Source organism: Actimicrobium sp. CCC2.4, assembly GCF_034347385.1.
In the GTDB taxonomy this organism is placed as follows: domain Bacteria; phylum Pseudomonadota; class Gammaproteobacteria; order Burkholderiales; family Burkholderiaceae_D; genus Actimicrobium.
In genome coordinates, this window is sequence record NZ_CP133777.1 from 802190 (window position 1) to 858066 (window position 55877).

The following is a 55877-nucleotide window of genomic DNA, read 5'->3' on the forward strand; positions in this document are numbered from 1 at the left end:
CCCGGATTCAAGGGCTTTCGCCAGAAATTTCTCACAGGCGAAAAATCCGTCGACGGCACCTTTTTCAGGAATGGGAGATTGCGCTGCGATATACATGTGGGAGTCGTCACCGGGTGTCGATGGCGTGAAATGCAATGTGGTGGCATGCAGGTTGCGGTGTATCGGTATCGCGGAATCTCGCCACGGATCGTCGATCGTCACCATGTCCTTGCTCGGGCAGCGGACATTGGTCGCATTGTGCTCGACGTCGTTCCTGCCTGCATACGCTCCGTCCCGGGCCATTTTTTTCGCCAGTGCCCTGGTAAATGTATCCAGGTTATTTAGCAATCTTGTCCAGTTGCCCGAAATGACATTTCGCCTTCGTGGGCTGGCGCTGCGAAGGCGCGATTCCTGCGGATTTACACGTTGACGGCGTGGTTCTCGTGACGATGAAGCGTGCGCGGCGACAACTGGTTCAGCGCGTCCGTAAGCTGCTTCTGCCGTTGTCTGGTTTGCCGAAAAGCGTGACGACGTGAGACCGATTGAGGGTAGGGGATTAGTCATGGCGATGTTCGATTCATCTCAGGGTTATTATTTTGTCGGAATACACGGAAGCAGGCAGGCAGGCATTGCATTGCGGGATGCCGGATCGTGCAAGGTCAAAGCACCATCCCCGCCGGAAAGATCCGCTCGGTTTCTGCGGACACCAGATCGGCGTCTATTCCTCGCAGCAGGACCAGTTCGAGATGTGTCTTCTGCTGGAACATTTCGCGTTTGATCGCACTGGTTTCCGCGTCGAGCAGGTCTTGTTGCTGTCTCCGCCGTGCCGCCTGGCGCGCTGCCTGGCGGGATTCCAGTTCACGCAGCAGCGGTGTTTTCATTTCGGCAATTTGTTCCGCAGAAAATGCACCATTTTTCCCACTCACCTGCACGCTGATTTCGGCCAACCGCGCCAGTGTCGCGTCGAGATCCGCGACACCACGGACCACGTCATCCCGGATACCTTCCTGGATCTGACGGTATGCGCGCAAAAGGAGATTGCGTCCCGTTCCGCCGGTCGACACCATCACAGGCAATTCACCACGACGATCAGAATCGGCAATGTGGTCCAGATGCTGTTCGAAAAGCACATTGGCACGTTCGATCTGTCTGCTGCGTAATATTTTGTCGGTAAATTTCAAGCCGATTTGCGTCAGTGGAACGACTTTTTGCGCTTCCGTGTGTGTGTTACGCACGGTCATTTGCACGAGCAGATGATCGTTGGTCTCAGGTGCGTCAGCCTCGTTGATCGAAGTAACGGAATCGACTTGATAGCGATTGCCAAATTGCAAGTTGCCACTGGCGAATTCGGGAAGGTTGCGGAGTATTGCGATGATCGCTTTTAGCTCGCCTGTGTGGGACTGCTGCCGACGCGATACAAATTCAACAATTCCTTGGCCGGATTCAAGACCTTTCAGCACCAGGCGCTCAAGTGCAGCAAAATCTCGTGGTAAGGGAGCGAGGTCTTCCAGCAGCGCATCCGCAGATAAGTCCATTGCTTGTGCGGGCCCGGTTGGTGTGGGGGACTGTGCTCCGAACGCCTCGTTCACGTCTCCTGCCATTGCCTCGAATTCATCATTCACGGCGCCTGCCAGTTGGCGCATTTCGTCGCGTAGCTGTTCCACGGAAATTGCTGCCGTCACTGAAAAGTCGACCGAGTTAGGAATGTCGATGACGCGCTGGATGACGCCGGTGGCGCAAATGTTGGCGTTGATGTCACTTAACCGGTTCTGCATAGCCTCGAGCAGATTCTGTCGAAGCGGCTGTTCGTCGGTTTGCGTGATGTACGTCCACATCAAGGCCATGGCGGAGGCACCACTGGCGTTGAAGTTATTCAACATAGCGGTCCTGTTCATGACTTGTTCCAGGCCGCGCAAGGCAGCAGCCGGCGCACGCGTTGCGCGCAAATGTGCAGCGATGCCAGCTTGGGTCTGTGCTTCTGACAGCGGCGCGGGTACGCGTTGTCTGATGCGCTCAAGCGTGTTTGTACCGGCGATCAGGACAACGTTCGCGTGCACATTCTGGCCATCTAACGTGCGCATCTGGTTACCTACATTTGCCGCGTCATCGTTGACGACCGTTTTCACAGGCAGGTTCGTCCTGTTTGACCACTCGGTTATTCTCTCGCGCTCAAGGTGACCACCGAAGAGCTCGAAACGGGCTGTATCGTCCGGCATGTCATGGACGAGGCGATAGCTGATCACCGGAATCAGGTCATGGTTATGTTCGAGTGCTGTTTCCAATGCCATTAACAGACAATCTTTCCGGGTCAGGCGGCGGCTGCCGAGCGTCACTTGCTGCATCTCTGTATCGAGTCGTGAAGTAAGGTGCGATGCTGCTTCCAGGAGCAACTGGATACGGCGTTCGGGTTCTCTGGTAAAGATCGGGTCGACGGTGTTGTCAGCCGGATCACGCTGTGACAGTGTCTTCAGTTCGCTGGACAGGTAGACGCAGGGCAGCGGGCGGTTGTTCGCGGTGCCTTCTATGAGGAGCGCCTTGTCCTCCGGGGCGAGGTACGCATTCTGCGCATGCACCAGTGTTGTCGGCCCCAGTCCATTCAGGTCGGCATGCGTCAGGCGTATCGGATTGCGTTCCAGATTCAGTTCCAGTAATGCTGTCATGGTGGCAAAGTGCCCGTCGGCACGGACAATCCGGTTGTTGCACAGTCGTAATTCACGCAATGCGGTCAGGCGTTGCATGTCACGAGGAAGTTCTTCCAGCTGGTTGCCGTCCAGATTCAATCGTTGTAGGCCGTGAAGTTTCGTGACACAGGCCGATAGCGTGATGAGCGCATTTTTCCGGGCATCGAGATGGGTCAGACCAGTGAGCTTGCCGACACTGTCGGGCAGATTCGTCAGCGCGTTGTCACCAAGGTCGAGTTGTTCGATAAACCGGAGTTGTCCGAAGCAGTCGGGCAGACTCGTCAGCTTCAGCCCTGACCAGTTCAGCGCATGTCCGCCGCGTTCCATCAGGTCGTTGAGGCGTTGCATCGCCTCATCTGTTTCGCCGTGGGCCTGCTCGCGCCAGGCTTGCAGGACCAGGCGTGTTTGCCGGTGCATCTGGTGCGAGTTGTCCTGGTGGTTCGCAGGGACAGCGGCGGCAGGATGACGGCTAGCGGACGCAACCGCGTCCATGGCTGGCGGGAGTGGCAACATTGGTGCAGCGGCATCCATGGCCGGCGGTGTTTCAGCTCTGGCGCGTGGAGGGGCAACATGTGCCGGGGGCGGCTCGTAGCGGCCAAGACAATTTCCCACGGTGCAAGTCCTTTCAGTTTGGGTTCAGCGCTCTTTGCGCTCCCATTCGTGTCGGCCAGTACCTGTCGGTTCCATTGTCGGCTCATCGTTGAAGAGCAACTACCCCCGCTCGACTCCCCCGGAGAAGAATCCGATTTTCACGGGTGTGCTGCAGCATGTGCGCTTCAAATAAGCCTGCCGTCAGTGCGGGTGCCACGCGCTGACTGAGCACGGTCACACCTTGTTGCGGCTGATGGGGGCGGGTTGAATAGCGCGCTGACGTTGATGTAGCGGCCTGTGCTCCGCCCCGGCTTGGTCATGACGAAGTACATGCAATTTCATCAACCGCAAGCGGAGCATTCGGTGCAATGCCCTGCGGTTATTGCACCCTACGATACTGCCTAAGCCGTCAAAACACGATTTAATAAATTCAGTACGAATCATTCGATATACATCGATTCTGGTTGACATAAAAATTTAAGGGCGTACATTGAGCGCATCGAAAGAAACGCAGCCGGCAAAAACGAAGTGATTTCCGGCAGCGCCATAAAAAAACAAGATCAGGAAAACAATCGGGTGGATGTCATGAGCGATGCGTCAAGGTTTGTTGCCAAAAATGATTCCCTCCGGATTTTGCAAAGCACGCGCCGCATCGCACAGCGCGTTGAGCAACATTCCAAGCATCTCAATGTGACTTTCGACATTACGTCGCCGCAATTGATCGCATTGCTCGCCATTGCGCAACTCGGGCCGAGCACCCTGAAATCGATAGGCCTGGCGATTCATTTGAGCCCGAGCACTGTGGTGGGCATCGTTGACCGGCTGGAAGAAAAAAAACTGGTCATCCGGACCCGCGATGCACATGACCGCCGCAACGTTTTTGTTGCCTTGACTGCCGATGGACAGCTGCTTGCTGACGATGCGCCGTCGGCCATGCCACCCGGCTTTGTCAGCGCGCTGCATGCGATGCCCGAAGAAGACCGGCAGGCGCTGGTGGCGATGCTGGAGAAATTCGCAGCATTGCTCGAAGTGTGACGTCGCCATTAAGGTGAATGCGCATCCAACCGTTAGCACGGTTGAAAAAGTACTGATCTTTGCCCTGTTACGACGGTCGAAATTTTCCGCCAAATGTGTTTTCCGAAGAAAGGACGACCCATGAATGAAAAAATTACTGAACAAGAGCAAGACAAGAAGCAAGACAAGAAGCAAGACAAGCCCCTGGCAGCTATCCGCCTGGTACGCAAAAGCGATGGCGCGGCACTGCACGACTTGATTGCTGCCTGCCCGCCGCTGGACCTCAATTCCCGCTACGCCTACCTGCTGCTTTGCCATCACCACGCACAGACCAGCGTCGTCGCGGAACAGGATGGCGTTATCGTCGGTGCCGTGACTGCCTACCTGCCGCCGGCCCAGCCGGATACTTTATTTGTGTGGCAAGTCGCCGTCGCCCCGGTAAGCCGTGGCCAGCGACTCGGCAAGCGCATGCTCGAGCATCTGCTGCAAGCCGTGCGACTCCGTCATCTGACGCGCTGGATTGAAACCACCATCAGTCCCGACAACGCGCCGTCCCACCAGTTATTTACCAGCTTCGCATCGCAGCACGATGCGGGCTGCGCAATAACCACTTTGTTTGCCGCCGGAGACTTCGGTGAAAGTGGTCACGAAGAAGAGCGTCTCTACAAGATCGGCCCCCTGGACCGCAAAGACTGACTCAACGACGTTCTTCACCATCCATCCCATCCGTAAGGAGAAGCCTGATGCGTATATTCAACCGACTGGAATCAGAGGTTCGTGGTTACATCCGTTCCTTTCCAACTATTTTCACCAAAGCCCAGAATGCAGTTCTGACCGACGAGAGCGGTCGGGAGTACATCGACTTTCTTGCCGGCGCCGGTAGCCTGAACTACGGCCACAATAATCCGGTCATCAAGAAAGCCCTGATCGATTACCTGGCCACCGACGGCGTCGTGCACGGCCTCGACATGGCGACTACCGCCAAGAAACAATTCCTGCACACCTTCGAAGACCGCATCCTCAAGCCGCGCAAGATGCAGTACAAATTACAGTTCACCGGCCCGACCGGCACGAACGCCGTGGAAGCTGCCATCAAGCTGGCCCGCAACGTGACCAAGCGTCAGAACGTGATTTCATTTACCAACGGGTTTCATGGCGTCAGCCTGGGCTCGTTGTCACTGACGGGTAACCAGAAATACCGCGAAGCATCCGGCGTTACCTTATCCAATGTGCACCACGCACCGTACGCCGGCTACTTCGGACCGGAGGTCGACACGATTGCCATGCTCGACAAGCTCATTGCCGATCCGAGTAGCGGCGTCGATCATCCTGCCGCCGTCATTGTCGAATCCGTGCAAGGCGAGGGCGGCTTGAATGTCGCCGGGCTGAACTGGCTCAAAAAGCTGGAAAAACTCTGCCGCCGCCACGACATCCTGCTCATCGTCGATGATATCCAGGCCGGTTGCGGTCGTACCGGTACCTTCTTCAGCTTCGAGCCGGCTGGTATTTCTCCGGACATCATCACGCTCTCGAAATCCTTGTCCGGCTATGGCCTGCCGTTTTCGATGGTGCTGATCAAGCCCGAATTTGACATCTGGAAGCCCGGTCAGCACAACGGTACCTTCCGCGGCAACAACATGGCGTTTGTCACTGCCACCGCCGCACTCGATCACTACTGGAGCGACAGCAAATTCCAGACTTCGATCGAAAAGAAAAGCCAGACCATGACGGCTTACCTCGACAAGCTGGTCAAGAATTATCCGGCAGCTGAAATGACCCGTCGCGGTCGCGGCCTGATGCAGGGACTGGCCTTCAAGGATCCCGAACTGGCTGACCGCATCACCACGCTGGCCTTCCAGAATGGCCTGATCATCGAGACCTCCGGTGGCAATAGCGAAGTCATCAAGTTCCTGGTGCCACTGACGATCGAGCCGGAGACACTGCTGGCAGGTCTGGATATTCTCGAGCAAGCGATGGCCGACACCGTCAACCAGCTCAGTACCACCGATGCCGAAGAAAGCCAGGTGACCGCATGATCGTCCGCCGCCTGCAAGACATCCTCCATACCGAGCGCGATATCGTCACCGACACCTGGGCCAGCCGCCGTCTGCTGCTGCGCGAAGACGGGATGGGATTCTCGATGCACGAGACCACCATTTTCGCCGGCACCCAGACCCACATCTGGTACAAAAATCACTTCGAGGCTGTGTACTGCGTCGAAGGCTCGGGTGAAGTCGAGCTGATTCCTTCCGGAGAAATTTTCCGGATCGAGCCCGGCACGATGTACGCACTCAACAAGAATGACCAGCATTGGCTGCGTGCCGATGCCGGTGGCGACATGCGTGTCGTCTGTTCCTTCAATCCCCCATTAGTCGGTACGGAAGTCCACGATGCCGACGGCGTGTATGCCGTCGCTGCGGAAACCGCCGCCCGATAAGAGAAAGGATTCCCATGCTGTTATCCCAAGACGCTTACAAAAGCCGTGCCCAGAGCACCGCCGCCATCCTGAAACGCAATGAACCGGTCGTCTACGACGAGGTCATGACCAGCAGCGCCCCGGCACTCAATGCCGCGCAGCGCGATGTCTACCGCGAGAACGGCTTTCTGATGTTGCCCGACCTGTTTTCAGCCGACGAAGTCACCGGCCTGTACGACGAAATGCAGCAAATGCGCGGCGACTTTACCGCCACCGGCCGCGCCGAAGTCATCGCCGAACCGGGCAGTGGCGAAGTGCGCTCGATCTTCGATGTCCACAAGCTCAATGCGCTGTTTGCCAACCTGGTGCGTGACCCGCGCGTGCTCAATGTGGCCCGTGAAATTCTCGGCAGCGAGGTCTACATCCACCAGTCGCGCATCAACTACAAACCTGGCTTTACCGGCAAGGAGTTCTACTGGCATTCGGATTTCGAAACCTGGCACACCGAAGACGGCATGCCGGCGATGCGTGCGCTGAGCTGCTCGATTCTGCTGACCGACAACAGTGACCTCAATGGCCCGCTGATGCTGATCCCGGGTTCGCACCGGCATTTCATTTCGTGCCTCGGCGAGACCCCCGAAGACAATTACAAGAAGTCCCTGAAAAAGCAGGAAGCCGGCGTGCCCGACGATTTCCTGTTGCGCTATCTGTCGGACCTCGGAGGGATTACTTCCTGCACCGGCAAGGCCGGATCGGTGGTCTTTTTTGACTGCAACACGATGCATGGCTCGAACGGCAATATCACGCCGTACCCGCGCAGCAATCTGTTCTTTGTCTATAACAGTGTCGAGAACCAGCTGCAGGCACCGACCGATGGTCTGGCACCACGTCCGGGGTACATCGCCGTGCGCGATGACGTCGACGCGCTCGAACCCGAGCCATTCGTCCTGCCCTGATAGAAGCCTTCCGCATCGTTTTGCACGGTGCGGTCCCCCTCATCTAACATCGAAAGGCGTCGTCATGAAAACCTATATTCAACTTCCCGCTCTTGCCCTGTTTGCCGTTGCCGCACTGACCCTGAGCCTGCCCGCCAGCGCCGAAACCACGCTGGAGCGCATACAGCGCACCGGTGAAGTCCGCGTCGCGTATGCCAACGAAGCGCCGTTTGCCTACACCACAGCCAGCGGCAAGGTCACCGGTGAATCGCCGGAAATCGCCAAGATCATTTTTGCCAAGCTCGGTGTGCCTAACGTCAAGCCGGTACTGGTGGAGTGGGGCAGCCTGATTCCGGGTCTGATGGCGGGGCGTTTCGATGTCATTGCGGCCGGCATGTACGTCACGCCGGAACGCATCAAGCAAGTCCTGTTCACTGATCCGCATTACCAGCTTGCCGATACGCTGCTGGTGGCAAAAGGCAATCCGCGCAAGCTGCGCAGTTATGCCGATATCGCCGCCAATGACAAAGTCAGGCTGGCCATCATGGCAGGCACTTCCCAGTATGCGTACGCCATTGCTGCCGGCATACCGGACAGCCGCATCATGCAGGTGCCGACCACCACCGCGCAATTGCAGGCCGTGCGTACCCGTCGCGCCGATGCTGCTGTCGGGACCGCACTGACCATGAAAGCGCTGGCTGTCAAAGGGGGCGCGCGTGTCGCGGCTACCACCGACTTTGCCGATGATGTATCGCATATCGGTTACGGTGCACTGGCGTTTCGCCAGGACGACCAGACACTGCGCGATGCCGTCAATGGCGCGCTGCAGGAATGGCTAGGCAGCCCCGAACATCTGGCTACTGTCGCGCCGTTCGGTTTCGATCGCAGCAACCTGACCAAAAAAACGGTCGCCGAGATAGCGGCGCAATAAGTGCGTGACACACTGACGACCCTGATGCCTCTGCTGCTACAGGGAACGCTAGTAACGTTGCGGATTACTGCCTTGGCCGCCGTGCTGGCCACGGCACTGGCGCTCATCGCTGCCGTGGCCAAGCTATCGCCCTGGCGCGGTGTGCGCTGGGTGGCCAATATCTATATCGAAGTGTTTCGCGGGACTTCGCTGCTGGTGCAGCTGTTCTGGTTGTTCTTCGTGCTGCCACTACCTCCGTTCGATGTGCGGCTCACGCCGTTTTCGGTCGCGGTACTTGGCCTGGGACTCAATATCGGTGCCTATGGCGCCGAGGTCATGCGGGGTGCCTTGAGTTCGGTGTCGCGCGGACAAATCGAAGCGGCCGTGGCGTTGAACATCTCGCCGTTTCACCGCTTCTTTAACATCGTGCTGCCGCAGGCACTGGCCAACGCGATTCCGCCGTCGACCAATCTGCTGATCGAACTGCTCAAAGGCACGTCGCTGGTCTCGCTCATTACGCTGGCAGATCTGACTTTCCGCGCCAACCAGCTGGTCGAAGCGACCTTCAGGACCACGGAGATTTTTACGATTGCACTGGTGATTTATTTTGTGATTGCGCAAGCGATCAACTTGCTGATGCGTCTGCTTGAGCGTCGCCTGACACGCGGCATCGTCAGGGGGCATGCATGAATAACGACACCCTGTTTGACTGGCAGTTCGCGTGGCAGATTTTGCCTGATCTGCTGCATGCGTCCTTGACGACCATTGGCATCACGCTGGTGGCCTTCGCCTTGGCGCTGGTGCTCGGCCTGGTGCTGGCCATGATGCGACGCTCTCCGCTGCGCCTGTTGGCGTGGCCGGCTACCGCGGTGATTGAATTCATCCGCAGTACGCCGCTGCTGATCCAGCTGTATTTCCTGTTCTATGTACTGCCCGATTACGGCTTGACGATGTCGGCACTGACGGCAGGTATGGTTGGACTGGCGCTGCACTATGCGTGCTACGTCGCCGAGGTGTACCGGGCCGGTCTGGACAGCGTGCCGCGCGGTCAGTGGGAAGCGGCCAAGGCGATGAGCCTCGGTCCGTGGAACGTCTATCGCAGCATCGTCCTGCCGCAGGCCATCCGTCCCATCGTTCCGGCGCTGGGCAATTATCTGATTGCGATGTTCAAGGACACGCCGGTACTGTCGGCGATCACTGTGGTTGAACTCATGTTGCAAGCCAAGAATATCGGTTCGCAATCGTTTCGTTACATCGAGCCAATCACGCTGACGGGTATTTTCTTCCTGCTCATCAGCCTGGTGGTCGCGCTGCTGGTACGCCGGCTCGAAGCGCAATTGCGCATGCCATAAAGGACTCCTGAAATGACATCTCCTCTGATCCGCTTTCGCGGCGTAACAAAACGGTATGGCCCGCTGACGGTGCTCGACAATCTGGATCTGGATGTGGCGCGCAATGAAAAAGTCGCCATCATCGGACCCAGCGGGTCCGGCAAGTCGACCTTGTTGCGGGTGCTGATGATGCTCGAACCCATCGATGACGGCGTCATCGACGTTGATGGCGAACCGCTCACGCACATGGACCGCAATGGCACGCTCGTGCCGGCCAGCGAAAGCTACAAGCGCAATGGCCGTCGCAACATCGGCATGGTGTTCCAGAACTTCAATTTATTCCCGCACATGACTGCGCTGGAAAACACCATCGAAGCCCCGCGCAAAACGCTGGGCCTGACCAAACAGGCGGCCACCGAGCGCGGCGTCGAACTGCTCGACATGGTGGGCCTGTCCGACAAACTCGACCACTATCCGTCGCAACTGTCCGGTGGCCAGCAGCAGCGTGTCGCGATTGCCCGTGCCTTGGCGATGCGGCCGCAAGTCATGCTGTTCGACGAAGTCACCTCGGCGCTCGATCCCGAGCTGTGCAGCGAAGTGCTGAACGTGATTCGCCGTCTCAGCGACAAGCACGACCTGACCATGCTGATGGTGACGCACCAGATGGGATTCGCCCGCGAGTTCGCCGACCGCGTCTGCTTTTTTTCGGAAGGAAAAATTGCCGAGCAGGGCACCTCCGAAGAAATCTTCGGCGCGCCAAAACATGAGCGCACGCAAGCCTTCCTCAGTGCGGTGATGGATGCGGCATAAGCGACGCAGGTCGCACAGAAGGCCGGTAGTTCGACCGTACAATCGGTTTTTTTGATAAGGAGTTGGAACATGAAAGCACGCACCCTGATTTTGCTGATCGTGCTGGCCGCGATTGCCGGTTTTGCCGCACTCAACTGGAATGCATTCATGGCACCGACGACGCTATCGCTCGGCGTGGCCGATATCCAGGCGCCGCTCGGCATCGTGATGCTGGGATTGATGAGCGCGCTGATCGTGTTCTTCCTGATCTTCGTGCTGTACTTGCAGACCTCGGTGCTGTTCGACACGCGTCACCACGCGCGTGAATTGCGCAGCAACCGCGAGCTGGCCGATCAGGCCGAAGCCTCGCGATTCACCGAGTTACGCGCTGTCATTGACACGGGGCTGAAGCAGCAGTCGGAAGCCGACCTGGCCTCGCGTAACGCCTTGCTGGCACGGATGGATGAGCTCGATACCTCCTGGAAGGCCTCGCTGGAGCAGACCGAACTGACGCTCAGCGCCAGCATCGGCGAACTCGAAGATCGCCTCGACAGGACTGCCGGCGGCGTGGTCCTCGAGCAGGCCCGCTGATCAGGCCAGCTTCAGGCGCAAACGGGTTGCTGTCAGCAGGGCAGTGTTGTACGGATGCAGGTTTTCGATAAACAGCATCTCGGCTTCGGCTGGTTCGGTCAGGCACATTTCCAGCATGACCGGACCGTCGTCCTCGACGCCCAGGAAATCCTTGCTCCAGCGATTCTTGCGGTGGGTGCGCAAAATTTCGCAGCCCAGTTCGGCTAGCGGCACGGCGACGCCCGCTTCGATGGCAGCCAGTTGCCATTCATCCCAGAATGCGTTGTTGTTGGTGCTACTCGTGACTTGCTCATTCATGCGTTGGTGTGTCCTTAAAAAGGGAGAGGTGTCCGTGCCGACAGGATGTCGTTCAGGTGGGACGGCCCATCCTGAATAATTGTTCCGGCCCGACCGAAAAATAATCTGCCGGACCGCCGCCACGCAGCACATGGCCGGCGCGGCCCGTATTGTAGACGCCATCATCGAGCAGGGCATGGGCAATGTGGACCGCCACGACTTCGCCGAGGATCAGCCAGGTCGGCACCTTCACGCCATCGATGCCTTGCAGCTGGAGGATCTGCGTGCAGCGGCATTCGAACGAGACCAGGCTCTCGGCCACGCGCGGCGGCTTGATCAGCCGTGACGCGACCGGTGTCAGGCCGGCCAGCTCGAACTCATTGACTTCGGGCGGCACCGGCGCGCAGCTGCGGTTCATCGCATCGGCCAGTTCGCGGGTCACCAGATTCCAGCCGAATTCGCCGGTCTGCTCGATATTGCGCACCGTATCCTTGTAGCCGACGCTGGCAAAACCGACGATGGGCGGCGTGTAATTGAAGGCATTGAAAAAACTGTACGGCGCCAGGTTCAGTGCACCCTCGCTGTTGCACGATGAAATCCAGCCGATCGGGCGCGGTCCGACAATTGCATTGAACGGATCATGCGGCAAGCCGTGGCCGTTGCGGGGTTCGTAGAAATGAAAGGCATCAGACATCGTGTGCTCCGGGGGGCAGCGACGGCCGGCAACAAGCCGGAGCCATCGCGGGAAGGACGGGGTGGATCAGAATTTGTAGCCGACGCGTGCCAGCACCAGGTTCACGCCGTTATTGGGCTGCTTGATGCCGCCGTTCGAAAAGTGCGTGACGCGCAAGGACAGGTCGAGTCCGCTGACCGTGGTGAAGCCCAGGCCCAGATGCGTGCCGAATTGCAGGTGGCCCGAGAGGCGGCGACCGAAGTTATCGTAGACCTCCGAATTCAGATGCGGTCCGAGGCCGGCTTCGGCATACACGCCCTGATGGTTCAGACCCTGCCAGCGCAGCGTTGGCGTGAAGCCGATATCGCCGAAGGTCTGGGTCGCACCGGGCCGGTTCTCGAACTGATTGCCGCGCCAGACCGCACCGGTCAAGTCCCAGTAACCCCAGATTTCGGATTTGTCAGAACGCATCCATGTTTGTTCCATGTTCCATTGCAAGCCAACGCGATAGAGTTGCGACTTGTTGCCGGTGCCGACTTCGGCCGAGACAGAATCAACCGCAAGTGCGGAGCTGCTCGCGGCGCAAAGAACGCAAGCGGTAATCAGTGCTGTGAGGCCTGTTGTCATGTGCATGCAAATTCCCGATAAATAATGAGGCAAGATGGTTTCTTGTTGATGAAGCCCATAAGTTGCAGCTAGAATATCGCCGCTTTTTAATGGGGCCCATTATCGCCAGTAACGGCCGGACAATGCAATGGCCGGCCGGCCAGCCAGGGGTCGAAAAAAAAATTAACTTTCCGGGCCGTGCGGCACGGAAAACCTACCCTGTACACCGTCTGCCGACGGTGCCTCTTGAAAGTCTCCCGTGACCCAGCAAAACAATCCTCCCCGACACTCCCCGTGCATCGCCTTTCTTGGTATCGGCCTGATGGGCGCGCCTATGGCTGCCCGCTTGCTGGAGGCCGGTTACCGCGTGACGGTATGGAACCGCACGGCGGCAAAAACCGCTGCGCTGGTCGCCGCCGGTGCGATCCCGGCGGCGACGCCCGCCGCGGCGGTCGGCGCGGCGGATCTGATCATCACGATGCTCGACGCCGGGCCGGTGGTCGCCGACGTCATCGCGGCCGCCACCGCAGCGATCAAGCCGGGCGCGCTGGTGATCGACATGAGTTCAACCCGTCAGGACGAGGCGCTGGCCTTGCATACCACCTTGGCCACGCACGGTATCGCCTGCCTCGATGCGCCGGTATCCGGCGGCGTGCTCGGTGCGCAGGCAGGTTCGCTGGCCATCATGGTCGGCGGAGCGGTGGCCGATTTTGAGCGGGCACGCACGGTGCTGCAAGTGCTGGGCCGGCCGACGCTGGTGGGCGGAGCGGGTTCCGGCCAGGTCGCCAAATTGTGTAATCAGCTGATCGTCGGCGCGACGCTGAACGTGATTGCCGAAGCGCTGTTGCTGGCACAGGCGGCGGGTGCCGATCCGGTGGCTGTCAGGCAGGCGCTGCGCGGCGGATTCGCGGAAAGCCGGCTGCTGGAGGTGCATGGCCAGCGCATGCTGGACCGCGACTTCCGTGCTGGCGGACAAGTGCGCAGCCAGGCCAAGGATATGGACAATATTCTGGTTGCGGCTGCCAATGCCGGCATCAGCTTGCCGCTGGCAGCGCTGGTCCAAGCCGGATACCGCGCGCTACCGGCGACGCTGGCCGGAGCCGACCAGTCGGCCATTCTGCTCGGGCTGGAGCAGGCCAATCCGGGTCTGCGGCTCGGCCGGCGCGACGATCAGCTGAGCTGAATTTGGCTAAGTCAGTGCCAGTGCCGCAAAGCTGGCCAGCCAGTGCGTGCCGACATAATCGCCGCCCGCCGCATGCGGCATTGACGCGGCCAGATGCCGCTCGATGGCCAGCGCCACCGGTGCCTGCAGCGACACCGGCAAGGCTGGACGCAGCAGCGTCCAGCACCACGCCCGCGACAGATTCAATCCATCCAGATGCGCCATCTTCGGATCGCTGCGGTCGCTCACGGCGACTGGTTTCAGCCAGCATTGCAAGGCCTCGGCAGTCGGATGAAAGCGCTGCCACCAGCCGACCAGTTCGTCGGCATCCAGCACGCGCTGCATCAGTGCGGCTTCAACCAATCCGCCTGACAGGAAGTCATCACCACCCGGTTCATACCCGGCGGGATAATCCTGATCGTCGCCGTACCAGTTGCGCGCACTGCGGATGATCCGGTCGCGCAAGGCGACTTGTCCGGCGGTCTCGGCATAGTCGAGCGCCAGCAGCAAACCGAATGCGCTGTTGGCATGCGTGCCGGCCCGGATCGGGAATTGCGCCAGCGGCAGGAACTGCAGATAGCGGTCGGCAAACGCATCGGCCAGCGGTTGCAGCGCATCGCGCCACGCGACGGCGCGCGGCCGGGTGCGTGCGATATCGATCAGTTCGGCCTGCAGTTTGAGCAACCAGGCCCAGCCGTAGGTGCGCTCGAAGGTCGTGCGCGACGGCTGGTGCAGATAAGCGATTTCGGTGGCCACATGGGCGCTGGTGAACTGGCGATCGAGCAGGGCGGTGATCTCGCCGGCCTCCGGCAGATCGGGCTGGCGATGCAGCAGGCGCACCAGCAACCAGTGCATGTGGACCGCCGAATGCCAGTCGTAGCTACCGAAAAAAACCGGATGCAGGTCGCGTGGCGAGCGCACGTCGACTGCCGTGTTGATCACGTGATCGAGCTTGTTCGGATATTCCCGGGCGATGTTGTCGAGCGCGATGCGGGCGTAGGCCGAGGCCGGCAAGGTCATCGGCATGGCAGCGCTGCTTCAGCCAGGTTGACCCAGTAACTCGCGCCTATCGGCAGCAAGTCATCATTGAAGTCGTAGCTCGGGTTGTGCAGATTGCACGGACCGAGGCCGTGGCCGCTGTCGCGATGGCCGCCTTCGCCATTGCCGATGAAGACATAGCAGCCCGGCAGGGCTTGCAGCATGAAGGCAAAATCTTCCGACCCCATCGTCGGCTCGACGCTGGCATTGACGCTGTCTTCGCCCACCATCTTGCGCAGCACATCGACCGCAAACGCGGTCTCGGCAGGATGATTGATCAGCGGTGGATAGTTGCGCTTGAAATCGAAGGTGATGGTCGCGTCGAAGGCTGCGGCGGTATGCGTGGCGACATCGCGCATGCGCTGTTCCATCAGGTCGAGCACCTCATTGGTGAAGGTACGCACAGTGCCAATCAATGTCGCTTCGTCGGGGATCACGTTGGTGGCGCTGCCCGAATGGATTTGCGTGATCGACAGCACGCCCGCATCGAGCGGACTCTTGTTGCGCGAGACGATGGTTTGCCAGCCCTGCGCAATCTGCACCGCGACCATGATCGGATCGATACCCTTGTGCGGTTGCGCGGCATGCGCGCCCTTGCCCTTGATGATGACTTCGAACTCGTTCGACGAGGCCATCATCGGCCCCGGCGTGACACCGAAGGTGCCGACCTTCTGGCCCGGCCAGTTGTGCATGCCGTACACCGCTTGCATCGGACAGCGCTCGAACAGGCCGTCCTCGATCATCCGTCTGGCCCCGGCACCGCCTTCTTCGGCCGGCTGGAAGATCACGTAGACGGTACCGTCAAACGTGCCATGCAAGGCCAGATGCCGGGCCGCGCCCAGCAGCATCGCGGTGTGGCCGTCGTGACCGCAGGCGTGCATTTTTCCATCGATCGTCGAGCGGTGGGCAAAGGTGTTCGACTCCTGCACCGGCAGCGCATCCATGTCGGCGCGCAAGCCGATGGCGCGACTGCTGGTGCCGCGCTTGATGATGCCTACCACGCCGGTGACACCCATACCGCGCAGTACCGGGATGTCCCACTCGGTCAGTTTGCCGGCGACGACATCGGCAGTGTGCTGCTCTTCGTAGCACAGCTCCGGATGGGCATGGATATTGCGTCGTATTGCTTGTAGCTCGGAATGGAATTCAACGATCGGGTCGATCAATTTCATGGCTATCACCTGAGATGTGGGCGGAAGGGGAGGGCTGACGTTGGCGTGACACCGGGTTTTTTTCTGCCGGTAACGTCGGGTTGTTTTGGTTTTACCTTGTATATTACGCCAGCACCGTCAGAGTGTGTTCAACCTACTGGAGAGCTTTATGCGCTTGTCGTCATCCTCGAAATTCGTCACGAAAAACCTGCTTGCCTCAGCGCTCGCTGCGCTGTTTGCCTTTGCCGCCCCCGCCGCCATTGCGCAGGAATTCAAGCTGGCGATGAGTTCGCCTCCTACCTCGATGGACCCGCATTTCTATAACCTGTTCCCGAACCTGAACGTTGCCGACCATATGTTCGAGACTCTGGTCACGATGGATGCCGACAGCAAGGTGATCCCTGGTTTGGCCGAATCCTGGACTCTCATCAACGACCTGACCTGGGAATTCAAGCTGCGCAAGGGCATTAAATTCCATGACGGCAGCGACCTCACCGCCGATGACGTGGCCTGGTCGATGGAGCGGCCGTCGTTGATCGTCGGCAGCCCAGGCAAGATGGATGTCTACACCAAGGCCATCATCAACAAGAAAGTCATCGACGCCAACACGATCCGCTTTACCACCAAGGAGCCGTATCCGCTGCTGCTGGCCGACCTGACCTCGATCTATATCGTCTCGCGCAAGGCCACCACCGGCTTGTCCAGCGATGACTTCTCCAGCGGCAAGGGAATGGTCGGTACCGGTCCGTACAAGTTCGTCAAATTCCAGCGCGACGACCGCCTTGAGCTCGATCGCAACGAGAGCTACTGGGGCAAGAAACCGGCCTGGTCGAAAGTGACCCTGCGCTTTATCCCGAACGGTTCGACCCGTCTGGCTGCGCTGCTGGCCGGCGATGTGCAGGCGATCGAAAACGTGCCGACGCCGGACCTGGCCCGGGTCCGCGCCGATCCGAACATCGCGCTGTACTCAAAGGTCTCGCATCGCCTCATTTACCTGTTCCCGGATACCGTGCGTGACAAGTCGCCATTCATGACCGACAAGGACGGCAAGCCGCTCGACAAGAATCCGTTGAAAGACCAGCGCGTGCGGGCGGCCCTGTCGATGGCGATCAACCGTGATGCGATCCGCGACCGCGTGATGGAAGGCTTGTCCGAGCCGACCAACAATCTGGTTCCGGCTACGCTGTTCGGCAATAATCCGGCGCTCAAGGTCGTCAAGTACGACCCGGAAGGCGCCAAGAAATTGCTGGCGGCCGCAGGCTATCCCGACGGTTTCGGTATGACTTTGCACACGCCCAACAACCGCTACGTCAACGATGAAAAAATCGCCCAGACGCTGGCGCAGATGTTCTCGCGCATTGGCGTGGCGACCAAGGTCGAAGGACTGCCGATGTCGATTTATTCGTCACGCGGTGCCAAGCAGGAGTACACGATCGGCCTGCTCGGCTGGGGTGCGCAGACCGGCGAAGCCTCGTCACCATTGCGGGCACTGGCCGCTTGCGACAATCCTGCCAAAGGTTTGGGTGGCTTCAACTGGGCCAAGTACTGCAATCCGAAAATGGACGAACTACTGATGAAGGCGCTCAATACGGTCGATGACCCGGCCCGCCTGAAACTGCTGCAGGATGCCACCGCCATCGTCATCAACGACGGCGGCCTGATTCCGATTCACCAGCAAGTGACCACCTGGGCCACCAAAAAAGGCATCGCCTACATCCCGCGTACCGACGAGCGTACCCACGCTTATCAGTTTATTCAGCAATAACCGACGTGCTATCACGCCCGCTACGCGCGGGCGTGATGCTGTCTCCGGATTCAGGTTTCTTCCATGCTCGTATTTATCATTCGCCGACTGCTGCAAAGCCTGGTCGTGCTGCTGGTCATGTCGTTGCTGGTGTTTGTTGGCGTGTACGCGATCGGGAACCCGATCGACATGCTGATCAGCCCCGATGCCGACCAGATGGATCGCATTCGCACCATTGCCGCTTTCGGACTCGACAAGCCGCTGTGGGAACAATATTTTATTTTCGTCAAAAATGCGCTGAGCGGTGACATGGGCAACTCGTTTGCCTTTTCGACGCCGGCACTGACGCTGATTTTTGAACGCATGCCGGCCACGATGGAGCTGGCGGTGTTCGCTATCGTGATGTCGATAGGCCTCGGTATTCCGCTCGGCCTGTGGGCCGGCCTGCGGCCAAACGGTATTGCCGGCAAGTCCATCATGGCGGTCTCCATCCTGGGTTTTTCGCTGCCGACATTCTGGGTCGGCCTGATGCTGATCATGGTGTTTGCGGTGCAGTTGGGCTGGTTGCCATCGAGCGGTCGCGGGGCGACCACCTTGCTGCTCGGCGTGCCGGTCAGCTTCCTGTCGGTCGATGGCCTGCGCCATTTGCTGATGCCGGCATTTAACCTGGCGCTGTTCAATATCGCGCTGGTGATCCGGCTCACGCGGGCCGGTGCACAGGAAGCGCTGCTGCAGGATTACGTCAAGTTCGCCCGCGCCAAGGGCTTGTCGAGCACGCGCATCATCGGCGTGCATGTCCTCAAAAACATCCTGATCCCCATCGTCACCGTCATCGCGCTGCAGTTCGGTTCGATCATCGCGTTTGCCATCGTCACCGAAACGGTGTTTGCCTGGCCGGGCATGGGCAAGCTGATCATCGATTCGATCCGCTTCCTCGACCGTCCCGTGATCGTTGCTTACCTGATGCTGATCGTCGTGATTTTCATCTTCATCAACCTGGTGGTCGACGTGGTGTATTCGCTGCTCGATCCACGAGTGCGCTTGTCCGACACCAAAGGCTGACCATGGAAAACACTCCACCGCAAGTCGCCATCGAGACGCCATTCCGGCGCTTCGTGCGCAATTTTTTCAGCAGTAAAATCGCTGCGGCCGGCTTTATCCTGCTGGCCGTGATTGTCCTTGCCGCGCTGTTTGCGCCATGGTTGTCGCCGCAGGATCCGTATGACCTGTCGCGCCTGGACGTGATGGATTCGCGCATGGCACCGGGTGCCGAGTCATTCAGCGGCAATATGACCTTCCTGCTGGGCACCGACGAGCAGGGCCGCGACATGCTGTCGGCCATCCTGTATGGCGTGCGTATTTCGGTCGCGGTCGGCGTCGCCAGTACCGTCATTGCATTACTGATCGGCCTGACGCTGGGCTTGCTGGCCGGTTACTCGGGTGGTCGCACCGAGGCCTTCATCATGCGCGTGGCCGATATCCAGTTGTCGTTCCCGCCCATCCTGATCGCCCTGATCCTGCTGGCGTTGACCGGACCGGGCGTCGGCAAGATCATCATCGCGCTGGTAGCCGTGCAATGGGCGTACTACGCGCGCACTGCCCGCAGCGCCGCGCTGGTCGAACGCAAGAAGGAATACATCGAAGCGGCCACCGCGCTGGGCCTGTCGCCGCTGCGCATCATGCTGCGCCATCTGCTGCCGAATTGCCTGCCGCCGCTGATCGTGATCTCGGCGCTGCAAGTGGCGTCGGCCATTTCGCTCGAAGCCACGTTGTCCTTCCTTGGCCTGGGCTTGCCGGTCACCGAACCGTCGCTCGGCCTGCTGATTGCCAACGGCTTCCAGTACCTGTTATCCGGCAAATACTGGATCAGCTTTTTTCCGGGGATCGCCTTGCTGCTGACGGTGGTGGCGATCAATCTGGTGGCTGACCAATTGCGCGATGTGCTCAATCCGCGCCTGCAAACGCAATGAAAGAAGACACCGTGGTTCCTACTCTGAGCGTGTCGCATCTGCACACGCAATTCACGACACGCGCCGGCATCGTCAAGGCCGTCGACGATGTCTCGTTCTCGGTCATGCCGGGCCAGATCATGGGTCTGGTCGGCGAGTCCGGCTCCGGCAAATCGATGACCGGTTATTCGATCATGGGCTTGATCGACCCTCCCGGCAAAGTCACCGGGGGCTCGATCCTGCTGCAAGGCAGCGAGCTGCGCGGCATCCCGGCCGACGCGATGCGCAAGATACGCGGCGACCGCATCGCGATGATTTTCCAGGATCCGATGATGACCTTGAATCCGGTCCTGCGGATTGATACGCAAATGATGGAAGCGGTGCTCGCGCATCACGACGTCAGCAAGGACACCGCGCGCGCGATGTCGCGCGATGCGCTGGCGCGGGTCGGGATTCCGTCGCCTGACGAGCGACTGCTGGCGTATCCGCACCAGTTCTCCGGCGGCATGCGTCAGCGCGTGGCGATTGCGATTGCACTGCTCAACAAGCCCGACCTGATCATTTGCGACGAGCCGACCACCGCGCTTGATGTGACGATCCAGGGCCAGATCCTCTACGAGATGCAAAAGCTGTGCCGCGAGTCCGGCACCGCGCTGATCTGGATCACGCATGACCTGTCGGTGGTGGCCGGTCTGGCCGACACCGTTTGCGTCATGTATGCCGGAAAAATCGTCGAAAGCGGCACCGTCCGGCAAGTGCTGGAACAGCCGCGCCATCCGTACACGCATGGTCTGATCGGCTCAGCACCGTCGCGCAATCCGCGCGGCCAGCCCTTGCGCCAGATTCCCGGCATGACGCCGTCGCTACTGAATTTGCCGGGTGGTTGTGCGTTCCGTGAGCGCTGCGACCGGGCCAGCGTGGCATGTACCGAGTCGCCGCCGCTGGAACATGCCGATGGCCGCGCGCTGCGCTGCTTTCATCCGATCATCGAACTGGCTGAGGTGAACGCATGACCGATCCAGTCCAATCCATGCTGGAACTGCGTGGTGTCAGCAAGCGCTTCGTCAAATCGATCGATGCGGCGGCACGTATCGCCAATGTCTTCGGCGCTGGCATCAAGGAAGAAGTCGTGCATGCGGTCGATGAGGTCGACCTCGTGATCAATCGCGGTGAAGTGATCGGCCTGGTCGGTGAATCGGGTTGCGGCAAATCGACGCTGGGCCGGATGGCGGTCGGCTTGCACAGCCTGTCATCGGGGTCGCGGCGCTGGAAGGGCGAAGATATCGATGCGCTCGATCCGGCGCAGCGGCGCCTGAAGCAACTCGGCATCCAGATGATTTTTCAGGACCCGTATGCGTCGCTCAACCCGCGCATGCGTGTGCTCGATATCGTCGGCGAAGCGCCGGTCGCGCACAAGATGATCGCCGCGCGCGAGCAGGTCGATTACGTCGAAGACCTGCTGCAGCGGGTCGGCCTCGACCCGGCCGTGCTGCGGCGTTTTCCGCATCAGTTTTCCGGTGGCCAGCGCGCCCGTGTCGGGATCGCGCGGGCGCTGGCGGTGCGGCCCGAATTTCTGGTCTGCGATGAAGCCGTCGCGGCGCTGGATGTGTCGATTCAGGCGCAGGTATTGAACCTGTTCATCCGTCTGCGCGATGAGCTGAACCTGACTTACCTGTTTATTAGCCATGACCTCGGCGTGGTCCGGCATCTTTCCGATCGCGTCGTTATCATGTACCTCGGACGGGTGGTGGAATCGGCACCGGCGGACGCTGTGTTCAATCATGCGAACCATCCGTACACGCAGGCGCTGCTGGCGTCGGCACCGAAACTGGAAGTGCGCAAGACCGAATTTTTTGCAGTGCGTGGCGAGATTCCGTCGCCGCTCAATCCGCCCGATGGCTGCCACTTTCATCCACGCTGTCCGCATGCGATGCCGCGCTGCAGTGTCGAGAAACCGGCCTTGAAAGAAGTCGCGCCGGCACATTTTTCGGCCTGCCACCTGAACGATCAACCCTGAATTTTTGGAGGAAGACACCATGGATACCAAGCTTACGCAGCCCTCGGCTGAACTGATGGCAATGATCGAACGACTGGTCGGCTTTCCGACCGTCTCGCGCGATTCCAACCTGGGATTGATCGAATGGGTTCGTGATTATCTCGCCGGCATGGGCGTCACTTCGCGCCTGACCTATGACTCGACCGGCAAGAAAGCCAACTTGTTCGCCACCGCCGGCGGCGGCAGTCGTGCCGGACTGGTGCTGTCGGGTCACACCGATGTGGTGCCGGTCGATGGCCAGGCCTGGGACACTGATCCGTTCAAGGCGACCGTCGTGGGCGACAAGCTGTACGGCCGCGGCACCGCCGACATGAAAGGCTTCATCGCCAACGCCTTGCTGCTGGTTCCGAAGTACCTCGCCGCAAACACCGACGCACCGCTGCATATCGCGCTGTCGTATGACGAAGAAGTCGGTTGCATCGGGGTGCGCAGCCTGATCCAGGACCTCACCGAGATGGGCCTGAAAACCGCCGGCTGCATCGTCGGTGAACCGACCATGATGCAGCCGATCATTGCGCACAAGGGCACGCACCGTTTCCGCTGCTGCATCACCGGTCGCGAAGCGCATTCGAGCTACACCACGCAGGGTGTCAATTCGATCGAATATGCGGCGCGCATCATCGTTTATATCCGCCAGATGGCCGACCGGCTGGCGCAGCTGGAATCACGGGATTATTCGTTCACGGTGCCATTCACGACGCTGCAGACCGGCACCATCAAGGGCGGCATCGCCTCGAACATCGTGCCCAAGGATTGCGAATTCAATTTCGAGGCACGCACGATGCCGGGTGCGTCGGCCGACCGCTTGTACCAGGAGATTCAGGATTTTGCGGCAACGCTGCTGCCCGAAATGCTGCGGGTCGAACCGAACGCGGTGATCGCTTTCGAGATGCTGGCCAGCGCGCCTGGCATGAGCGCCGAGGAAAGCGATGCCATCGTCCAACTGGCGGTTGGTTTGTCGCGCAACAAGCCCAATGGTGCTGTGTCGTATGGCACCGAGGCGGGCTTGTTTCATCAATCCGGGATTCCGTCGGTCATTTGCGGTCCCGGCGACATCGAGCAGGCGCACCGGCCTAACGAATTTGTCGCGCTGGAGCAGTTGGCGCAGTGTGAGCAATTCATGGAACGGCTAGTCGAATCGGAGTCTGTTAAGCCGGGTTGATTTGTCAGCTTGACAAGCTGTTATTGCACTGCCATCGCATTCGATAACAAACTGATCACGACTCGCCGCGACACCGGAAAATATTTGCAAACCGGTGTGGCGCGGGCTTCCCGCGGCGCACTTTCTGCGCCTATGATGCTTCGAACAGGCAACGCCGCGACCGCATCTCCGGATGCGCGGCCGACGCCCAACTGCTCACAGGAATCACTAATGACGATTACCACCGTGCGTGCGGTTTGTCCGCATGACTGCCCCGATACTTGCGCCTTGCTGGTGACCGTTGATGACGGCGTCGCCACTGCCGTGCGCGGCGATCCGGATCATCCGACCACTGCCGGCGTGCTCTGTACCAAGGTCGCGCGCTACACCGAACGTACCTATCACGCCGACCGCCTGCTCCATCCGCTTAAACGCATCGGCAAAAAAGGCGAAGGCAAATTTGTTCGCATCAGCTGGGACGAAGCGATCGATACCATCGCCAGCCGCCTCGGTGCGATTGCCGCTACTGACCCGCAAGCGATCCTGCCATACAGCTATGCCGGCACGATGGGGCTGGTGCAGGGCGAGTCGATGGCGTCGCGCTTCTTCAATGTGTTGGGTGCCTCGCAACTCGAGCGCACGATCTGTGCGGCGGCCGGCGGCGCGGGCTACAAGTACACGATAGGCCAGCGGGTCGGCACGGACCCCGAACAATTCCAGAATGCGAAGCTGATCCTGATCTGGGGCGGCAATCCGATCGCCTCTAACCTGCACTTGTGGATGCGTGTGCAGGAAGCCAAGCGGCAGGGCGCGAAGATCATCGCGATCGATCCGTACCGCTCGCTGACCGCCGAAAAATGCCAGCAGCACATCGCGCTGTTACCCGGCACCGATGCGGCGCTGGCGCTGGGCATGATGCACGTTTTGATTGCGGACGATTTGATTGACCACGATTATATTGCGCGTCATACAACCGGCTTTGAGCAATTAAAAGTCCGCGCCGCCGAATGGCCGCCGGAGAAAGTCGCCACCACCTGCGGTATCAGCGTCGACGAAGTCATCACGCTGGCACGCGACTACGGTCAGGCTGCGTTGCGCGGCGAGGGTGTCGCGATCCGCGTCAATTATGGTTTGCAACGCGTGCATGGCGGCGGCATGGCGGTGCGTAATATCGCCTGTCTGCCGGCGCTGGTCGGGGCCTGGCGTCAGGCCGCCGGCGGCATTTTGCTGTCGACCTCGGACAGCTTCGCAAAAAACAAGCAGGCGCTCGAGCGGCCCGATCTGGCCAAGCCGGTACGCAGCATCAACATGAGTACGATCGGCGATGATTTGCTGCGTGAAGCCTCGCCGGAATTCGGTCCGAAAATCGCTGCGCTGATTGTCTATAACTCGAACCCGGTGGCGGTCGCACCCGAGTCCGGCAAGGTCATGCAGGGTTTCGCGCGCGAGGATTTGTTCACCGTCGTGCTCGAACACTTCCAGACCGATACCGCCGACTATGCCGACATCGTGTTGCCGGCCACGACGCAGCTCGAACATGTCGACATCCATTCGACCTACGGCCACTTGTACATGATGGCCAACAACGCCGCGATTGCGCCGCTCGGCGAGGCCAAACCGAATACCGAATTTTTCCGTTTGCTGGCGGCGCGCATGGGCTTCGACGATCCGTGTTTTCGTGACAGCGATGGCACGATTGCCGCGAGCGCGTTCGATAGCAGCAACCCGCGCGCGATCCATTTTGACTGGGATAGCCTCAAGCGCACCGGCTGGCAAAAACTGGTGGTGCCGGATGCGCCATTTGCCGACGGCGGTTTCAAGACACCGTCGGGCAAGTGCGAGTTCTATTCCGCGCAGATGCTGGCCGATGGTTTCGATCCGCTGCCGACCTATATTGCGCCGTACGAATCGGTCGCCAGTAATGCGGCGCTGGCCAGCAAATATCCGTTGGCGATGATCTCGCCGCCGGCGCGCAACTTCCTCAATTCCAGCTTCGTCAATGTCGCCAGCCTGCGCGCCACCGAGGGCGAGCCGCATCTCGATATCCATCCCGATGACGCCGCATCACGCCGTATCGGCAGCGGCGACACGGTGCGGATTTTCAATGGTCGCGGCAGCTTCGAAGCGAAGGCGCGCGTGACCGACCGGGCCCGCAAGGGTCTCGTGGTCGGGCTATCGATCTGGTGGAAAAAAATGGCGGCTGATGGCAAGAACGCCAATGAAGTAACCGGCCAGCGTCTGACGGACATGGCCGGTGGTCCGACTTTTTATGACGTATTGGTCGAGGTCGAAAAAAAGTGATGTGAAGTTCCACTCCGGTGAAGGACGATCATGAAATGGCGCACGGGATTGGCGGTAGTAGCTGGCCTGCTGGCGAGCGGATGCGCCCAGTTCGATTATTACTATCAGGCGGCGCAGGGACAGTTTGCGCTGCTCTCGGGGGCCCGTCCGATTGATGACTGGCTGGCCGATCCCGGGGTCGGCGAGAAGCTCAAGGCGCGCCTGACCAAGGTCCGTGAAATCCGTCGCTATGCGGCGCGTGAACTCGGCCTGTCGGACAACAACAGTTACACCAACTATGCCGACCTCAAGCGGCCTTACGTGCTGTGGAATGTGGTGGCTACGCCGGAGTTGTCGATGCAGCCGGCGCAATGGTGTTTTCCGATTGCCGGCTGCGTCAATTACCGCGGCTACTACAACAAGCAGGAAGCGCTCGACTATGCGGCCGTCTTACGCAAGGCTGGCTACGATGTGCAGATGTCGGGCGTGGCGGCGTACTCGACATTAGGCTGGTTCAATGATCCGGTGCTGTCGACCTTCATCCAGTATCCCGATGGTGAACTGGCGCGGCTGGTCTTTCATGAGCTGGCGCATCAGGTTGCCTATGCCCGCAACGATACCCAGTTCAATGAATCATTTGCCACCACCGTCGAGGAACTGGGTGTCGAGCGCTGGATGGCGGCGCACGGCGATGCCGCGATGCGCGAGAACTTCGTGGCGTTCGACGGGCGCAAACGTGATTTTCTCGCGTTGCTGGTCAAGTATCGCAAGCTGCTCGTTGCCAACTATGCGCGCACGGTCGGTGATGGCGACAAGCGGCGTGAAAAGGGCAAGCTGTTTGCGGCCCTGAAGGACGAGTATCTGGTACTGAGAACCGCCTGGGGTGGCTATGCCGGATACGATCGCTGGTTTGCCGAACCGCTATCGAATGCGCACCTGGCAGCGGTGGCTTCCTACCATGACTACGTGCCGGCATTCCGGGCCTTGATGACCGAGCAAAAGACGCTGGCCAGGTTTTATGGAGCCACGCGCAAAATGGCGGCTCTGGAGCCGGCGCAACGTAACATGCAGCTGGCCCAGCTGACGCGCAATGCCACGTTGGCGTCGGTCGATGCCTCGGTGACTAGCGCGATCAAGCGCTGAATGGCGTGCGGGCTAACTGCTTCAAAGACGATTGCTCTGTAGAAGGGTTGCTCAGATAGTACGTAAAACGCTTGCGCCTTGGAGTACTGCCCGATAGCATCGACGATTAATAGAACGAGCGTTCCTATTTGTTGTCGGGAATCGCACCATAACAATCAGAGACAGAGGTGATACATGGACAAGATTTGGCTCAAGTCATACCCGCAAGGCGTTCCTGCAGAAATCGACTACACGCAATATCGCTCACTGGTTCACTTGCTTGAAGAAGCGTTTCAGAAATATGCCGACCGCAATGCCTACGTTTGCATGGACAAGTTCCTGACGTATGCCGAGCTTGATGCGATGTCGAAAAAACTCGGTGCATGGTTGCAGTCGAAGGGACTGAAAAAAGGCGCGCGCGTCGCCATCATGATGCCCAACGTGCTGCAGTATCCGGTGGCGATTGCGGCCATCCTGCGGGCCGGTTTCACGGTGGTCAACGTCAATCCGCTGTACACGCCGCGCGAACTGGAACACCAGCTCAATGACTCCGGTGCCGAAGCCATCATCATCCTCGAAAACTTTGCGACCACGCTCGAGCAGGTACTGCCGAAGACCCGTGTCAAGCATGTCGTCGTGGCCAGTATGGGCGACCTGCTCGGGATGATGAAAGGGACCATCGTCAATTTCGTGGTCCGCAATGTCAAAAAAATGGTGCCGGCGTTTTCCCTGCCAAATGCGATTTCGTTCAAGCAGGCTGTGGCCGAAGGGGCCGCCATTGCGCTCAAGCCGGTCGAACTGGGTCATGATGATGTCGCGTTCCTGCAGTACACGGGCGGTACGACCGGCGTCTCGAAAGGCGCTACGCTTAACCACCGCAATGTCATTGCCAATGTGCTGCAAAGCGAAGCTTGGGCGCAGCCCGCACTGAACCGCGAGCCGAAGATCGCCGCGCTGACCATCGTCTGCGCGCTGCCGCTTTATCATATTTTTGCGCTGACATCGTGCTGCCTGATGGGCACCCGTCTCGGTGGCATGAACATCCTGATTCCGAATCCGCGCGACATGCCGGGTTTCGTCAAGACGCTGGGCAAGTTCAAGATCAACATGCTGCCGGCAGTCAATACGCTCTACAACGGCTTGCTGAACAACCCTGAATTTGCGACGGTCGATTTTTCGATGCTGAAGGTCTGCAATGGCGGCGGCATGGCGGTGCAGAAAGCGGTGGCCGACAAGTGGTTCAAGCTGACCGGTTGCCCGATTGTTGAGGGTTACGGCTTGTCCGAAACTGCACCGGTGGCGACCTGTAATCCCTCGGATTCGGCCACATTCACCGGTACCATCGGCTTGCCGGTGCCGTCGACCGATATCGTTATTCTTGATGACAATGGCGTCGTCGTGCCACTCGGCCAACCGGGTGAAATCGCGATCCGCGGCCCGCAGGTGATGGCCGGTTACTGGAATAATCCTGACGAGACCGCCAAAGTGATGACCGCTGACGGCTTCTTCAAATCGGGTGATATCGGCATCATGGACGAGCGCGGTTACATCAAGATCGTTGACCGCAAGAAGGACATGATCCTGGTCTCGGGCTTCAATGTGTATCCGAACGAAATCGAAGGCATTCTCGCGATGCATCCCGGCGTCCTTGAATCTGCCTGCGTCGGCGTGCCCGACGAGCATTCCGGCGAAGCGGTCAAGCTCTACGTGGTCCGCAAGGACCCGACGTTGACGGTCGAGCAGTTGATGGAGTATTGCAAGGAAAACTTCACTGCCTACAAGAAGCCCAAGTACATCGAGTTTCGTACTGACCTGCCGAAGACCAATGTCGGCAAGATCCTGCGACGCGAATTGCGCGACGAAAAAAAGGTGGCCTGATCCGATCAGGTCACCTTGATGGTGTCGTGCCAGCCGCCCTTCAGGGGCGGTTTTTTTATTCGGTCAGTGGTGGTAGTGGACGTGGCTTGCGATCGGGGCCGGTGGCGACATAGGTCAGTGTGGCTTCGGTGACCTTGACGGTCTCGGCCTGCAGCCGGTTGCGTTCGGCGAAGACTTCGACATTGACGGTGATCGAGGTGTTGCCGACCTTGACGATCTCGGCATAGAACGATAGCAGGTCGCCGACGAATACCGGGTTCTTGAACAGGAATGAATTGACCGCGATGGTGGCGACCCGGCCGTTGGCGCGGCGCGTGGCCGGCAGCGAACCGGCGATGTCGACTTGCGACATGATCCAGCCGCCAAACACGTCGCCGTACACGTTGGCATCGGCTGGCATTGGCAGCATCCGCAGTACCGGCATTTTTCCTTCCGGCAATGCGTTGTCGTTGGTCTTCGTCATGGTGTTTTCCTTTATCCCGTTACAATTTGCGCAGCTTAAACCATTCTGATCTGATCTCCTCATGCGCAATTACTCCGTCGCTCCTCCGGTCGCCGCTGCCAACCAGGCAACGCGCAACGACTGGGCCACCATCAAGACACTGATTCCTTATCTGTGGACCTACAAATGGCGGGTGCTGGTGGCGCTCGGCTGCCTGATCGGTGCCAAGATGGCCAACGTCGGCGTGCCGCTGCTGCTCAAGAATCTGGTTGATCAATTGACGGTGACGGTGTCGCATCCGCAAGCCTTGCTGGTGCTGCCGCTGGGTTTGCTGGTGGCCTACGGCGCACTGCGTTTGTCGACCACGCTATTTACCGAGTTGCGCGAATTCGTGTTCGCCAAGGTGACGCAGCGCGCGGTGCGCACGATCGCCCTGAAAGTATTCCGTCATCTGCATTCGCTGTCATTACGCTTTCATTTGAACCGGCAGACCGGCGGCATGACGCGTGACATCGAACGCGGTACGCGCGGGATCTCATCGCTGGTGTCGTACACGCTGTTCAGCATCTTGCCGACGCTCATTGAAATCACGCTGGTGATCGGCTATCTGGCGTTGCACTACGATGTTTGGTTTTCTGTCATCACGGCGGTGGCGCTGGTGGTCTACATCGTCTTCACGATCACTGTCACTGAATGGCGCACACATTTCCGGCGCACGATGAATGAGCTCGATTCGAAGGCCAGCACCAAGGCGGTCGACTCGCTGATTAATTTTGAAACCGTCAAATATTTCGGTAACGAAGATTACGAAGCCCGTCGTTACGATGAAGGCTTGCAACGCTACGAAGGCGCGGCCGTGAAGTCGCAGACCTCGCTATCGGTGCTCAATACCGGCCAGTCGATGATCATTGCGACTGCCGTGACGCTGATCCTGTGGCGCGCCACGCAAGGCGTGATCGACAAGACGATGACACTCGGTGACCTGGTCCTGGTCAACGCGTTCATGATCCAGTTGTATATCCCGTTGAGTTTTCTGGGTGTGCTGTATCGCGAGATCAAGCAGAGCCTGGCCGACATGGAGCGCTTGTTCCTGTTGCTCGACCAGAACCGCGAGGTCGCCGATGCGATCGATGCCTCCGTGCTGGTAACGGCGGCGGCCTCGGTGCGCTTTGCACAAGTCGACTTCAGTTACGAAGCGAATCGCCAGATCCTGTTCGATGTCGACTTCACGATTGCAGCAGGAACCACGACTGCCGTCGTCGGCCACAGCGGCTCGGGCAAGTCGACGCTGGCGCGCCTGCTGTTTCGTTTTTACGATGTCAATGCCGGTGCCATCACGATCGATGGCCAGGATGTGCGTGACGTCACGCAGGCCTCGCTACGGCATGCGATCGGCATCGTGCCGCAAGACACGGTGCTGTTCAACGACACGATCGAATACAACATTGCCTACGGCAGGACGGGCGCGGGCAAAGACGACGTGATTGCTGCGGCACGGGCCGCGTACATCCATGATTTCATCGAGTCGCTGCCGGATGGATACGCGACGATGGTCGGCGAGCGCGGTCTGAAATTGTCCGGCGGTGAAAAGCAGCGTGTCGCAATCGCCCGCGCGCTGCTGAAAAATCCCGCCTTGCTGATTTTTGACGAAGCGACCTCGGCGCTGGACTCCAAGGCCGAGCAGGCGATCCAGACCCAGCTCAAGGACATCGCCCGCAACCGGACGACGCTGGTGATCGCACACCGGCTCTCGACCATTGCCGATGCGGCGCAAATCCTGGTGCTCGACCAGGGCCGCATCATCGAGCGTGGCACCCATGCGACGCTGCTGACGGCCGATGGCGCGTATGCCCAGATGTGGCAACGCCAGCAGGTGGCAGTGGATCAGGATGGCGCTCCCGTCGTCGATGCGCGTGCCATGGCAGTGCAGACGTAATGCCTTTGCCTGTCTTCGTGAAGCCGATTAACATCGACTGATGGAAACTAAATGGCTAGAAGATTTTTTGTCGCTGGCGGAGACCCGCAGCTTCAGTCGCTCCGCGCAATTGCGCCACGTGACACAACCGGCGTTTTCACGTCGCATCCAATCGCTTGAAGCCTGGCTGGGCGCTGATCTGATCGATCGAACTTCGTATCCGACACGGCTCACGCCGGCCGGTGAAATTTTCTATGAGCAGGCCATGGAAATGCTGGGGCAGATCAACAATGCCCGTGCGCTGTTGCGCGGCAAGCGACCGGCGGCACAAACCACCGTTGACTTCGCGGTGCCGCATACCTTGTCGCTGACCTACATGCCGAAATGGATGACGGCACTGGATGCGGATTTCGGCCCGATCAATACCCGCCTGATGGCACTCAATGTCCATGATGCGGTCATGAGCATGGTGGAAGGTGGTTGCGATTTGCTGTTGTGTTATCACCATCCGCGCCAGCCGGTACAGCTCGATTCCGCCCGGTACGACATGCTGGTGCTGGGTGCCGAGTCGCTTTGCCCCTACGCCCGCTGCGATCGCACGGGAGTCCCTGATTTCGTGTTGCCGGGAAGCGCACTGGCACCGCTGCCGTTTTTGTCATACACCACCAATGCGTATCTTGGACGCATGGTCGAGCTGATCCTGGCGGACGCGAAGCACCCGTTACACCTGCAAAAATGCTACGAAACCGACATGGCTGAAGGCCTGAAAATGATGGCGTTGGAAGGGCGTGGCGTCGTGTTCCTGCCCGAGTCGTCGGTCACTCGCGAGCTCCGGCAAAAGCAACTGGCGCGCGCTGATGGCGGCCAGCCGGAATGGCAAGTCGAGATGGAGATCCGGCTGTATCGCGAAAAACCGTCGGTGGGACGCCCCGGCAAACCACTGGTCGGACGGCTGTGGGACTACCTGGTTCAGCAGCAAATGAAAACGCAGAAGCTACCAGGCAGAAAGCTTTCCATGAAAAAAGTTGTGCCATGAAGTGAGTGACGCATGGTTTTTTGTCGCAGCTTGGTTCCACTCTTAAGTATGTCTTTTCGGCATGAAATCATGCTGACAAAGCATTGGTGCGGTAATGCACCCGTGTTTTAGGATGCGTTGCTGCGATGTCTGATACCGTTTTTCCGGTGCAGGATTACGAGATATTGGTGCTTGTCCGTACTCATTTCGGCACAGACGGTTTCATCAGTCAGCGGTCAGACAGGCTGTTCATGGCCCGGATTTTGCTGTACCGGTGAGTATGTTGATGTTGTCCGAGTTCAATCCGCCGTGTTCGCGTGGCTATCCGTTGACAGATCAGCGACTACGTACTATCCGAAATACGGGTGATGGAATGAAGTGGGTAACCTGTAGCAGGAAATTTTTTTTATGCACGATAGGGGGATTTTTTTCTCTATCGGTGTTGATGCATCAAGCCGATGGCTTTCTACTCTCAGGAGACTGTATGAAATTAGCAAAAATGGTGTTGGTTCTGATTGGTTCGGGTCTGATTGCCTCCGCGGCGCAAGCGCAAGAAACAGGAACACTGAAAAAAATCAAAGATAGCGGCCAGATCACGCTTGGCGTCCGTGATTCGTCGATTCCTTTTTCATATCTCGATGACAAGCAGTCGTATCAGGGTTATTCGATCGACATCTGCATGAAAATCGTTACGTCGATTCAAAAAGAACTCGGCTTGACATCGCTGAATGTAAAACTGAATCCGGTTACGTCGGCGACACGCATTCCATTGATGGCCAACGGTACGGTTGATCTCGAATGCGGGTCAACGACCAACAACCTCGAGCGTCAAAAGCAAGTCGCATTTGCACCGACCACTTTCGTTACCGCCAACCGCCTGCTGGCCAAAAAATCTGCCGGCATCAAGACGCTGGCCGACATGAAAGGCAAGGCGATTGTGTCGACATCGGGCACATCCAACCTGAAGCAGTTCGTCACGCTCAATGGCGAGCAGAACCTCGGCATGAACGTCATGACCGCCAAGGATCACGCAGAAGCATTCCTGATGGTGGAAACGGGTCGTGCCGTGGCGTTCGGCATGGATGACATCCTGCTTGCCTCGCTGGCCGCCAGCTCGAAGTCGCCTGCCGACTACAGCATCACGACCGAAGCGCTGTCAACCGAGCCATACGGCATCATGCTGCGTCGCGAAGATCCTGCTTTCAAGAAGTCGGTCGATACTGCGGTCACGAACCTGTTCAAGTCGGGCGACATTAACCGCATTTATGCCAAGTGGTTCCAGTCACCAATCCCTCCTAAAGGTATCAACCTGAACATCCCGATGAGCGAGCAATTGAAGGCCGTGATTGCCAAGCCTACCGACTCAGGTGACCCTGCAGCGTACGCGTCCGTGCCAGAAGCACAAAAAGTATCAGCCAAGAAATAATCAGTTTTCGCAACACGATCGACAGTGCGGGGGGCGTAACGCCTCCCGCTTTATTTTATGGAATTTACATGCTTCACCGCATAATGCGGGTAGCGGATTTTTCACCTGACGAATACGTCCCCGGCATTGCCAGGGCGAGTACCGTACTCAAGACAACATAGCAAAGAGGCCACGATGAATTACAACTGGAACTGGCAGATATTCTGGGCGCCGTCCCCGGATGGCGTGGGCACCTACATGGATACCCTGCTGTCCGGATTGGTCTGGACGCTGGCGACGGCACTGACCGCCTGGATCATGGCACTTGCCATTGGTGCCATCGTCGGCACGATACGCACGATGCCCAATCGCTGGGCGGTTCGCCTGGCCAACGCGTACGTCGAGTTGTTTCGCAATATTCCGCTGCTGGTACAGATGTTTCTCTGGTACTTCGTGATGCCGGAGCTGGTCCCGGCATCGACGGGTGCCTGGCTTAAGTCGATGCCGAATGCACCGTTCATTACCGCCGTGATCTGCCTCGGATTTTTTACTTCATCGCGTGTGGCCGTGCAGGTTTCTGCTGGTATCCAGGCCTTGCCACGCGGACAAACTCTCGCCGGTACCGCACTCGGACTGACGCTGCCGCAGACTTACCGCCATGTGCTGTTGCCGATGGCGTTCCGGATTGTTCTGCCGCCGCTGACCAGCGAATTTCTCAATATCATCAAGAACAGTTCCGTCGCACTGACCATCGGCCTGATGGAATTGACTGCACGGGCACGGTCGATGTCCGAATTTTCGTTTCAGGTATTTGAGGCATTCACAGCGGTGACGATTATTTACATCGTAGTCAATATTATCGTTGTCAACCTGATGGGCTTACTTGAAAAGAAAGTCGCCGTACCCGGCTTCATTGTCGCCGGATCGGGAGGGCACTGACCATGTTTGCGAATTTCGACTTTAACGTCATTGAGCGGTCCTGGGTTTATCTGTTCCAGACGGGAATGGTGTTCACCTTGAAGCTGACAGCGATGGCCATGGCCGGCGGGATCGTGCTGGGTACGCTGCTGGCGATGATGCGTTTGTCCAAGTACAAGGCACTCTCCTTGCCAGCCACCAGTTATGTCAACCTGATCCGCTCAATGCCGCTGATCCTGGTGATTTTCTGGTTCTACTTTCTGGTGCCTTACATCGGTGCCTGGCTCATCGGATCACCGACGCCAATTCAGGTCGGTGCTTTTTCATCGTCGCTGATTACCTTCATTTTGTTTGAAGCGGCCTACTACTGCGAAATCATGCGCGCTGGTATTCAGTCAATCCCGCGTGGTCAGGTGTCCGCCGGCCGCGCGCTGGGCATGAACTACTGGCAAACCATGAGTAATATCGTTTTGCCCCAAGCCTTTCGCAACATGATCCCGTTGTTGCTGACGCAGACTATCGTGCTGTTCCAGGATGTCTCGCTGGTGTACGTGTTGTCGATCACCGACTTTGTGGGTGCAGCCTCGAAAATCGCCCAACGCGACGGACGCTTGATCGAAATGTACCTGTTCGTCGCAGTCGTGTACTTCGTGATGTGCTTCGGCTTGTCGCTGCTGGTCAAGCAGTTGCAGAAACGGGTTGCCATTATCCGGTGACGTCCCTTCCACCCGGCATGCACGACGATTAAAAAATTAATGGAATCAGGAGAAATACATGATTGAACTCAAAGATGTCAGCAAGTGGTACGGCAAATTCCAGGTCCTCACCGATTGCACCACGAAGGTTGCCAAGGGCGATGTGGTGGTGGTGTGTGGCCCGTCGGGGTCCGGCAAGTCGACGCTGATCAAGACCGTCAACGGCCTCGAGCCATTCCAGAAAGGCGAAATTTTCGTCGACGGAGTGTCAGTTGGTGATCCGAAAACTAACTTGTCGAAACTGCGCGCCCGCATCGGTATGGTGTTCCAGAACTTCGAGCTGTTCCCGCACCTGTCGATCCGCGAGAATCTGACGATCGGGCAGATCAAGGTATTGGGTCGTAGCGTCGAGGAGGCCACCGACAAGGGCTTGAAATACCTTGATCGGGTCGGTCTGATTGCACAACAGGACAAGTTTCCGGGGCAGTTATCCGGGGGGCAGCAACAGCGGGTAGCGATTGCCCGTGCGCTGTCGATGGATCCGATTGCGATGTTGTTCGATGAGCCGACCTCGGCACTGGATCCCGAGATGATCAACGAAGTGTTGGACGTGATGGTCGGACTGGCCAACGAGGGCATGACAATGATGGTGGTAACGCACGAAATGGGTTTTGCCAAGAAAGTCGCCAATCGTGTCATTTTCATGGACAGCGGCCTGATCGTCGAAGATTGCACCAAGGATGAATTTTTCACCACCCAGCGTTCCGACCGAGCGCGGGATTTCCTGGCGAAGATCATTCACTGACCGGTTCTCCGCGTTGTATTGAGCTGCACGATAACCGCATCCGCCGCGCCGGGGATGCGGTTTTTTTCGGTAAAATGCGGGACGTCCTTCACGAGAGCCAGCATGTCCCATTCCACGCCCCAAACAATCACCATTACCCGCCCCGATGACTGGCACCTGCACTTGCGCGACGGCGCGATGATGGCCAGCGTGCTGCCGCACACGGCACGACAATTTGGCCGTGCCATCGTGATGCCCAATCTGAAGCCGCCAGTAACCCTGACCAGCCAGGCTGTGGCCTATCGCGAGCGCATCGTGGCCGCGTTGCCTGTCGGGATGACGTTCGAGCCGTTGATGACGCTCTACCTGACTGACAACACTGCGCCTGATGAAATCCGTCGCGCCGTGGAGAGTGGGATCGTCCATGGCATCAAGCTTTATCCGGCCGGAGCCACCACCAATTCTGACGCCGGCGTGAGTGACCTGACCAAATGCTATAAAACGCTGGAAGTCATGCAGGAAGTCGGCTTGCCGCTGCTGCTGCACGGCGAAGTCACTGATCCGGCAATCGATCTTTTCGACCGCGAAGCCGTCTTCATCGATCGTGTGCTGATGCCGCTGCGCGCGGCCATGCCGGCGCTGAAGATTGTCTTTGAACACATCACCACCAGCGAAGCGGCAGCGTACGTGTCGGAGTCCGCCGGACCGATCGCGGCAACGATTACCGCACATCATTTGCTGTACAACCGGAACGAGATTTTCAAGGGCGGGATCCGGCCACATTACTATTGCCTACCCGTGCTCAAGCGTGAGCAGCATCGATTGGCGCTGCTCAAGGCGGCGACGTCAGGCAATCCACGATTTTTTCTCGGAACCGATTCGGCACCACATCCGAAAGGCCTGAAAGAGCACGCCTGTGGTTGCGCCGGTTGCTACACCGCATTGCATGCGATGGAGTTGTACACGCAGGCATTTGACAGTGCGGGCGCACTCGATCAGCTGGAACAATTTGCCAGCTTCAACGGGCCGGACTTTTATCAGTTGCCTCGCAACGCCGGGACCATCACGCTGCAGCGCAAGGCATGGTCGATGCCCGATGAACTGGCGGTTGGTAATACCACCGTGGTGCCCCTGAATGCCGGAGAGAGTCTGCCCTGGAAGATGGAATGACCACTGGTGCCGGGGCACTTGATTTCAGGTCTGGTATCGACTGGAATCAACCCTGGCTGGCACCTCTGCGCGCTCGTGGAGAGCCCCTTTGCCTGCCGCTTGCAAACTGGCGCTGCGCTATTGACGAGCTTGCGCAGGACAGCGGCATGCGCAATCACATGGGCTTGCCAATTCGTTTTGTGCCGCAGTCCGATCTCCCGCCAGGCCTAGGCTACGAGGCCTTCATTGGTGCCACCGGACAGGTACCTACCCGCAATAATCTGCACGATTTTTTCAATGCGCAAGTCTGGCTGGCTTTTCCACGGATTAAGTCAAAACTCAATGCGTTGCAGGCGGCTGACATCACGCGCCAGGAAGTCGAATCCGGTGGAGTCACCGCTGCGCATCGCGGTCAATTGCGCGACGCGCTGACAATCTTTGATGAAAGCTCTGCGCTGCTGGTGTCGAGTAACCCGAGCCTGTTTGCCGCACTGCGTGTACATGACTGGCGCTCGGTCTTTATTGACAGACGCAATGACTTTGGACGTACTTGCGAGGTCTATTTGTTCGGCCATGCGCTGATGGAAAAACTGGTTGCTCCTTACAAGGGAATCACTGCACATGCCTGGCTGGTCGAAGTAGATGGGGATTATTTTGACCGTCCGGAAGCCGCCCGCATGGCGCATGTCGATGGCGTGATTGCCGGTCAGCTCACCGCAGCCTTGCGAAATCGCGATTACGCGCCGTTACCGTTAATGGGTATCCCCGGCTGGTCGGCGGCACAAGATGCGGACTTCTATGCCGATTCGTCGGTATTCAGGCCCGGCCGGATCCGGTGACAAGTTATTTGTGGACATGAAAAAAGCACCCGAAGGTGCTTTTTTTTGCTGAAGTCCATTGGCCACTGTTGTGACCAAGGGGAATCAGAATGTGTGGCGAACGCCGACTGCGTAGCCTTTGTCACCCGAACCTGCGGTGATGTCACCAGCGTTGCCGACGGTGTATGCCGCGCCGTTGTCGTTCTTGATATGTGAGAACTGGGCGTACAAAGCAGTCCGCTTGGACACGTTGTACTCATAGCCGATTGCCATTTGCTTGGCATCTTGCGCCGATGCGGTTTTGTCTTTGCGGTCGATGTACGACAGTTGGACATTGCTGACGCCAAACGGGATCGTCGCGCCGAGCAAGAAGTCACGTGTGTCGGCGCTTGCAGGTGGAACGAAAGTCCGGTTGTACGGCATGCCGGCAGCAGCATTGAAACCAACCAGAACCGAGCCAGGCGTTGCGCTGGTGAAGCTTGGTCCCTTGACGGTCGCGTACAGCGCCGACAGCTTGACCACGTCGAAGTTGTAGGAGGCGGCAATGATGGCGTTCTTGGTTACTGCAGCTGATTGGGCAGCAACATAAGCCGCTGGTAACGCGGATGCTGGTGCGGCATTTTGGCGCTGCATTGCTGCACGTATCATCAGGGGGCCATTGGCATACTGGACGGCTCCGTTGATTACGCGACCCAGTTTGGTGTCACCCGCGACTTCACCGAATCCGTACAGCAGTTCACCGCTGAAACCCGAAAACGATGGGCTGACGTACAGAATGCTGTTGTTGCTGCGGCCGTTCGAGCCTGTAAATGCCACCAGGTTACCGGAGTTACCTTCGCCGCCTGCGCCGAATGGATCAACTGCAGCAACTGTTTTAAAGTAAGGATTGTATTGGCGACCCATGGTCAGCGTACCGTTATTGCTTTTCAAGCCGACAAAGTTCTGGCGGGCGAAAACGGTACCGGCTGGATTCGCGGTCGATGCGCCTTGAGCATTGCCGCCGGTATCGATGGTGATGCCAGTCTCGAGCAAGAACACGGCAGCAACGCCGCCGCCCAAATCTTCAACGCCGCGGAAACCGAGGCGTGAGCCGGCGGTGACGCCGCTCGTCAGTTTGGTAACTGAACCCGATGGATTGCCGCTTTCGTGTACTACGCCAGCGTCCATGATGCCGTACATCGTGACTGAACTTTGTGCTGTAGCTGAACCAGCGATGGCGCTCAGGACTGCAAGTGCGAGTAGTGATTTTTTCATTGATAATCTCCAGGAGTTTTTAGAAAAAACATTATTGTTTTAAATTCAACGGCTCAACGGCATCGCAATTCAGCTTTGCCGTTTCTCTTCGGCGAGACGAGAAGCTGGGAAGCATTTCAACAAATATCAGCCACCAGAGCAAAGAAAAGTTGGTGTGCAAGGCAATAAGTCAGCATTGATGTTGCGGACTCACAACACGGTATTTTTATATTGGCAAATGGGGGAAATCATGAGTGGTCGTACGGATAACTGGATTGCCGGTTTTGATAAGGCATTGCGCATCATTGCCGGAGTGGCTGTCGCAGCGCGGGCAAGTCCCGCAGTGACGATTGAAGAGGCGGTGATGAGTGATCAGGACAGGCGGCACAGTGCTGGTCTGATGCGCGTCAACCATGTTGGCGAGGTGTGTGCGCAAGCGTTGTATCAGTCTCAAGGACAGTTTGCCCGCAGTGCTGACCTGACCCGGCAATTTGCTCTCGCGGCGCGCGAGGAAGAAGACCATCTTGCGTGGACTGCCGAGCGTATTGCCCAGTTGGGTTCGCGCACCAGCGTTCTCAATCCGATTTGGTTTGCAGGATCGTACTTGCTCGGGATTGCTGCTGCGCGGGCCGGAGATGCACGAAGCCTCGGATTCGTGGTCGAGACCGAACGCCAGGTTGAAGCACATCTGACGCATCATCTCGACACGCTCCCTGCGACCGACACTATGTCGCGTGCCATCGTGCTGCAAATGCGCGACGATGAAATCGCTCACGGCGCTGCTGCTCAGGAGTTGGGTGCGAGCGAGTTGCCTAAACCCGCGCGCCTCCTGATGGGTGTCATCAGCAAAGTCATGACGCGTACCGCCTATTACTTATAGGTTTCAGGCCTGTTCGAGAATTTCGATGCTATGCGTGATGACGGCTGATTTTTCAAGCATGATCGATGCGGAACAGTATTTGTCGTGTGACAGTTTGATGGCGCGCTCGACCAGATTGGGTTTCAGGTCAATCCCGGTGACGATGAAATGGAAATGGATTTTGGTAAAAACCTTCGGGTCTTTTTCTGCGCGCTCCGAGGTCAGTTTGACTTCGCAATTGCGGATTTCCTGCCCGCTTTTGCGCAAAATAAGGACGACGTCGTAGGCGGTACAGCCGCCGGTGCCGAGTAGCACGATCTCCATTGGACGCGGTGCCAGATTCCGGCCGCCCCCGTCGGGCGCGCCGTCCATGGCAACCACGTGGCCAGAGCCGGTTTCTGCAAGAAAAGTCATTCCGGACAAGCCGGTCCAGCGTACGGTGCATTCCATGTGCGAGTTCTCCATTGATTCGGTAAGAAGGTTCATTAACGGACGTAGTTTAACGACTGGTGCAGTCGTTGTCTCTGGTCACTGCGTTTTAAATTGACCCGAAGCCCGCACTACGGGTACACTCTCGCGTTCTTCTGTACGCTCAGGAAGAGATAACAAGGCAGAGTCTGCGCAAATCAGCGCGTGGAACCACCTATCTTTGAGCGAATCAATCTAGTTAGGAAGTCATCATGAAAACTTTTTCCGCTAAAGGCCATGAGGTCAAGCGTGAATGGTTTGTGATTGACGCGACGGACAAAATCCTCGGACGTGTTGCCAGCGAAGTGGCACTCCGATTGCGCGGCAAACATAAACCCGAATTCACCCCGCACGTTGATACGGGTGATTTCATTATCGTCATCAATGCAGGCAAGTTGCGTGTTACCGGTAGCAAGGCTACCGAGCGTACGTACTATCGCCACAGTGGTTATCCAGGCGGTATCTACGAGACCAACTTCCTGAAGATGCAACAGCGTTTTCCAGGTCGCGCGCTTGAAAAAGCGGTCAAAGGCATGCTGCCTAAAGGCCCGTTGGGCTACGCGATGATCACGAAGCTCAAGGTCTATGCAGAGGCAACACATCCGCATTCCGCGCAGCAACCCAAAGTACTTGAACTCTAAGGAACTGACATGATCGGTATCTACAACTACGGGACCGGCCGTCGCAAGAGTGCAGTCGCTCGCGTCTTCATCAAAACCGGCAGCGGTCAGATCGTCGTCAACGGCAAGCCAGCGAATGAATATTTCTCGCGCGAAACCGGTCTGATGGTGATTCGCCAGCCACTCGAACTGACCAACAACGTCACCACCTTTGACATCATGATTAACGTCAACGGCGGCGGCGAATCCGGCCAAGCTGGTGCAGTTCGTCACGGTATCACTCGCGCATTGATCGACTACGATGCCACCCTGAAGCCAGAGCTGGCCAAGGCTGGTTTTGTTACTCGCGATGCACGTGAAGTCGAGCGTAAAAAAGTCGGCCTGCGTAAAGCACGTCGCGCAAAGCAGTTCTCGAAGCGTTAATCGCGTCTTCAGTATTGCCAGAACCGCCGGATTCGTCTGGCGGTTTTTTTTCGCCTGTGCCGGGCGTATTTCGGCTGCTGTTAGAATTCGGCATAACCAGTAAGGGGAAAGAAATGATCAAAGTTGGAATCGTCGGCGGCACGGGATATACCGGCGTTGAACTGCTACGTTTGCTGGCGGTACATCCGGAGGTTGAGTTAGTCGCAATCACCTCGCGCAAAGAGGATGGTTTGCCGGTAGCCGATATGTTCCCTTCGCTGCGCGGTCACGTTGCGCTGGCGTTTTCGTCTCCTGAAAAAGCCCGTCTCGACGAATGCGATGTAGTGTTCTTCGCAACGCCACACGGCGTAGCCATGCACCAGGCACCCGCGCTGCTGGAGGCTGGTGTCAAGGTCATCGACTTGGCCGCTGATTTTCGTTTGCAGGATACGGCGACATTTGAGCAGTGGTACGGCATGCCACATTCCTGTCCGGAACTATTGGCGGAAGCCGTCTACGGCTTACCCGAAGTCAATCGTGAGGCAATACGGCATGCGCGACTGATCGGATTGCCGGGTTGTTATCCAACATCGATGCAGCTCGGCTATGCCCCTTTGCTGGCTGGCGTGACCCCGCTGGTGAATGAATCGGGCTTGATCGCCGACTGTAAATCGGGCGTCTCCGGCGCGGGTCGCAAAGCCGAGATCGGGGCGTTGATGGCCGAAGCCAGTGATAATTTCAAGGCTTATGGCGTCAAGGGACATCGTCACTTGCCGGAGACCGTTCAAGGTCTGCAAGCGATCTCGGGCCGGCCCGTCGGGCTGACGTTCGTGCCGCATCTGGTACCAATGATTCGTGGTATTCATTCAACCTTGTATGCGCAGATATTGCCGGAAGCGCGTGGTACAGATTTTCAGGCGCTGTACGAACAGCATTTCAAGGGCGAGCGATTTGTCGACGTGATGCCTGCCGGAAGTCATCCTGAGACCCGTTCAGTGCGTGCCTCCAACATGCTGCGTATCGCCGTTCATCGGCCCGGTGGTGGTGACCTGCTCGTGATCCTTGTGGTGGAAGATAATCTCGTCAAGGGCGCTGCCGGACAGGGCGTGCAGTGCATGAACATCCTGTTCGGACTTGACGAAACGATGGGTCTGACACACGTGCCGGTCATGCCTTGATGTCACTGGCCTTTTTGCTGTCATGAGGATCAAGTTGTGGTTGCGGCGATTGTCGATTTCCGCCCCTCGCATGACCATAAAAAGCCATTTTCCATGGCCACTGAAAATGCTGTTCATGGTCTGTACGATCGCACTCGGTGGTGCTGCGGCTTTGTGGATCTATGATCTTGGAAGGCAGTTCACCGGGAGCGGTCAGCCCGCACAGCAAAACGCACCAGCCTATCAGCAGGAACTCGACAGGTTGTCGGCCGAGCGGGATCGTTATTCAAGCACGGTCAACGCGTCGGAAAGCCAGTTGATGATCGAGCGTAGTGCGCAGACGCAGCTGGTCGCTCAGGTCAAGGTACTGGAAACTGAAAATGCGCGGCTCAAGGAAGACCTGGCTTTTTTTGAAAGCTTGCTGCCATCCGGCACAGGTGGTCCGGAAGTGTCCATCCGTCGCCTTACGGTAGACATGGTTGGTCAGAATCAGGTGCGGTATCGTTTGCTGCTGATGCAAGGGGCACGAGGGAAAAGTGATTTCATTGGCTCACTCCAGCTTGCCGTTACGACATTGCAAGCAGGACGCAGTACGGTCATACTTTTCCCCTTAGCAAATTCTACTGATGCTGCGCAGTTCAAGCTCGCATTTCGGCACTATCAGCGTGTTGAAGGCGTGCTCACACTACCCGACGGCATGTCGGCGAGATCGGTGCAAGCACGGATCTATGAAAAAGGCCAGATGCGAACCCAGGCGTCGGCAAACTTGTAAAGGTAGCTCCCATGTTCGGTCGCAAATCCAAAAGTACCATCGACAGCTTGATTGGCATTTCCACCTCCATTGTTGGCGACGTGCATTTTAAGGGCGGCTTGCGCATCGATGGTCATGTCAAGGGCAGCGTCATTGCCAATCCGGGCGAAACCAGCATGCTGGTGATTTCGGAGCAGGCGAAAATCGAGGGTGACGTCCGGGTGGCCCACCTGGTAGTCAACGGCGAAATTGTCGGGCAGGTGTTTTCTGCCGAGCTACTTGAACTGCAGCCGAAAGCCCGCATAACTGGCGACGTGTATTACAAAGCGCTGGAGATGCACGGGGGTGCCGTGGTGTCCGGCAAGCTGACCCATGACCTGGTCGGCGAGCCGGTATTGAAACTGGCACTGCCAAAGTTGGCGTCTTCCGGCACATGATCTGGTGTGGCCGTCTATAATGTGAAATATTAGTCCAGTGGGAGTCATGAAATGAATGCAGTTACCGAAATGCCAGCACCGATTCTGTTTAGTGATAGTGCGGCGATGAAAGTCGCGCAACTGATCGAAGAAGAAGGTAATCCCGACCTGAAATTGCGTGTATTCGTTCAGGGCGGTGGTTGCTCGGGTTTCCAGTACGGTTTTACGTTCGACGAAATCGCCAATGAAGACGATACGACGATGACGAAGAACGGCGTCCAGTTGCTGATCGATTCGATGAGCTACCAGTATCTGGTCGGTGCCGAAATCGACTACAAGGATGATCTTGAAGGCGCGCAATTCGTCATCAAGAATCCGAATGCCACCACTACCTGTGGTTGCGGTTCGTCCTTTTCGGCCTGATTCGTCGGGAGGTCTCAAAAAAAGCGCAGATTGCTCTGCGCTTTTTTATTGGATGAGCGGTTCTCAGGCTGGATAAAGGGCACCCAAAATCCGGGTGCCTTGCGCACCGGTTACTGCTGGCAAGTTGCCGGTTGTGCCTGCCATGAAACGCAAGGCGAGCCACGCAAAGGCTAGAGCCTCCACCTGATCCGGCGGCACGCCGATCGACATCGTCGATTGCACGGTCGCGGCACTCCCGCGAGCCGCCAGCATGGCCTGCAAACGCATCATCAGAAACGCGTTGCAAGCACCACCGCCGCACACAAAGACACCGTCGACATCGGGTGCCACGGCGATGAGCGCATCGATCAGTGTGGTCGCAGTGAGTTCGACCAGCGTTGCCTGTACATCGGCATTGTCGAGGTCGCTGAAACGCGCCAAATGCGCATCCAGCCAGTGCGCATTAAACAGATCGCGGCCAGTGCTTTTTGGCCCCGCCAGCTGGAAAAATGGATCGCCACGCAAGGCCGTCAGCAGCGGCATATGGACTGCACCAGTCGCCGCCCAGGCACCGCCATTGTCGTAAGGCTCGCCCCGATGCCGGTTGATCCACAGATCAAGCAACATGTTGCCGGGACCGGTATCAAAGCCCGTCGTCGTGGCGTCGAGGTGACCACGGGGTGACAAGATGCTGATGTTGCTGATCCCACCGATATTGGCGATGACCCGCAAGCCGTCGCCAGCGAACAACTGCTGATGAAAGGCCGGCACCAGGGGCGCGCCCTGACCACCGGCAGCGATGTCGCGACTGCGAAAGTCAACGATCACATTGATGCCGGTCAGCTCTGCTAGCAGCGCGCCGTTGTTGGTCTGGCGCGTGTAGCCGAGTGCCGGGCGATGGCGGATAGTCTGGCCATGGGCACCGATCGCCGTGACCTGATCCGGCGTGATGCCGGCGCTTGTAAGCAGCTTGCTGACGCAGCTTGCGTAGCACGTCGCCAGCTGGTTTGCCGCCAGCGCCTCATGGTGCAAATCATCTGCGCCGGGATGCTGCAATGTCAGCAGCAGGTGGCGCAGGTCAGCCGGAAAATCAACATGCGCAGCGGCCAGTACATCGACCTGGCAATACCCGGCGTGTTCATCAATAATCGCGAGCACGCCGTCGGCACCATCTAGGCTGGTGCCGGACATGAGGCCGATAAACAGAGACATTGTGTTGCTTACTTGAGCGCCAGTTTCGCGGCGTTTTCTTCCTGACGCAGCAGCACGAAACGGTGTGTCATGTCGCCAGCGACAGTGCGGAAGCGCTTCAATTCCGTGCCATTCAAGGCTTGTACGTTGGGAATATCGACCGACATCGGATCGCGCGCTTTGGAGGCTACGCGGAATTCGTAGTGTAAATGGGGTCCCGTTGCCCAGCCGGTCGAACCGACATAGCCGATGACATCGCCCTGGCTGACTTTTTCACCTTTGCGTAAGCCGGCAGCAAACCGACTCATGTGTGCGTAAGCCGTCGTGATGTTCGACCAGTGTTTGAGCACGACGATGTTGCCATAGCCATTTTGTGTCGCCACCATGTCCACGACACCATCGGCGGCTGCGCGTATCGGCGTGCCGGTCGCGGCAGCAAAATCAACACCGGTATGTTGTTTCCAGTTGCCGGATATCGGGTGCTTACGCATCGAGAAAACCGATGAAATTCGTGAGAATTTCAGGGGGGATTTCAAGAATGCTTTTTTCAGCGATTTGCCGTCGAAGTTGTAATAGCCGCCGCCCAGGCGTGGAGTTTCATCGTCGAACCAGATGGATTGGTAGTTCTTGTTGCCGTTCTGAAATTCACCGGCAAGAATGCGGCCGCCACGGACGAATTCACCGTTCTGCCAGAAAGTTTCATACACGACGTCGAAGCGGTCGCCGCGCTGCAGGTCCGAGGCAAAGTCGATATCCGTGGCAAACATGTCGACAATCTGGCGCGCCACGCTATCTGGAATTTGTGCCGCATCGGTCGCGGCAAAGAGGGACGACTGGATTTTTCCGGCATGCATCTCTACGCGTCGTTCAAGTTTTGCGGGTGCTTCGTAGGCTTTGAAACCGTCACCATCGCGGCTGACCGTGAGGTTTTTCGTGGTGTCATCGCGGCTGTCGGTGAGCATGCTCAGCCATTGCAGTTGACCATCTTCGGTGGTTTGGGCCTGAATACGCTTGCCCGATTTGAGTTGCAGCACATTACGGGCAACGGGATCGGATTTGATGAAGGATTCGGCCTCATCATCATCAACGCCGAGGCGCATCAGGACGCTGGCGAGGGTATCGCCGTACCGAATTTTTTCTTCGTGAATATAGAGTTGAGGGGATTGTTCGAGTGAGGCGATCTGGTCAGCGATATCCGGCAGATCCATTTCCTGGACGATCGACCTGATCGTCAGGTTGGACGCATCAGGTGCCATAGGCGCTACCGCGGCAGCACCGAACGCACAGATGGCCAGGAACAGCGCCGAGGCGGAGATGATGCGTGTCTTGCGGGATGATCCAAGGAAATGGCGGGTACTACTGCGTACGCGATTGAATTTGTCTGAATTGAACATGCAATAAGTTAGAATTTGCCGTCTCGATTCACTTCTTTCTTCTTTTTGCTTTTGTAGTGAGTCGTTGCAATGGTTGAAAGAAGTCTGGATTATACCAAACCAGATTTGGATTTCTGCCTCAATTTACCGCTCCAGATCAATGAATTCCGACCAAAAATCAAAAATAGATAAATCATTTACAACAGTTTCTTCCAAGCAGCCTACGCTGGAGTTGACGGAGAGCGTACAGCATGCATTGGCCATCACCAAGCGTGGTGTCGATGAATTACTGATCGAGTCCGAATTTGCGCAGAAACTGGCGCGCTCGGAGCTGACCGGCAAGCCGCTACGGATCAAGCTCGGACTCGATCCGACCGCGCCGGACCTGCATCTGGGACACACGGTGGTGCTCAACAAGATGCGTCAGTTGCAGGATCTCGGTCATACGGTGATTTTCCTGATCGGTGATTTCACATCGATGATTGGCGATCCGTCCGGGCGAAACATTACCCGTCCGGCACTGACCAAAGAGCAGATCGAAGACAACGCCAAAACGTATTTTGCGCAAGCCAGCCTGGTGCTGGACGCCGAGCGGACTGAAATCCGCTACAACTCCGAATGGTGCGATCCGCTCGGGGCGCGCGGGATGATCCAGCTGTCGTCCAAATACACGGTTGCCCGTATCCTCGAGCGCGAAGATTTCACCAAACGCTTCAAGGCTGGCACGCCGATTTCGGTCCATGAACTGTTGTACCCGCTGATGCAAGGTTACGATTCGGTGGCGCTGCATGCCGACCTGGAACTTGGCGGTACCGATCAGAAATTCAATCTTCTGGTCGGGCGTGAATTACAAAAGGATTGGGGCCAGGAACCGCAGTGCATTCTGACGATGCCGCTGCTCGAAGGGCTGGATGGCGTCGAGAAGATGTCCAAGTCCAAGGGCAACTACATCAGCATTACCGAGCCGGCCAATAGCATGTTCGCCAAGGTAATGAGCATCTCCGACACGATGATGTGGCGCTATTACGAGCTACTGTCGGCGCGATCCCTGGCCGAACTGGCGCAATTCAAAACCGACGTCGAGGGCGGGCGCAATCCGCGTGACATCAAGGTCGCGCTGGCACAGGAAATCGTCACGCGCTTTCATACTCAGCAGGCTGGTGTCGATGCCCTGGCGGACTTTGATAACCGTGCACGCGGCGGCATTCCGGATGATATTCCCGAGGTGCAGCTGGGCGGCGCACCGCTGGGTATCGGGCAATTGCTCAAGCAAGCTAACTTGTGTGCGTCGACGTCCGAAGCCTTGCGCATGGTCGAGCAAAATGGTGTGCGCATTGATGGCGAAGCCATCAGCGATAAGGCGCTCAAGGTAGAGGCCGGCACCTTCGTGCTGCAGGTCGGCAAGCGCAAGTTCGCGCGCGTCACCTTGTCCTGATGATCGGCCTGATCCAGCGTGTGACGCGCGCCAAAGTGGTGGTCGACGGGCACGAAGTCGGTGCCATCGGCGCGGGTCTGCTGGTGCTCGTTTGCGCCGAACGCGGCGACAGCAAGCGCGAAGCCGATCTGCTGCTGACCAAGCTGCGCGGCTACCGGGTATTCGGGGATGCGGAGGGCAAGATGAACCGCAGTGTGGTTGATGTAAGCGGGGCCTTGTTGCTGGTGCCGCAATTCACGCTCGCGGCAGATACCCGCTCGGGATCGCGGCCTTCGTTCACGCCGGCGGCAGCGCCGGAAGACGCGCGGCGCTTGTTCGACTACTTCCTGGCGCAGGCCCGTCAGTTGCATGATGCGGTGGCCGCCGGCGTATTTGGCGCGCACATGGAAGTGTCGCTGACCAACGATGGCCCGGTCACGTTCTGGCTGCAGTCCCGCCCGGTGGAAATTGCGGTTTAGTCAGCTACACTGCAAGCACCAACCCCATGGACTTCAGGAGACTGCGATGAAATTGTGGAGCAATTCTTTCAGAGACGGTGGTTACATTCCGGGTGAATTTGCCTTGTGTACGGTGGACCCGGACACCCATGTCACGCTGTCGGCAAACCGCAGTCCGCATCTGGCATGGAACGAATTGCCGCCGGCTGCGCAGTCGCTGGTCCTGATCTGCGTCGATCCCGATGTCCCCTCGAAGCCTGATGACGTGAACCAGGAAGGCCGGACCGTGCCGCCGGATTTGCCGCGTGTTGATTTTTTCCATTGGGTGATGGTCGACATACCGACCGGTATTCATTCGATGCCGGCCGGGCATTTCAGCGATGGCGTGACCTCGGGCGGCAAGTTCGGGCCGCCTATCGTTGATGCCGTCTTTGGCAGCGCACGTCACGGTCTCAATGACTATACCGGCTGGTTTGCCGACGATCCGGCGATGGCTGGCGAGTATTTTGGCTATGACGGTCCGTGCCCGCCGTGGAACGATTCCGAAATCCACCGCTATGTCTTTACGCTGTATGCGCTCGATATCGCACAACTGCCACTGGAAGGCACGTTCACCGGCCAGCAGGTGCTGACCGCCATCGCGCCGCATATCCTTGATGAAGCCAGCATAGTGGCGATCTATACGCTCAACCCGACCTTGCAGGAATAACGCCACGATGACCGAACTGCTGCTGATCCGCCATGGCGAAACCGACTGGAATGCCGAGCGCCGCTTGCAAGGCTTTCTTGATATCGGCCTCAACGACCGTGGCCGGCAACAAGCGGCGGCGCTGGCGCAGACATTGCGCAACGAGCTTATCGATGCGGTGATTGCCAGCGACTTGCAGCGGGCCGTGCATACGGCGCAGGCATTGGCGCTACCGCGCGGTCTGACGGTGCTGACCGACGCCACTTTGCGCGAGCGCTGCTACGGCGCATTTGAAGGCTTGCGCTACGACGAAATCGTTGACCATTTTCCGCAGGCACACGCCTCCTGGATGGCACGCGAGATCGATGCCCGGTTCCCGCCGGGCCAGCAGATCGCCGAAACGCTGCGTGAGTTTTCGGCAAGGGCAGTGGAGAACGTGATCGCCATTGCGCAACGCTACGACGGCCAGAAGATCGCCATCGTGACCCATGGCGGCGTGCTGGACTGCGTCTACCGGGCCGCGCGCGGCGTCGGCCTCGATAGCGAGCGGGATTTTGACATCATGAATACCGGCATCAACCGGTTTCATTGGGATGGCAAGACATTAACGGTGCTGCAATGGGGCAACATCGCGCATCTTGACCAGGCCGCGCTCGATGAAATCAGCCAGTAGGGCGTGTTACTCTCGATGGCGACACTGCCTGATTTTCGAGCGATATATTGCCTGAGCGACACGTGATGAAATTCAATCCGTTTTCCCGTTCCACCATGCTGACCACCTTGCTTGCCACGACCCGTATCGCATCGCGTCCCCGGCGCACTGATGCCGAGCGTGTCAGCCTCAGCGGTGCGCTGCATCAGATACTGGCCGAGTTGCCACTCCTGAATCACCTGCCATCGAGTGCCGGACAGCTCTGCCGCACGATTGTGGATGCCACCGGTGACTTGCGTTTTATCTGGATTGGCATGCGCGAAGAGCTTGCCGCGACCGTGCCACCGCTGGCGATCGAGGGTGAATATGCCAGCGACTGCGATGACTGGAGTCTGCCATCGGCCTGCTTCGACAGCATCGTGCCCTATTCGCAGGCGGCGCTCGAAAATGTCGCCGCACCCAGCGATTTCCCATCGCTATTTGCCCCCTGGCGCAACAACATGGATAGCTGCACTGCGCATTGCGCGCTGGCGATTCCGCTGCGCTCCGGGCGCAATGGCGTCGCTGGTTTGATGGTTTTCTATGCAGCCGATATCGATTATTTTTCGCGGCTCGGACTGGTGCCGTTCCAGGCATTCAGCCATGTTGCCGAGATGATCTGGAAGCAGGCGCACCTATCGCAGTTGCTGACGCAGCAAACCGAGACCGATGTGCTGACCGGGTTGATGAACCGCCGCAAAACCGTCGCCGTGCTGACCGGCGCAATCGGCCATGCGGTCCGCACCGGTGCACCCTTGTCCGTGCTGCTGTGCCGGGTCGAGGGGTTTGACAAGCTCAACGATGTGTACGGCTGGTTTGATGCCGATGCCATCCTGGCAGCGTTCGCCGGCATGGTAGGCGCGCGGATGGCTCCCCCGGTTCAGGCCGGTCGCTGGACCGGGGTGGAGTTTGTCTATGTGCTGCCGGGATGCGATGCCGCTCAGGCTGGTGTGCTGGCGGGCCAGTTGTCACAGTATCTGCAAGGACAAACCATTCATGTCAAGAACCTGTCGATCCGGCTTAGCGTCGGCATTGGCGTGGCAACCCACACACCCGCGAGCAGCGGACTCGATGACCTGATTCAGCATGCTATCCAGCAAATGTTGCCTGTGACGCGAGCGCTATTCTGAGTGTGAGGCGCGCGCAAGACTCAGTCGTTGTCGCCATCCATCGCCCGCTGTTGCCGCACCATGAATTCCCGGAGGGTATCGATTCCGCGCAATTGCAGGATGGTATTGCGTACCGCAGCTTCCAGCAATACGGCCAGATTGCGACCCGCCTCGACTGGAATGACTACCTTACGGATAGGCAGTCCGAGTACTTCTTCGTGCTGGGCGTTCAACGGCAGTCGCTCGTAGTTCTCTTCCAGCGTGCTGCGCCGGACCAGGTGCACGATGAGTTTCAGGCGCATCTTGCGGCGCACGGCGGTTTCGCCAAAAATGGTCTTGATGTCGAGCAGGCCGAGGCCGCGCACTTCCAGCAGATTTTGTAGCAGGGTAGGGCAGCGGCCTTCGATCATGTTCGGCGCGATGCGGGCAAACTCGACCGCGTCATCCGCCACCAGTCCGTGGCTGCGTGAAATCAGTTCCAGTCCCAGTTCGCTTTTGCCGAGGCCGGATTCACCGGTAATGAGCACCCCGACGCCCAGCACGTCCATGAACACGCCATGCATCGTGATGTGCTGTGCCAGCTTTTTGGATAGATAGACGCGCAGGTAGTCGATGACTTGCGCTGCTGCCAGCGGTGTCGAGAATAACGGGATGCTGCGCTCGTCGCAGACTTCCATGATTTCAGGGGGCGCGTTGAGTCCTTGCGCGATGATGAAAGCCGGCGGTTCACCGGCGACCAGCTCCGAGGTCTGGTAGCGCCGCGATTCGGGCGACAGGCGCTGGTAATACTCTGTTTCCTGGTGCCCGAAGATCTGGATACGGCCGGGGTGGATCAGGTTCAGATGACCGACCTGGTCGGCAGCGGAGGCGGCATCTCCCGAAATGAGCCGCTCGCCACCGGCAAAACCCGCAAACCAGCCAAGCTCCAGCAATTCGCGGTTTTCATCGTAAATCTGCTGAATCGTCAGCAAGGTAGTGGTCGGCATCGAGACTCCGTAGCGCGGTGGGATTAGCCCAGGTCGTGCATGCTGCCTTGCCATGCAATCAGGCGGGTGTGAACGGAAATCGGGTCAGGGTCGGTGGCCAGCAGGCTGCGGAAGGCATCGTCCGAAAACATCTCGGCGATTTCGGACAGGATTTCGAGATGCTGCTGCGTGACGTGATCCGGGATCAGCAGGAATACCAGCAAGCTGACCGGCAAGCCGTCGGGCGACTCGAACGGGATGGCTTCGCTCAGGCGCACGAAGGCAGCCAGTGGCGCTTTCAATCCCTTGATCCGGCCATGCGGTACGGCCACGCCGTGACCCAGTCCGGTCGATCCGAGGCGTTCGCGCGCGAACAGATTTTCGGACACGCTGGAGCGGGCGATGCCGCAGTTGTTTTCAAAAATCAGGCCGGCCTGCTCGAATGCCCGTTTTTTGCTGGAGACTTCAAGCCCGAGTACAACATTGTCGGGTGTAAGGATTTTGGCAAGGTTCGTCATGATTCTGAGGTCATTATTGCATCGCACGAAAGGTGAATTCGAGCGGATTATAGGCCTGTTTTTATGCGGAGTTACAACTTTAAAGCAATCAAAAATTACCTTTTTGAGTGGTCATACCGTACAGCCAGAAATTGCCGGTAGATATCAAATGGTATTAATTAATAGGCAACTAAGATTTTCATGGCGGTGTGCCGTTTATTGCCGGGCGTTGCGTTGGTTCGGCGGCATTTTTCCGGTGCTGAAATTGCTGCGCCATGGGTTGATGTCCAGCCCGCCGCGTCGGGTGTAGCGCGCATACACCGCCAGTTTGTGCGGCCGGCAATGCGTCAGGATATCCGTGAAAATCCGTTCGACGCATTGCTCGTGGAATTCATGGTGTTCGCGAAAGCCGATCAGGTAGCGCAGCAGGCTTTCCTGATCGATTGCGGCACCGACATAGTGGATTTGCACGCTGCCCCAGTCGGGCTGGCCGGTGACCAGGCAATTCGATTTCAGCAAATGCGACACCAGCGTCTGCTCGACAGCCGGTTCGTGCTGTGCCGCATGCAAGAGCGCCGCATCCGGCGCGTAGCTATCGACTTCGATATCGAGCCGGTCAAGCAGCAAGCCATCGAGTTCGCCGAAGCGCAAGGCGCCGAACTGATCCGGCAACGTCAGCGCAATCTGCACTGGCGCACCGAAGCCGTTGGACAGATCGGTGCGCAACAGGGCAAGCAACGCATCGGTATCGGCCAGGCGGGTCTGGTTAAAACTGTTCAGGTACAGCTTGAAGGATTTGGATTCGATGATGTTGGGCGAGTCGGCCGGCACCGTAATCGTGGCCATCGCGATCTGCGGTTTGCCGCGCAAATTCAGCCAGGACACTTCGTAGGCATTCCAGATATCGATGCCAAAAAATGGCAGCGTGCGGCCGGCACCCAGGCCGAGTTCGCTGCGCTTGTCCTGGCGTGCGATCGCAAACAGCAGCGAGGCGTCGTAGTGTGACTGGTAGCTGGCCGGCTTGCCGAGTGGCGAAGCTTCTGCCGCGCGCGGCGCGGTGATGGTCGTGGTCATTCGTGTTATCCCAAAAACAGCTTGTAGACCGGGTTGGCGGTTTCATCGTGGAAGCCGTAACCCAGGGTGGCGAGGAAGTCGCGGAGGGCTTTCATTTCTTTTTTCGGCACCTGCAAACCGACCAGGATGCGGCCGACATCGCCGCCCTGATTGCGGTAGTGGAACAGGCTGATATTCCAGTTCGGCGCCATGCTGTCGAGGAAGCGCATCAGCGCACCGGGCCGTTCGGGAAACTCGAAGCGGTACAGCAATTCGTCCTGCGCCAGCGCGCTTTTACCGCCGACCAGATGGCGGATATGCGACTTGGCCAGTTCATCCTGGCTGAGGTCAAGGGTGGTGAATCCATGCTTGTCGAACTGTTTGGCAATCTTGGCGGACTCGTCGCGGTTGGCAATCTGGATGCCGACAAAGACATGCGCCGCGGCGGCATCGCTGATGCGGTAATTGAACTCGGTGACGTTGCGCGGTCCGACCAATTCACAAAAGCGACGGAAGCTGCCGCGCTCCTCAGGGATGGTGACCGCGAAGACTGCCTCGCGCGATTCGCCGACGTCGGCGCGCTCGGCGACAAAACGCAGGCGATCGAAGTTCATGTTGGCACCGCAGGCGATCGTGATCAGGGTCTCGTCCCTGACCGGCTTCCTGGTTTTCAGTGAGCGTTCGACGTAAGCCTTGGCCCCCGCCACGGCCAGTGCACCTGCCGGTTCGAGAATGCTGCGGGTGTCCTGGAACACATCCTTGATCGCCGCACAGACCGCGTCGGTATCGACCAGGATGATCTCATCGACCAGCAACTGCGCGATGCGAAAGGTTTCCGCGCCGACCAGCTTGACCGCCGTGCCATCCGAAAACAGCCCGACATCAGGCAGCGTCACGCGCTTGCCGGCGGCGATGCTGCGTGCCATTGCATCGGAGTCGGTGGTCTGCACACCGATGATCTTGATGTCGGGCCGCACGGCTTTGACGTAAGCGGCAACGCCGGCGATCAGGCCGCCGCCGCCGATGGCGACAAAGATCGCATGGATGGGACCGGAGTGCTGGCGCAGGATTTCCATGCCGATGGTGCCCTGGCCGGCAATGACATCGGGATCATCGAACGGATGCACAAAGGTCAGCTTGAGTTTCTTTTCGAGCTTGAGTGCGTGGTCATAGGCGTCGCTGAACGACTCACCGAACAGCACGACTTCACCGCCACGTGCCTTGACTGCATCGATCTTGACTTGCGGTGTGGTCGTCGGCATCACGATCACTGCATGGCAACCGAGGCGGGTCGCGCTCAAGGCCACGCCCTGGGCATGATTGCCGGCGGATGCGCAAATGACACCGCGCTTCAGTTGGGCCGGCGGCAAGTGCGCCATCTTGTTGTAGGCACCGCGCAGCTTGAAGCTGAACACGCTCTGCATGTCTTCGCGCTTGAAATAAATCCGGTTGCCAATGCGCTGCGACAGCGTCGGCGCCAATTCCAGCGGAGTTTCAACGGCGACGTCGTAGACGCGGGCGTTCAGGATTTTTTGCAGATAGTCGATGGTCATGGGTGCGATGTCGGAGTGCTGCGTGGCGGAGCCGGCCGGGATGAATGCCGGATCGTCACTGCAAATGGGAAATACGTCGGAGGCTCATTATAATGGAGCGCCCCCGTCACCCCTGATGTTGATCATCAGCATAAAAAGGACACTCTTGACGCCTCTGCCGCACCCACTGTTTTCCTGGTCCAGATGATAGAAAACGCCACGCTGTGGTTGCTTGCCGCCATTGCTGCTCCTGCAGTTGGCCTGACATCGGTATTCGTGATCAGCTTTGTGTCGGCCACCTTGCTGCCGCTCGGTTCGGAACCGGCCGTGTTTGCGGTGATCAAGGCCAATCCGGCACTGTTCTGGCCAACGATCCTGGTGGCCACCTGCGGCAATACGCTGGGCGGCATTGTCGATTACTGGATGGGTTACGGTGCCAAGAAAGCTTTGTCGAACGAGCGTTACGGGAGCTGGATGCGCTGGGTCCAGCATTTCGGCGCAAAGACGATGCTGCTGAGCTGGTTGCCGGTGGTCGGGGACCCGTTGTGCACGCTGGGTGGCTGGGCCCGCCTGCCGTTCTGGCCCTGTGTTTTTTATATGGCGGCCGGTAAATTTTTGCGCTACCTGGCGGCGACCACGGTGCTGCTAACCGTGCCGGATGACTGGTGGCGTCAAATCGGTAGCTGGTTCTGACCTTTTGCTTGCCCGCGTTCGTGCAAGGGTGTTCAAGTCCGGTGCAACGCAATACGCTAAAATGCTTTTTTAGAATCCTGCAGGCAATTATTCGATGAACGCCCCGGCGCAAATTCAATCTCTCCTGGCGGACAGCGGCCATGCTGCTGCCGCTTCACGGTTGCGTGAAATTCCGTATAACTACACCTCGTTTTCCGACCGAGAAATCGTCATTCGCCTGCTCGGTGAAGATGCCTGGAGCCTGCTCGACGAATTGCGCGGGGCCCGCCAGACCGGTCGCTCGGCGCGCATGCTCTATGAAGTGCTGGGCGATATCTGGGTGGTGCGTCGCAATCCCTACCTGCAAGACGATATGCTCGACAATCCGAAGCGCCGCCAGGCACTGGTCGATGCACTGAACCACCGGCTGGGCGAAGTCGACAAACGCCGCATTACGACTGATCTGGCCGAA

58 protein-coding genes (2 of these 58 running past the window's edge) are annotated in these 55877 nt (G+C 58.3%); 42 read left to right on the plus strand and 16 right to left on the minus strand.

Annotation, left to right across the window (positions count from 1 at the left end):
- Positions 1–543: the 5' end (the start) of a hypothetical protein gene (locus RHM62_RS03790; protein WP_322124241.1), read on the minus strand. It extends 1587 nt beyond the left edge of the window; 543 of the gene's 2130 nt are visible here — the first part of the coding sequence; it begins with the start codon at positions 541–543; its stop codon lies beyond the left edge, outside the window.
- A gap of 95 nt (positions 544–638) precedes the next feature.
- Positions 639–3191 carry a leucine-rich repeat domain-containing protein gene (locus tag RHM62_RS03795; RefSeq protein WP_322124242.1) on the minus strand — a complete coding sequence of 851 codons (2553 nt, stop codon included), beginning with the start codon at positions 3189–3191 and terminating at the stop codon, positions 639–641.
- A gap of 645 nt (positions 3192–3836) precedes the next feature.
- On the opposite strand from RHM62_RS03795, the gene RHM62_RS03800 reads away from it, so the two are divergent.
- The 10 genes from RHM62_RS03800 (at position 3837) to RHM62_RS03845 (ending at position 11237) form a co-directional block, all read left to right on the plus strand.
- Positions 3837–4286 carry a MarR family winged helix-turn-helix transcriptional regulator gene (locus RHM62_RS03800; protein ID WP_322124243.1) on the plus strand — a complete coding sequence of 150 codons (450 nt, stop codon included), beginning with the start codon at positions 3837–3839 and terminating at the stop codon, positions 4284–4286.
- A gap of 120 nt (positions 4287–4406) precedes the next feature.
- Entirely contained in the window at positions 4407–4961 is a 555-nt protein-coding gene (gene ectA / locus RHM62_RS03805; protein ID WP_322124244.1) for a diaminobutyrate acetyltransferase, read from the plus strand.
- 47 nt (positions 4962–5008) lie between these two features.
- Complete coding sequence (ectB, locus tag RHM62_RS03810; protein ID WP_322124245.1) at positions 5009–6301, plus strand: diaminobutyrate--2-oxoglutarate transaminase; 1293 nt, start codon at positions 5009–5011, stop codon at positions 6299–6301.
- A complete protein-coding gene (locus RHM62_RS03815; RefSeq protein WP_322124246.1) occupies positions 6298–6702 on the plus strand; it encodes an ectoine synthase in 405 nt (134 codons plus the stop codon). Before ectB ends, RHM62_RS03815 begins: the two co-directional genes overlap by 4 nt.
- Before the next feature lie 14 nt (positions 6703–6716).
- Positions 6717–7637 carry an ectoine hydroxylase gene (gene thpD, locus RHM62_RS03820; RefSeq protein WP_322124247.1) on the plus strand — a complete coding sequence of 307 codons (921 nt, stop codon included), beginning with the start codon at positions 6717–6719 and terminating at the stop codon, positions 7635–7637.
- 64 nt (positions 7638–7701) lie between these two features.
- Complete coding sequence (gene ehuB / locus RHM62_RS03825; RefSeq protein ID WP_322124248.1) at positions 7702–8547, plus strand: ectoine/hydroxyectoine ABC transporter substrate-binding protein EhuB; 846 nt, start codon at positions 7702–7704, stop codon at positions 8545–8547.
- A gap of 12 nt (positions 8548–8559) precedes the next feature.
- Positions 8560–9216: an ectoine/hydroxyectoine ABC transporter permease subunit EhuC gene (ehuC, locus tag RHM62_RS03830; RefSeq protein WP_322125310.1), complete on the plus strand. Its 657-nt coding sequence runs from the start codon at positions 8560–8562 to the stop codon at positions 9214–9216.
- Positions 9213–9878: an ectoine/hydroxyectoine ABC transporter permease subunit EhuD gene (gene ehuD, locus RHM62_RS03835; protein WP_322124249.1), complete on the plus strand. Its 666-nt coding sequence runs from the start codon at positions 9213–9215 to the stop codon at positions 9876–9878. The genes ehuC and ehuD overlap by 4 nt, the downstream gene beginning before the upstream one ends.
- A gap of 12 nt (positions 9879–9890) precedes the next feature.
- Positions 9891–10667 carry an ectoine/hydroxyectoine ABC transporter ATP-binding protein EhuA gene (gene ehuA, locus RHM62_RS03840; protein ID WP_322124250.1) on the plus strand — a complete coding sequence of 259 codons (777 nt, stop codon included), beginning with the start codon at positions 9891–9893 and terminating at the stop codon, positions 10665–10667.
- A gap of 69 nt (positions 10668–10736) precedes the next feature.
- Positions 10737–11237, plus strand: coding sequence for a LapA family protein (locus tag RHM62_RS03845; protein ID WP_322124251.1), 501 nt, complete (start codon positions 10737–10739; stop codon positions 11235–11237).
- Here RHM62_RS03845 and RHM62_RS03850 read toward each other — a convergent pair whose 3' ends face one another.
- The 3 genes from RHM62_RS03850 to RHM62_RS03860 all read right to left on the minus strand — a co-directional run bounded on the left by RHM62_RS03850 (position 11238) and on the right by RHM62_RS03860 (position 12819).
- Positions 11238–11534 carry a hypothetical protein gene (locus RHM62_RS03850; protein WP_322124252.1) on the minus strand — a complete coding sequence of 99 codons (297 nt, stop codon included), beginning with the start codon at positions 11532–11534 and terminating at the stop codon, positions 11238–11240.
- 52 nt (positions 11535–11586) lie between these two features.
- Positions 11587–12207: a flavin reductase family protein gene (locus RHM62_RS03855; RefSeq protein ID WP_322124253.1), complete on the minus strand. Its 621-nt coding sequence runs from the start codon at positions 12205–12207 to the stop codon at positions 11587–11589.
- Positions 12208–12273: 66 nt separating this feature from the next.
- Positions 12274–12819, minus strand: coding sequence for an acyloxyacyl hydrolase (locus tag RHM62_RS03860; RefSeq protein ID WP_322124254.1), 546 nt, complete (start codon positions 12817–12819; stop codon positions 12274–12276).
- A gap of 232 nt (positions 12820–13051) precedes the next feature.
- On the opposite strand from RHM62_RS03860, the gene RHM62_RS03865 reads away from it, so the two are divergent.
- The gene (locus RHM62_RS03865; protein WP_322124255.1) at positions 13052–13975 is read left to right on the plus strand and encodes an NAD(P)-dependent oxidoreductase; all 924 of its coding nucleotides are present in this window, start codon (positions 13052–13054) and stop codon (positions 13973–13975) included.
- A 6-nt stretch (positions 13976–13981) separates the two neighbouring features.
- On the opposite strand, the gene RHM62_RS03870 is transcribed toward RHM62_RS03865, so the two are convergent.
- Complete coding sequence (locus tag RHM62_RS03870; protein WP_322125311.1) at positions 13982–14974, minus strand: DUF2891 domain-containing protein; 993 nt, start codon at positions 14972–14974, stop codon at positions 13982–13984.
- Positions 14971–16164, minus strand: coding sequence for a M20 aminoacylase family protein (locus tag RHM62_RS03875; RefSeq protein ID WP_322124256.1), 1194 nt, complete (start codon positions 16162–16164; stop codon positions 14971–14973). Before RHM62_RS03875 ends, RHM62_RS03870 begins: the two co-directional genes overlap by 4 nt.
- Positions 16165–16312: 148 nt before the next feature.
- Between RHM62_RS03875 and RHM62_RS03880 the strand changes: the two genes are divergently transcribed.
- The 9 genes from RHM62_RS03880 to RHM62_RS03920 all read left to right on the plus strand — a co-directional run bounded on the left by RHM62_RS03880 (position 16313) and on the right by RHM62_RS03920 (position 28313).
- Positions 16313–17908, plus strand: a complete 1596-nt coding sequence (locus tag RHM62_RS03880) for an ABC transporter substrate-binding protein (protein ID WP_322124257.1) — start codon at positions 16313–16315, stop codon at positions 17906–17908.
- Between the two features lie 63 nt (positions 17909–17971).
- Positions 17972–18949 (plus strand): ABC transporter permease, encoded by a 978-nt coding sequence (locus RHM62_RS03885; RefSeq protein ID WP_322124258.1) that lies wholly within the window; start codon positions 17972–17974, stop codon positions 18947–18949.
- Positions 18950–18951: 2 nt separating this feature from the next.
- Complete coding sequence (locus tag RHM62_RS03890) at positions 18952–19857, plus strand: ABC transporter permease (protein ID WP_322124259.1); 906 nt, start codon at positions 18952–18954, stop codon at positions 19855–19857.
- Complete coding sequence (locus RHM62_RS03895; protein ID WP_322124260.1) at positions 19854–20849, plus strand: ABC transporter ATP-binding protein; 996 nt, start codon at positions 19854–19856, stop codon at positions 20847–20849. The genes RHM62_RS03890 and RHM62_RS03895 overlap by 4 nt, the downstream gene beginning before the upstream one ends.
- On the plus strand, positions 20846–21853 hold the full coding sequence (locus RHM62_RS03900) for an ABC transporter ATP-binding protein (RefSeq protein WP_322124261.1): 1008 nt from the start codon (positions 20846–20848) through the stop codon (positions 21851–21853). The genes RHM62_RS03895 and RHM62_RS03900 overlap by 4 nt, the downstream gene beginning before the upstream one ends.
- A gap of 19 nt (positions 21854–21872) precedes the next feature.
- Positions 21873–23054, plus strand: a complete 1182-nt coding sequence (argE, locus tag RHM62_RS03905; RefSeq protein WP_322124262.1) for an acetylornithine deacetylase — start codon at positions 21873–21875, stop codon at positions 23052–23054.
- A gap of 210 nt (positions 23055–23264) precedes the next feature.
- Positions 23265–25334, plus strand: a complete 2070-nt coding sequence (locus RHM62_RS03910; RefSeq protein ID WP_322124263.1) for a molybdopterin oxidoreductase family protein — start codon at positions 23265–23267, stop codon at positions 25332–25334.
- Positions 25335–25364: 30 nt separating this feature from the next.
- The gene (locus tag RHM62_RS03915) at positions 25365–26456 is read left to right on the plus strand and encodes an aminopeptidase (RefSeq protein ID WP_322124264.1); all 1092 of its coding nucleotides are present in this window, start codon (positions 25365–25367) and stop codon (positions 26454–26456) included.
- Positions 26457–26630: 174 nt separating this feature from the next.
- The gene (locus RHM62_RS03920) at positions 26631–28313 is read left to right on the plus strand and encodes a long-chain fatty acid--CoA ligase (RefSeq protein ID WP_322124265.1); all 1683 of its coding nucleotides are present in this window, start codon (positions 26631–26633) and stop codon (positions 28311–28313) included.
- 55 nt (positions 28314–28368) lie between these two features.
- Here the strand turns inward: RHM62_RS03920 and RHM62_RS03925 are convergent, their stop codons facing one another.
- Complete coding sequence (locus tag RHM62_RS03925) at positions 28369–28776, minus strand: acyl-CoA thioesterase (protein WP_322124266.1); 408 nt, start codon at positions 28774–28776, stop codon at positions 28369–28371.
- A gap of 61 nt (positions 28777–28837) precedes the next feature.
- On the opposite strand from RHM62_RS03925, the gene RHM62_RS03930 reads away from it, so the two are divergent.
- From RHM62_RS03930 to RHM62_RS03965, 8 genes are all read left to right on the plus strand, one after another.
- The gene (locus RHM62_RS03930; protein ID WP_322124267.1) at positions 28838–30691 is read left to right on the plus strand and encodes an ABC transporter ATP-binding protein/permease; all 1854 of its coding nucleotides are present in this window, start codon (positions 28838–28840) and stop codon (positions 30689–30691) included.
- A gap of 40 nt (positions 30692–30731) precedes the next feature.
- Positions 30732–31706 (plus strand): LysR family transcriptional regulator, encoded by a 975-nt coding sequence (locus RHM62_RS03935; protein WP_322124268.1) that lies wholly within the window; start codon positions 30732–30734, stop codon positions 31704–31706.
- A gap of 463 nt (positions 31707–32169) precedes the next feature.
- A complete protein-coding gene (locus tag RHM62_RS03940) occupies positions 32170–33111 on the plus strand; it encodes a transporter substrate-binding domain-containing protein (protein WP_322124269.1) in 942 nt (313 codons plus the stop codon).
- A 174-nt stretch (positions 33112–33285) separates the two neighbouring features.
- Positions 33286–34029, plus strand: a complete 744-nt coding sequence (locus RHM62_RS03945) for an amino acid ABC transporter permease (RefSeq protein ID WP_322124270.1) — start codon at positions 33286–33288, stop codon at positions 34027–34029.
- Between the two features lie 2 nt (positions 34030–34031).
- Positions 34032–34724, plus strand: a complete 693-nt coding sequence (locus tag RHM62_RS03950; RefSeq protein ID WP_322124271.1) for an ABC transporter permease subunit — start codon at positions 34032–34034, stop codon at positions 34722–34724.
- A 58-nt stretch (positions 34725–34782) separates the two neighbouring features.
- Positions 34783–35508, plus strand: a complete 726-nt coding sequence (locus tag RHM62_RS03955) for an amino acid ABC transporter ATP-binding protein (RefSeq protein WP_322124272.1) — start codon at positions 34783–34785, stop codon at positions 35506–35508.
- A 102-nt stretch (positions 35509–35610) separates the two neighbouring features.
- The gene (gene pyrC, locus RHM62_RS03960; RefSeq protein WP_322124273.1) at positions 35611–36657 is read left to right on the plus strand and encodes a dihydroorotase; all 1047 of its coding nucleotides are present in this window, start codon (positions 35611–35613) and stop codon (positions 36655–36657) included.
- Positions 36658–36803: 146 nt separating this feature from the next.
- Positions 36804–37475 (plus strand): DUF3025 domain-containing protein, encoded by a 672-nt coding sequence (locus RHM62_RS03965; RefSeq protein WP_322124274.1) that lies wholly within the window; start codon positions 36804–36806, stop codon positions 37473–37475.
- A gap of 84 nt (positions 37476–37559) precedes the next feature.
- Here RHM62_RS03965 and RHM62_RS03970 read toward each other — a convergent pair whose 3' ends face one another.
- Positions 37560–38708, minus strand: a complete 1149-nt coding sequence (locus RHM62_RS03970) for a porin (RefSeq protein ID WP_322124275.1) — start codon at positions 38706–38708, stop codon at positions 37560–37562.
- 229 nt (positions 38709–38937) lie between these two features.
- On the opposite strand from RHM62_RS03970, the gene coq7 reads away from it, so the two are divergent.
- Entirely contained in the window at positions 38938–39567 is a 630-nt protein-coding gene (gene coq7, locus RHM62_RS03975) for a 2-polyprenyl-3-methyl-6-methoxy-1,4-benzoquinone monooxygenase (protein ID WP_322125312.1), read from the plus strand.
- Positions 39568–39570: 3 nt separating this feature from the next.
- Here coq7 and RHM62_RS03980 read toward each other — a convergent pair whose 3' ends face one another.
- Positions 39571–39996, minus strand: coding sequence for an OsmC family protein (locus RHM62_RS03980; protein WP_322124276.1), 426 nt, complete (start codon positions 39994–39996; stop codon positions 39571–39573).
- Between the two features lie 230 nt (positions 39997–40226).
- Here RHM62_RS03980 and rplM point away from each other — a divergent pair, with 230 nt between their 5' ends.
- From rplM to erpA, 6 genes are all read left to right on the plus strand, one after another.
- Positions 40227–40655 carry a 50S ribosomal protein L13 gene (gene rplM, locus RHM62_RS03985; RefSeq protein WP_009666888.1) on the plus strand — a complete coding sequence of 143 codons (429 nt, stop codon included), beginning with the start codon at positions 40227–40229 and terminating at the stop codon, positions 40653–40655.
- Positions 40656–40664: 9 nt separating this feature from the next.
- A complete protein-coding gene (gene rpsI, locus RHM62_RS03990) occupies positions 40665–41057 on the plus strand; it encodes a 30S ribosomal protein S9 (protein ID WP_009666889.1) in 393 nt (130 codons plus the stop codon).
- Positions 41058–41170: 113 nt separating this feature from the next.
- Positions 41171–42214, plus strand: coding sequence for an N-acetyl-gamma-glutamyl-phosphate reductase (argC, locus tag RHM62_RS03995; protein ID WP_322124277.1), 1044 nt, complete (start codon positions 41171–41173; stop codon positions 42212–42214).
- A gap of 70 nt (positions 42215–42284) precedes the next feature.
- Positions 42285–42965: a DUF6776 family protein gene (locus RHM62_RS04000; protein WP_322124278.1), complete on the plus strand. Its 681-nt coding sequence runs from the start codon at positions 42285–42287 to the stop codon at positions 42963–42965.
- An 11-nt stretch (positions 42966–42976) separates the two neighbouring features.
- Positions 42977–43381: a polymer-forming cytoskeletal protein gene (locus RHM62_RS04005; protein ID WP_322124279.1), complete on the plus strand. Its 405-nt coding sequence runs from the start codon at positions 42977–42979 to the stop codon at positions 43379–43381.
- Between the two features lie 51 nt (positions 43382–43432).
- The gene (gene erpA, locus RHM62_RS04010) at positions 43433–43783 is read left to right on the plus strand and encodes an iron-sulfur cluster insertion protein ErpA (RefSeq protein ID WP_009666893.1); all 351 of its coding nucleotides are present in this window, start codon (positions 43433–43435) and stop codon (positions 43781–43783) included.
- Positions 43784–43846: 63 nt separating this feature from the next.
- Here the strand turns inward: erpA and RHM62_RS04015 are convergent, their stop codons facing one another.
- Together RHM62_RS04015 and RHM62_RS04020 are read right to left on the minus strand one after the other, a co-directional pair.
- The gene (locus tag RHM62_RS04015; protein ID WP_322124280.1) at positions 43847–44974 is read right to left on the minus strand and encodes an anhydro-N-acetylmuramic acid kinase; all 1128 of its coding nucleotides are present in this window, start codon (positions 44972–44974) and stop codon (positions 43847–43849) included.
- 8 nt (positions 44975–44982) lie between these two features.
- Positions 44983–46347 carry a M23 family metallopeptidase gene (locus RHM62_RS04020; RefSeq protein ID WP_322124281.1) on the minus strand — a complete coding sequence of 455 codons (1365 nt, stop codon included), beginning with the start codon at positions 46345–46347 and terminating at the stop codon, positions 44983–44985.
- 139 nt (positions 46348–46486) lie between these two features.
- On the opposite strand from RHM62_RS04020, the gene tyrS reads away from it, so the two are divergent.
- The 5 genes from tyrS (at position 46487) to RHM62_RS04045 (ending at position 50707) form a co-directional block, all read left to right on the plus strand.
- Positions 46487–47761, plus strand: coding sequence for a tyrosine--tRNA ligase (gene tyrS / locus RHM62_RS04025; RefSeq protein WP_322124282.1), 1275 nt, complete (start codon positions 46487–46489; stop codon positions 47759–47761).
- Positions 47761–48219, plus strand: coding sequence for a D-aminoacyl-tRNA deacylase (dtd, locus tag RHM62_RS04030; RefSeq protein ID WP_322124283.1), 459 nt, complete (start codon positions 47761–47763; stop codon positions 48217–48219). The genes tyrS and dtd overlap by 1 nt, the downstream gene beginning before the upstream one ends.
- Positions 48220–48265: 46 nt before the next feature.
- Positions 48266–48907 carry a YbhB/YbcL family Raf kinase inhibitor-like protein gene (locus tag RHM62_RS04035; protein WP_322124284.1) on the plus strand — a complete coding sequence of 214 codons (642 nt, stop codon included), beginning with the start codon at positions 48266–48268 and terminating at the stop codon, positions 48905–48907.
- A 7-nt stretch (positions 48908–48914) separates the two neighbouring features.
- Positions 48915–49559 carry a histidine phosphatase family protein gene (locus tag RHM62_RS04040; protein WP_322124285.1) on the plus strand — a complete coding sequence of 215 codons (645 nt, stop codon included), beginning with the start codon at positions 48915–48917 and terminating at the stop codon, positions 49557–49559.
- A gap of 65 nt (positions 49560–49624) precedes the next feature.
- Entirely contained in the window at positions 49625–50707 is a 1083-nt protein-coding gene (locus tag RHM62_RS04045) for a GGDEF domain-containing protein (RefSeq protein WP_322125313.1), read from the plus strand.
- A 20-nt stretch (positions 50708–50727) separates the two neighbouring features.
- On the opposite strand, the gene hprK is transcribed toward RHM62_RS04045, so the two are convergent.
- The 4 genes from hprK to ilvA all read right to left on the minus strand — a co-directional run bounded on the left by hprK (position 50728) and on the right by ilvA (position 54796).
- The gene (gene hprK, locus RHM62_RS04050; RefSeq protein ID WP_322124286.1) at positions 50728–51672 is read right to left on the minus strand and encodes an HPr(Ser) kinase/phosphatase; all 945 of its coding nucleotides are present in this window, start codon (positions 51670–51672) and stop codon (positions 50728–50730) included.
- A gap of 23 nt (positions 51673–51695) precedes the next feature.
- Positions 51696–52169, minus strand: coding sequence for a PTS sugar transporter subunit IIA (locus tag RHM62_RS04055; RefSeq protein WP_322124287.1), 474 nt, complete (start codon positions 52167–52169; stop codon positions 51696–51698).
- A 195-nt stretch (positions 52170–52364) separates the two neighbouring features.
- On the minus strand, positions 52365–53222 hold the full coding sequence (gene queF, locus RHM62_RS04060; RefSeq protein ID WP_322124288.1) for an NADPH-dependent 7-cyano-7-deazaguanine reductase QueF: 858 nt from the start codon (positions 53220–53222) through the stop codon (positions 52365–52367).
- 5 nt (positions 53223–53227) lie between these two features.
- Positions 53228–54796, minus strand: a complete 1569-nt coding sequence (gene ilvA, locus RHM62_RS04065) for a threonine ammonia-lyase, biosynthetic (RefSeq protein WP_322125314.1) — start codon at positions 54794–54796, stop codon at positions 53228–53230.
- A 141-nt stretch (positions 54797–54937) separates the two neighbouring features.
- Between ilvA and RHM62_RS04070 the strand changes: the two genes are divergently transcribed.
- Both RHM62_RS04070 and RHM62_RS04075 read left to right on the plus strand, forming a co-directional pair.
- On the plus strand, positions 54938–55426 hold the full coding sequence (locus RHM62_RS04070) for a YqaA family protein (protein ID WP_322124289.1): 489 nt from the start codon (positions 54938–54940) through the stop codon (positions 55424–55426).
- 94 nt (positions 55427–55520) lie between these two features.
- Positions 55521–55877: the beginning of a DUF3683 domain-containing protein gene (locus tag RHM62_RS04075; protein WP_322124290.1), read on the plus strand. It continues 3639 nt past the right edge of the window; the window shows 357 of its 3996 coding nt (coding positions 1–357); it begins with the start codon at positions 55521–55523; its stop codon lies off the right edge, out of view.

What these genes read in the sequence shown, in the direction of transcription:
- RHM62_RS03855 (WP_322124253.1), bottom strand. Translation starts at nt 12,207, where the DNA reads ATGTCTGATGCCTTTCATTTCTACGAACCCCGCAACGGCCACGGCTTG.
- RHM62_RS03845 (WP_322124251.1), top strand. Translation starts at nt 10,737, where the DNA reads ATGAAAGCACGCACCCTGATTTTGCTGATCGTGCTGGCCGCGATTGCC.
- ectA (WP_322124244.1), top strand. Translation starts at nt 4,407, where the DNA reads ATGAATGAAAAAATTACTGAACAAGAGCAAGACAAGAAGCAAGACAAG.
- ehuB (WP_322124248.1), top strand. Translation starts at nt 7,702, where the DNA reads ATGAAAACCTATATTCAACTTCCCGCTCTTGCCCTGTTTGCCGTTGCC.
- ehuA (WP_322124250.1), top strand. Translation starts at nt 9,891, where the DNA reads ATGACATCTCCTCTGATCCGCTTTCGCGGCGTAACAAAACGGTATGGC.
- RHM62_RS03955 (WP_322124272.1), top strand. Translation starts at nt 34,783, where the DNA reads ATGATTGAACTCAAAGATGTCAGCAAGTGGTACGGCAAATTCCAGGTC.
- argE (WP_322124262.1), top strand. Translation starts at nt 21,873, where the DNA reads ATGGATACCAAGCTTACGCAGCCCTCGGCTGAACTGATGGCAATGATC.
- erpA (WP_009666893.1), top strand. Translation starts at nt 43,433, where the DNA reads ATGAATGCAGTTACCGAAATGCCAGCACCGATTCTGTTTAGTGATAGT.
- ectB (WP_322124245.1), top strand. Translation starts at nt 5,009, where the DNA reads ATGCGTATATTCAACCGACTGGAATCAGAGGTTCGTGGTTACATCCGT.
- RHM62_RS03935 (WP_322124268.1), top strand. Translation starts at nt 30,732, where the DNA reads ATGGAAACTAAATGGCTAGAAGATTTTTTGTCGCTGGCGGAGACCCGC.
- tyrS (WP_322124282.1), top strand. Translation starts at nt 46,487, where the DNA reads ATGAATTCCGACCAAAAATCAAAAATAGATAAATCATTTACAACAGTT.
- RHM62_RS03910 (WP_322124263.1), top strand. Translation starts at nt 23,265, where the DNA reads ATGACGATTACCACCGTGCGTGCGGTTTGTCCGCATGACTGCCCCGAT.
- RHM62_RS04005 (WP_322124279.1), top strand. Translation starts at nt 42,977, where the DNA reads ATGTTCGGTCGCAAATCCAAAAGTACCATCGACAGCTTGATTGGCATT.
- hprK (WP_322124286.1), bottom strand. Translation starts at nt 51,672, where the DNA reads ATGCCGACCACTACCTTGCTGACGATTCAGCAGATTTACGATGAAAAC.
- RHM62_RS03945 (WP_322124270.1), top strand. Translation starts at nt 33,286, where the DNA reads ATGAATTACAACTGGAACTGGCAGATATTCTGGGCGCCGTCCCCGGAT.
- argC (WP_322124277.1), top strand. Translation starts at nt 41,171, where the DNA reads ATGATCAAAGTTGGAATCGTCGGCGGCACGGGATATACCGGCGTTGAA.
- RHM62_RS03890 (WP_322124259.1), top strand. Translation starts at nt 18,952, where the DNA reads ATGGAAAACACTCCACCGCAAGTCGCCATCGAGACGCCATTCCGGCGC.
- RHM62_RS03815 (WP_322124246.1), top strand. Translation starts at nt 6,298, where the DNA reads ATGATCGTCCGCCGCCTGCAAGACATCCTCCATACCGAGCGCGATATC.
- coq7 (WP_322125312.1), top strand. Translation starts at nt 38,938, where the DNA reads ATGAGTGGTCGTACGGATAACTGGATTGCCGGTTTTGATAAGGCATTG.
- RHM62_RS03930 (WP_322124267.1), top strand. Translation starts at nt 28,838, where the DNA reads ATGCGCAATTACTCCGTCGCTCCTCCGGTCGCCGCTGCCAACCAGGCA.
- RHM62_RS03915 (WP_322124264.1), top strand. Translation starts at nt 25,365, where the DNA reads ATGAAATGGCGCACGGGATTGGCGGTAGTAGCTGGCCTGCTGGCGAGC.
- RHM62_RS03970 (WP_322124275.1), bottom strand. Translation starts at nt 38,708, where the DNA reads ATGAAAAAATCACTACTCGCACTTGCAGTCCTGAGCGCCATCGCTGGT.
- queF (WP_322124288.1), bottom strand. Translation starts at nt 53,222, where the DNA reads ATGACCACGACCATCACCGCGCCGCGCGCGGCAGAAGCTTCGCCACTC.
- RHM62_RS03950 (WP_322124271.1), top strand. Translation starts at nt 34,032, where the DNA reads ATGTTTGCGAATTTCGACTTTAACGTCATTGAGCGGTCCTGGGTTTAT.
- RHM62_RS03980 (WP_322124276.1), bottom strand. Translation starts at nt 39,996, where the DNA reads ATGGAATGCACCGTACGCTGGACCGGCTTGTCCGGAATGACTTTTCTT.
- RHM62_RS03895 (WP_322124260.1), top strand. Translation starts at nt 19,854, where the DNA reads ATGAAAGAAGACACCGTGGTTCCTACTCTGAGCGTGTCGCATCTGCAC.
- dtd (WP_322124283.1), top strand. Translation starts at nt 47,761, where the DNA reads ATGATCGGCCTGATCCAGCGTGTGACGCGCGCCAAAGTGGTGGTCGAC.
- RHM62_RS03900 (WP_322124261.1), top strand. Translation starts at nt 20,846, where the DNA reads ATGACCGATCCAGTCCAATCCATGCTGGAACTGCGTGGTGTCAGCAAG.
- RHM62_RS03880 (WP_322124257.1), top strand. Translation starts at nt 16,313, where the DNA reads ATGCGCTTGTCGTCATCCTCGAAATTCGTCACGAAAAACCTGCTTGCC.
- RHM62_RS03965 (WP_322124274.1), top strand. Translation starts at nt 36,804, where the DNA reads ATGCGCAATCACATGGGCTTGCCAATTCGTTTTGTGCCGCAGTCCGAT.
- RHM62_RS04055 (WP_322124287.1), bottom strand. Translation starts at nt 52,169, where the DNA reads ATGACGAACCTTGCCAAAATCCTTACACCCGACAATGTTGTACTCGGG.
- RHM62_RS03860 (WP_322124254.1), bottom strand. Translation starts at nt 12,819, where the DNA reads ATGCACATGACAACAGGCCTCACAGCACTGATTACCGCTTGCGTTCTT.
- RHM62_RS04035 (WP_322124284.1), top strand. Translation starts at nt 48,266, where the DNA reads ATGAAATTGTGGAGCAATTCTTTCAGAGACGGTGGTTACATTCCGGGT.
- rpsI (WP_009666889.1), top strand. Translation starts at nt 40,665, where the DNA reads ATGATCGGTATCTACAACTACGGGACCGGCCGTCGCAAGAGTGCAGTC.
- ehuD (WP_322124249.1), top strand. Translation starts at nt 9,213, where the DNA reads ATGAATAACGACACCCTGTTTGACTGGCAGTTCGCGTGGCAGATTTTG.
- RHM62_RS03795 (WP_322124242.1), bottom strand. Translation starts at nt 3,191, where the DNA reads ATGGATGCCGCTGCACCAATGTTGCCACTCCCGCCAGCCATGGACGCG.
- rplM (WP_009666888.1), top strand. Translation starts at nt 40,227, where the DNA reads ATGAAAACTTTTTCCGCTAAAGGCCATGAGGTCAAGCGTGAATGGTTT.
- RHM62_RS03940 (WP_322124269.1), top strand. Translation starts at nt 32,170, where the DNA reads ATGAAATTAGCAAAAATGGTGTTGGTTCTGATTGGTTCGGGTCTGATT.
- RHM62_RS04015 (WP_322124280.1), bottom strand. Translation starts at nt 44,974, where the DNA reads ATGTCTCTGTTTATCGGCCTCATGTCCGGCACCAGCCTAGATGGTGCC.
- RHM62_RS04040 (WP_322124285.1), top strand. Translation starts at nt 48,915, where the DNA reads ATGACCGAACTGCTGCTGATCCGCCATGGCGAAACCGACTGGAATGCC.
- RHM62_RS03925 (WP_322124266.1), bottom strand. Translation starts at nt 28,776, where the DNA reads ATGACGAAGACCAACGACAACGCATTGCCGGAAGGAAAAATGCCGGTA.
- RHM62_RS04045 (WP_322125313.1), top strand. Translation starts at nt 49,625, where the DNA reads ATGAAATTCAATCCGTTTTCCCGTTCCACCATGCTGACCACCTTGCTT.
- RHM62_RS03850 (WP_322124252.1), bottom strand. Translation starts at nt 11,534, where the DNA reads ATGAATGAGCAAGTCACGAGTAGCACCAACAACAACGCATTCTGGGAT.
- RHM62_RS04000 (WP_322124278.1), top strand. Translation starts at nt 42,285, where the DNA reads ATGACCATAAAAAGCCATTTTCCATGGCCACTGAAAATGCTGTTCATG.
- RHM62_RS04070 (WP_322124289.1), top strand. Translation starts at nt 54,938, where the DNA reads ATGATAGAAAACGCCACGCTGTGGTTGCTTGCCGCCATTGCTGCTCCT.
- pyrC (WP_322124273.1), top strand. Translation starts at nt 35,611, where the DNA reads ATGTCCCATTCCACGCCCCAAACAATCACCATTACCCGCCCCGATGAC.
- RHM62_RS04020 (WP_322124281.1), bottom strand. Translation starts at nt 46,347, where the DNA reads ATGTTCAATTCAGACAAATTCAATCGCGTACGCAGTAGTACCCGCCAT.
- thpD (WP_322124247.1), top strand. Translation starts at nt 6,717, where the DNA reads ATGCTGTTATCCCAAGACGCTTACAAAAGCCGTGCCCAGAGCACCGCC.
- RHM62_RS03885 (WP_322124258.1), top strand. Translation starts at nt 17,972, where the DNA reads ATGCTCGTATTTATCATTCGCCGACTGCTGCAAAGCCTGGTCGTGCTG.
- RHM62_RS03875 (WP_322124256.1), bottom strand. Translation starts at nt 16,164, where the DNA reads ATGAAATTGATCGACCCGATCGTTGAATTCCATTCCGAGCTACAAGCA.
- RHM62_RS03800 (WP_322124243.1), top strand. Translation starts at nt 3,837, where the DNA reads ATGAGCGATGCGTCAAGGTTTGTTGCCAAAAATGATTCCCTCCGGATT.
- RHM62_RS03870 (WP_322125311.1), bottom strand. Translation starts at nt 14,974, where the DNA reads ATGACCTTGCCGGCCTCGGCCTACGCCCGCATCGCGCTCGACAACATC.
- RHM62_RS03920 (WP_322124265.1), top strand. Translation starts at nt 26,631, where the DNA reads ATGGACAAGATTTGGCTCAAGTCATACCCGCAAGGCGTTCCTGCAGAA.